The following is a 49,198-nucleotide window of genomic DNA, read 5'->3' as shown; positions in this document are numbered from 1 at the left end:
GTCTGAAGACCCTCAACGGCCTGACCCCATACGAATACATCTGCAAAATCTGGACAAAAGAGCCCGACAGATTCAACGTCGATCCAACCCATCAAAGTCCGGGACCAAACATCTAGCGCGTCACGCCCCGGCCGGTGACGACCGGGGCGACCGTTCTTAACAGGACCATCAGGTCGAACCCGAATGTGCGCCGCGCCAGATATTCCGCATCCAGCGCCACCTTGTCGGGGATGGACAGCTCGTCACGGCCGTTGATCTGGGCCCAGCCCGTGACCCCCGGGCGAAGCTTGTCGACACCCGCCGTCGCCCGTGCGGCGATCAGGTCGTCCTGATTGAACAGGGCCGGTCTTGGTCCAACCAGACTCATGTCCCCGACCAGCACGCTCCAGAGCTGGGGCAGCTCGTCCAGACTGAGCCGGCGCAAGGTATTCCCCATGGGAGTGAGCCAGCGGTCGGGATCGTCGAGCAGATGGGTCGCCACTTCCGGCGCATCAATGCGCATCGTCCGAAACTTCGGCATCGAGAACAGCCGCGAGTCCCTGCCGACTCGCTCAGACCAATAGAGCGCCGGCCCCGGCGATGTCAGGCGAACCAGCAGCCAGAGCCCAGCCAACGGCGCCAGCAGGACCAGTAGCCCCACGGCGGCAGCCGCGACGTCGAAGACGCGCTTCAGCATCAGCGTGCGTTCAGGCCAGGTCGCCGGTCGCGGCGTCCAGCAGCAGATAGGCGCGGCCGGCGTCCGACGACAGCAGAGCGGCGACGAGGAAGCCCTCGCGATCCTGACCGCCGGCTTCCTCGATCATGCCCGCATAGCGCTTGAGGAACCGCTCCGCATTGGCTCGCAAGGTGGCGTCCGAGAACAGGCGCCGCACCAGACGACGAATGGCGGCCGGGGCCAGACGCTTGACCACCTCGCGCGCGCCGGAGGCGTCGCGGGTCTGGATGGCGGCGGCGATCTCGTCGATCCGGCCGCGCGGAAGCAGGGCGTGCGGATCAATGCCCATTGCCGAGATCTCGGCGGCGAGTTTTTCGCCCAGGGCCGCGTCGCCCGGCGAGCTGTTCTCGATCCCCGACAGCAGAGACCGCCAGGACCATCCCTGCCCCTCTGGGCCTTCAGGCGAGGCTGGCGGCGCGGCGCGACCGCCGGCTGTGTCGAAGACGGATCGGAACTCATCGTCCGTCGCCGTCGGCGTGAGACGCAAGCGGGGCCTTTGACCGGGTTCGTCCGCCAGCAGATCGTCGTCCCTCTCCTGAGGTGGAGGCGGTATGACCGGCGGCGGTGCAACCGGAGTCGGCGCGACCTTCGCTCTGGCGATCGATGGTTGGGACGGCCGGGCCGGCGCCGGCCCGCCCATCGCGGCGGCAGCTTCGCTGAGCGCGTCGTAGTTGCGGCGCACTCGGTCTTGGAATGCCTGGTCGATCGCCGCAGTCTCTTCGGCGGTGCGCCTGGCGGCGGCCATCAGTTCCTCGATGCCCTTTTCGATGGAGGCGCGGACCTCGACTGCCTTCTGCATGGCTTCGGCCGGCATTTCAGCGGTGCGCTGGCCGACTTCATCCAGCATCGCCTCCAGTTCGCCCAGCGTGCCGCGCGCGGTCAGAACCGCCTCGGCCAGCTTCTGGGCCGTGCGGGCGCCGGCCTGTTCGACCATCTGGGCCGACTGTTCGATCAGGTCGCGCGCCTCTTCCATGCGCGCCTCGAAGACGGTGTCCGCCTTCTGCCCGGCCGCAAAGGCGATCTCGTTGAGCTGATCGACGCGACCGCGCGCCGACTCGACACGCGCGTCGACGCCGTCGCTGGCCTTCAGCGCCGAAGCCGACAGAGCTTCCATCGCCTGCTTCAGTTCGACTTCCAACCCTTCGCGCTGTCCGGCGGCGGCGTCCGAGATCGCCGTCAGCACCTTGTTGGTCTCCTCGACCAGACTGTCGCGCTCGGCCTTGGCGTTCTCGGCCACGTCCTTGAACTGCTCGGAAGCGGCCGAGATCAGGCCGCGTAAAACCTCGGCGCCCATGGCCGCGACATCGCTGAGTTCGGTAGCGCCGACCCGCGTGTAAGACACGAATTCGGTCAGCTGCGCGGTTCGGGTCTCTGTCTCGGCGGCGAAGTCTTCCTGCTCGGATCGCAGCGACTGGCTGGCCGCGACCAGCGCCGCGCGCTGTTGGGCCAGGTTCTTTTCGACCGAACTCATCTGGTCGCCCAGACCCTGGCCGGCGGTTTCAAGGCGCGCGATCTGACGCGAGATGTCCTCGGCGCCGACGCGAGCTGCGTCGGAGGCCTCGGCGGCGGCGGCGGCCAGATCGGCGGCGCGCGCCGCAAGGGCGGCCTCGGCTTCGCGAAGCTGGGTTTCAGCCAGGTCGGAGGCCTCGGCCACCATCCGGGCCTGACTGCCGATGGCGTCGACAACGGCGGTGGAGCGGGTGTCGAGGGTCAGGGACAGCGTTTCCAGCGCCTGGCGCTCATAGCCAAGGCCCTGCGCCAACTGGTTGGCCATGCGGACGGATTCGGCTGCGGCCTCTGCGAGGCACGTGGTCTCTTCGGCCAGCAACTGGCGTAGCGACAGGATGCGTTCCCGGGCCTCGCCCGCTGCCAGGGTCGCGCTTTCGATCTGACCGCGAATGGCTTCCACGGCGCTCGAAGCGCCTGCGGCCGCCAGAACCGCTGGCGTCACCAGTCGATCCGTCAGGGTCCGCGTGCGGCGCAACTCCGCCGAAACGCCCAGCGCCTGGCGAAGCAGATAGGCGCCCAGCAAGGTCAGCAGCGCCGGACCAATGGCCAAGCCGGCAAAGACCGCCAGCGCGAAGCCTTCGATCTTCAGGGCCGAAACATCGCGAGCATAGCCCAGCGCGAAGGCGATCGGCGCCAGCGCCCAGAGCGCGGCCGCGGCGACCGCAAAGGTCCAGAAGAGGAAAGCCGGCATGGGACCGCGTTCGGAACGGTCCGGCAGGTCGAATGCCTCGGTGGGCCGCCTCAGATTCGCCGCTGTGTCACGGGCCTCGGCCCAGGCGGGCGCAGTGTCGCGTTCCGGCTCGACGACTGGCGCTGGAGGCTGAGCGGCGTTGGTCGCCAGCGATGTGGCGGCCAGCGGCGGTGACTCGAAAGACGGCTGCGAAGGCTCGCTGATCCGGCCCCGGCGCGAGGCGGCCCTCGCCCGAGGCGAGGACGGCTCCGGCGCGGCGATTTCGAGATCGAGGTCGGTCTCGCTCATCGGCGGATCGACGGCCACAGCGGCGTCAGCCGCCTCGTCCTCTATCGAGGCTTCGGACGAGGAGACTTGATCCTCTGCGGGCGCCTCCACGGGGACGGCGGAAAAATCGAGCGGTTGGCGCTTCTTAGGCTTCATACACAGCCAGGGTCCCAAGGCGGTCAGCGAAGGGCGAAGACAGTCAACGCGCGCCCTGCCCCTATTTCGCGTAGAGAATGAACCTAGCGGCGAAAAGCCCGCGCGCAAAGCGGCTTCGGTTGAGTTTTAAGGTCGCGGAGCGCCCAAAGCGCAGCTTCAGGCGGTTGGCGTGTCCATGCTTTGCGGCGCGACGGCCACCGGGCTCGGCATGGATCCTCGCGGTGAGCGCGATACGGTGCGTTCTGAAGTCGATTTCGTCAGGGGGCAGGTGTCGAGCACAATGCCGAACTGGCCCAGCGCCACGGAGGACAGCCAGACAACGACGATAGCCAGTATTTCCGCCAGGAAGCTCATGGCCCGATCCACAGTGATAGCGGCGTTATGCGATAAATTCGCTCCCTAGCCGAGTGAACTTTTGGTCATGATGGTGAAGCTGGAGAGCCAAGAGATCGACTACGAAGGCCCACGACCGCCGGTGCGATGGTTTAGGATGATCGCCCCTGCAAGACCCAAGGCCGCCACGCCTGCCATCGCTAGATAGCTGTAAGATCCGAACGCGTCGAACAGGTGGCCTGAGAACCAGGTCGCCACGCCGAGGGCGAAGCCCATGGACAGGGCCGAGTTCATCGCCTGAGCCGACGAGGCGTGTGACGGTGGAGTCAGCTTTTCGATTAGGCGCAACGACGCCAGGAAGCTCGCCGCGAAGGTAAAGGCGTGCAGTGCCTGCAGTGGAAACAATAGCCACAGCGGCGGTGTAAAGGCATAGGCGATCCAGCGCAGGACGGCCGCGACCCCACCTAAGATCATCAGCTTTTCGGGCCCGACCTTTCGCCGCCAAGGCTCCAGGAACCACATGAAAGCCACTTCCGCCGCCACGCCCACGCCCCACAACCCGCCAATGATCGGATCTGAGATGCCCTGCTCTCGCCAGATGATGGTCGAAAAGCCGTAGTAAAACGCGTGCGCCCCTTGGATCAGCCCGGCGGTGGTTACAGCCAGTAGGAAGGTCCGGTTCCGCAGCAACAAGCCCACACCTTTCCAGCGCTCGGCTCCGACCGGCTTGGCGCCCTCGGCGTGAACCCTTTCGGGCGGCACGAAAACGCCAGCCGCCAAGGCTGCGAGCAACGCCGCCAAAGCGATCCAGATGGGGATAATCGCCGACGCAACGAAGGTCAGCACCACGCCCATGATCAGGTTGGCGACGATGAAGGCCGCCGAGCCCGTGCCGCGTGGCAGGCCGTAGTTAAATCCTTCGGACCGCGCTCGGCGCAGGGCGATGACGTCGAGCAGAGGCGACACGGTCGACAGCAGGGTCTGGCCGATGAACCAGGCCACGGCCAGGCCCAGGGCGCCAGGCGCGATCAAGAGCGCCGCATAGCCAAGCCCCGCGCCCAGTGAGAGCAGCACCATCGGCGAGCGCCGCAGGGTGAAGCCGTCGGCCCACACCGCCAGGGCCGGGCCGGTGAACGGCTTGGCCAGCATCGGTATGGCCAGGATCAGGCCGATGGCCGCCCCGCTCATACCGCAGTCACGCAAATAGGTCGCTATATAGGGCAGGCTGACGCCCGTCCCGAGATAGATCGCGACGTAGAAAAAGCTAAGCCGCGTCAGGCTGCTCATCGGTCGCTACTGCCCGAGAAAGGGCCGTGTATGCAGCGGCCGGAGGTCACCCCTCCTCCGCCCCACCAAAGCGGGCGGTCCATTCGGCGATCATGTCCTCGTCGATCTTCTTGAACAGGACCTCCGGCGCGCGCACCGACAGGCCGGTCGGCAGCGAGGAGAGCTCAACCGCCGCGTCGTTGCTTGGCCATGCGGATGGGAACTCCAGCGAGAAAGCCTCGGCAATCTTTTCCGCCGCGAACGGGATGAAGGGCGTGGATATCTTGGCGTAGAGCGCCGCGAGATTTAGGGCCGTGCGGACGATGACGGCCGCGCGGTCGCGGTCGGTCTTGATCGCGGTCCAGGGGGCGGCTTCCTGCAGGTACTCGTTGCCGACCACCCACAGGGCCCGCAGCGCCTGGGCGCTCTTGCGCACCTCGATGGCGTCCATCTGGTCGGCCAGATCGGCCAGACGCGCCGAGACGTCGGCGAACAGCTTCTCTTCCAGCGGACCCGGCTCACCGCCTTCGGGCACGACGCCGTCGAACTTGCCTTCGGTGAACTTCAGAATGCGGTTGATGAAATTGCCGAGCACGTCAGCCAGGTCGCGGTTCACGGCGCTGGCGAACATCTCCCAGGTGAAGGCTGTATCCGAGCTCTCGGGCGCATTGGAGGTCAGGTACCAGCGCCAGAAGTCGGGTGGCAGGATCTCCAGCGCCGCGTCCATGAACACGCCGCGCTTTGAGCTGGTCGAGAACTTGCCGCCATACCAGTTCAGCCAGTTGAAGGCTTTCAGCATGTCGACGCTCTTCCAAGGCTCTTCCGAGCCGAGGATCGTCGCGGGGAAGCTCACCGTGTGGAACGCGACGTTGTCCTTGCCCATGAACTCCACATAGCGGACGTCTTCAGCGCCCGCGTCTGTGCGCCACCAGCGTTGCCAGTCGCGGCCTTCCGCTGCGTCGGCCCATTCCTGGGTGGCGGCGATATATTCGATGGGCGCGTCGAACCAGACATAGAAGACCTTGCCTTCCATACCAGGCCGCGGGCCGCCGTCCTTGACCACCGGGACACCCCAGGCGAGGTCGCGCGTGATACCGCGATCGATCAGTCCCTCGTCCAGGAACTTGTAGGCGATCGACTTGGCCAGCACGGGCCAGTCGCCGTGGGTATCGACCCAGGCCCTGATCTTCTCGGCCATCTTGGTCTGCAACAGATAGAGGTGGCGGGTGTCGCGCACTTCCAGGTTCCGCGAGCCGGAGATCACCGAATAGGGGTTCTTCAGGTCGGTGGGGTCCAGCAGGTTGCCGCAGTTGTCGCACTGGTCGCCGCGCGCCTTTTCGAAGGCGCAATGCGGACAGGTCCCCTCGATATAGCGGTCTGGAAGGAAGCGCTTGTCGTCGATGGAATAGACCATCTGGTCGACGCGTTCCTCGATCAGGCCGTTGGCTTCCAGCACCTCGGCAAAGTGCTGGGTCAGCTTCTGGTTCTGCGGCGAGGACGACCGGCCAAACCAGTCCCATGACAGGCCGAAAGCATCGCCCACTTCGCGTTGCAGGATGTGCTGTTCCGCGCAGTAGGTCGCCACGTCCTGACCGGCGGCGGCCGCCGCAAGTTCCGCGGGAGTCCCGTGCTCGTCGGTGGCGCAGATGTAGAGCGTCTCATTGCCCCGGGCCCGCTGGAAGCGCGCATAGACGTCGGCCGGCAACATCGATCCCGCCAGATTCCCCAGGTGCTTGATGCCGTTGATGTACGGCAGGGCGGAGGTGATCAGGATACGAGCCATGAGGCGAAGTCTTCCGGGGAGTCAGGGATCAGAGAACAGGCGTTCGCATATAGAAGGCTGGGCCGCGAAACAAAAGCGCCCGGCCGTTGACCAAACGCCGTTATGCCGCTTCCTGCCCCAAGCTGAGCCGAACGGGACGATCCGGACCTGTCGGGGGACGACGCACATGAAGAACATCAACTGGTTGGGCCTGGTCGCGGCCTTGGTCATCGGACAGATCATCGGCGCCGTCTGGTATGGCGCGGCCTTCAGCGCCGCCTGGATCCGGGCGATGGAGATGACCGAGGCCGACTTCGTCGGAACCGAGTGGCGGATGAGCCTGGGCTTCGTCAACATGGTCGTCATCCTGATCGGACTGGACTGGCTGATCGGCCGCCTGAACGCCCGCAGCTGGATGGCCGGCGCCAAGGTCGCCCTGGCCGCCTTCGTTTTCTTCGCCCTGACGGTGGTGAGCCTCGACTACATCTGTGCGGCCGGCAACCTGCCGCTGTTGTGGATCGACGGCGGCTATCAACTGCTGACCTATGTGACCGGTGGCGCGTTGCTGGGCGGGCTGAAGTGGAAGCCAAAGGCGTGACTGCAAGCTCCTTCCTCTCTAGGGGAGGTGGTGCCGGAGGGCCGGAGGGGGCTAGCTGGGCGGATGCCGCGATGGCCCCCTCATCGCTCCGCGACAGCTCCCCCAAAAAGGGGGAGCAGCTACGGCTTCGCAACCTCGCGCTTTCGCTGCGATGGTGATGGGAAGGGTCGCGGAGCGTCCGGACCACGTCCGGAATTGAATAGAAGTAACCGTTTCGACGAAGCCGTCCGCTCCGCGCGACCGTTCTGGCGAAAGCGTTTCCGGCTCGGCGGTGTTAGCGCCTCCTCGTCCATGCCTCCGACGGGCGGATGAGAGAGCGACTCCCACCCGGAACGCGGACCTTTCAGCCCGCCTGCCACCCTGCCGACCCTCGTGCTCCTGTCGTTTCTGTGCTGCAAGGCCGACCGCCGCCAAGGAAACACACGAGGTTGGCGGCTTTCACCCGCCATCGGACAGAGCGTCTCCCGCTCGATCACACCCCGCCGCCGCTTGGACGCTGGCCTAGCGCCCTTCCCAACGACGAGGTGGGGTGAGTATGCGGCAAGTTTGAGCGCGGCTGCGTCGATTGTCTGGACGCCCGCACCCATCCTCCCCCTAGCGGGGGAGGTGTCGGCGAAGCCGACGGAGGGGGAAGTCCTGCTGAATCAATGCAGTGTTCCCCCTCCGGCCTCCGGCCGCCTCCCCCGCTAGGGGGAGGATTTATAGCGCCAATCCCCATGCCCATCCGGGGACGGCGCGATCCCGATCCCCGTGCGTCGATAAGGACGCCTAAACCCATTGCCCGTCAGCGGTCCGGACGCTAAGGAAGCCCTCGTCCGCTTCGCGCGGCGGTGGCCGGTTTAGCTCAGCTGGTAGAGCAGCGGTTTTGTAAACCGAAGGTCGCGGGTTCGATTCCTGCAACCGGCACCAATCTTTTCAATAACTTAAGTGGCGAAAGCCTCTGCCACATTTCCCCGGGGCGCCCACGGGTCGCAAGCGCCCTGCCCTCGGACGGAGCCTAGAACCGATAAGGCGCGCGAAGCACGACGCGCATGTCCGGCGCGTCGCTGGTGACACCGAACTCGAAGCTGTTGTTCAAGGTCAGCCTCTCAAGCAGACGGAACGACCAGCCCATCTGGAGGCTGCCCGCCACCAGGGAGCGAGACTGCTGGCGCGTGTCGCCAATCTCGCTTTTGGTCGGGAAGATATAGTTGTGGCTATAGCCGAATGAGACCGAGAAGCGTGGGTTCAGCGACAGGCCAAAGCCCAGTTGGGCTCCGATACTGTCGCCCGGCGTGACCCGTCCGACCAGAGCCGGGCCGATCTGTTTGTCGATGTCGCGCGGGATGCTGTGCAAATAGGTCAGTCCGCCGAAAATGATCGCCGGATCGGTGGGATAGAGCATGGTCACGCCGCCCTCGACGCCCCAGAAACCTGAGCCCGTCGCCAATTCCTCGGCCACGCCGAACTCATCATAGGCGACGTCGTAAGGACTGACCCCGCTTGGCGTCTTCACCCGCGCATTGGCCACGAAGATTGGCCAGCCTCCCCGGCCGGAATTGATCTGGTAACGGGCGGCGAATTCCATGTCGCCCAGGCTGTTCTCATGGATGTCGCGCTCGGTGTCGAAATCTGGATCGGTCTGGTCGAGCAAGGTGAGGCGATCGTGCCGGTAGACGTAGGGAACCCTTGCCTCGACCTCAAGGCGGCTGGTCACGCCATAACGCGCCGAAACGGTCGCCACCGCGGTGTCGCGCGCTACGTCGCTGGCCTCGATCAAGCCCAGTTGAACGCCGGGCACCACTTCAACCCCGCGAAACACCAGCCGGTTATTGCTGGTCCGGACATATTCAAGCGAGGGGTCGAAGACCAGCCGGCCAGGCGGGGTCAACACGCCGAGATTGGCCGGCAGGGCGGCGACCTCCTGCGAGGGCTCAGGCAGGGCGGGAGCTTCACCCACTGGCCCGGGAGGAAGGCGGCGCTCGCTGACCGGATTGGGCGGCGTCTGCCCGGCAGCCGCCAGGATCGCCGTGGGGGCGCCGGTGGCGCGGATCGCGCCCAGCAGGGTGTCGCGCTCGACCTCAAGCGCGTCGATCCGCGCCTGCTGCAGGGTCAACCTGCGGTCTTGCTCGGCAAGGCGCCGGGTTTGGTCGGCCAATTGCGCTTCGATCCGCTCCAGCGTTCCCCGCGTCAAGGCCGCCTGGATCGCTGCCGTCTGGATCGGCGCCATCGGGTCGGTGAGAGCGTGCGCGGTTCCTGTAGCCGCGGTCGCCAGGATGCCGGCCATTGCGCCCGCAGCGACCTTCGCGCGCCGGATCGACCGCAGAAATTTCGCCCTTCGAAATGGCCCTTCTGTTTCGTGGGGCGGAGCCGCGTTCTTCAAAGGTAAGGAGACCGTAGTCCACAGGCCGCCACGCTTTGCGTCGAGCATTTTTCAGTACCGCATGATGCAACGGACGCCTCGTCGTGTCGGGTGACGAAACAGACACACGCCCCATGGCGAGCCCCCAGCCCCTAGAGAAAGCCGAGATTCCTCGTTCGATCCCTCGGCCATCATTTGGTCGAGCCCATTGAGGGCGCCGGCTGCTATCGACCAGCGCTGTCGCTCAACGCGGCGCCCACCGCGTTTTGCAGCGTCGAGGCCATGCGATCGAAAGCCATTTGCTGCTGCATTTGCGGCAGTTGCGGCAGACGCAGAGTGATGTCTGTTTCCTGGCGGATCGTGCGATTGCTCGCGGTGTTGATCACCACGCTGGCGACGCGGTTCTCCATCAGATCGTGCAGGATGCGCGTATCGCCGCCGGCCACAGGCCCAGGCGAAGACCCGGCTCCGCCCAGAATTACCCCAGGCTGTGGCGTTCCGGGCAGGCTCTGCGTCTGCAGGCCGTCCGGGGCCCAGACCAGACGTGTTTCCAACGCCAGCGTGCCGTCGATAAAGGTGCGGATCGACGCGGCGAAACCAATGTCGAAACCGAGCGGTGTAGCGATCCCACCTCGCAGTTCGTGCAGTTCGACATCCTTTAGAGGGTCAGCCGACTGGCTCCATGCGGGGCCGGCCACGAACGCCAGAAAGGCGGCGGCTATCATCGTCGGCGCCTTCACCGGCCTGCTCCTGTTTGATCGCGGCCAGCCAGGATTTGATAGATCGGCGGCAGGGCGCGAGTGAAGCTGGCGAGTGAACGGTCGTCCAGCCGATTGACAGGTCCATAGGTGAAGCTGGCCCAGTCCTGATCGCGATTGAAGACGCCCGGGCCCGCGCCTGACGGCGTATCCGGTGAGCGGATCACGAACACCACCCCGCCCCACGTTCGGCCAAACTCTGCCGCCGAATAGAGTTTCAGGCCCTGGTTTGGGTCGCCCACCAGAACCTGCCCGTCGCGGATGCCCTTGATCACCACGAAGTGTCGATAGGTACCCACCTTGACCAGGGCGATGGCCGGCGTTTGCGCGCGCTCCAGATCCTTCAGCGACCGGCGGTAGCCCTCTGATTTCAGGCCCAGCGTCGCCAGATAGGATTTCATGTCCAGAAGGGAGAAGCCGACCTTGCGGATCTTCTCCTGGTCGCCGGCAGCGTACATGGCTTGGAACACTTCGGCTTCGCTGATGGGACGCCCGTAGTGGTGCTTCAACATCGTGGCCAGCGCAGCCGAGCCGCAACTATAGTCATATTGTTGGCGAACCACGGTGCGGAAGGGCATGTCGCGGAGGCTGGTGACCCCTGCCGAGAATGTCCCGCCGCCGGTATTGAAAAAGGCCTGCCCGCTCGCCGCGCTCCCGAAGGCGCCAGCCGCCAGGGTCGCTAGCGCCAGGCGGGATATGAAGGTGGCGCGTCGCATCGTCGGCTCACAGCCCCGGCGCGGTGACTATGGTGAGGTTGATGGCGCCCTGGAGGGTGTTGTTGGCCCCCGTGTTGATCACGAAGTTGCCGACGCCGTTGAAACCATTCAGCGCGTCCTGCGAGAAATTGACTGAGCCAGAAGTGACGGTTTCAGCGATGATCGTATTCCCGCTGGTGGAGCCAGTGAGTTGCTGGGCGGTCATGACGTCGACATTGACGCCGAAGCCACCGCTCAACGCGTCCATCTCCTCCACGCTCAGGACTTCGACTTGCACGGGCGCAGGACGTTGCGGCGGAGCGGCCGGAACCTCGCTAGCCTCGGCGCCAGCCGCAGCGAACAGCAAAACCGCCGCCGTCTTCAAAATAGCCGCTCTAAGCATTTTCGCCTCCAACGGCGGTCTAAAGAGGAAGATCTCGAGAGTTCCGGGCCGGACGCGCCCCTGAAGGCGCGCCCGACCACGGAGCCCGTCGCTTATTGACCGAAGGTGATGTTGGCGTTGGCTGCCAGAGACGTCGCCGCTTGGTTAAGCGAGCCCACGCCAGTGTTGAAGCTGGCGGTTTGCACGCCCGAGAAGGCTGCGCCACTCGAGTTGATGCCGCCCGTCGTCAGGGCGCTGTTCTGATCGCCGCCCTCACCGTCGCCGTTGCCCGGGCCGCCGTACGAGACGGTGACGCCAGAAACCGAGCCGGACAATTCCTGCATCGACAGGGTGGACGTCGAGTTGTCGACCGAATTGTCGTTGTTGGAGTCGTTGGTGGAGTTGTTGCGGTTGTCGGCAAACGTCGAGTTGTCCGAATTATCCGAGTTGTCGTTGTTCGAGTCATTCGTCGAGTTGTTACGATTATCCGCAAACGTAGAGTTATCGTCGTTGGAATCGTTCGTCGAATTGTTGCTGTTGTCGGCGAACGTCGAATTGTCCGAACGATCCGAGTTGTCGTTGTTGGAGTCGTTGGTCGAATTATTGCTGTTGTCCGCAAAAGTCGAGTTGTCGGAACGATCCGAGTTGTCCGAGTTGTCGTTATTGGAGTCTGCCCAACGCATCGAGTTGTCGGAATTGTCCGAGTTGTCCGAGTTGTCGTTACCGGAATCGCGCATCCGGGTCGAGCGGTCGGAATTGTCGTTGTTGGAGTCCGCCCAACGCATCGAGTTATCGTTGTTGGAATCGGTGGTGGTGCGGGTCGAATTGTCGGACGAGTCGCTGGTGCTGTTCGAGGTCGAGGTGTTGCCCGAGTCAGCTGTGCTGGTCGAGGTGTTGCCCGAGTCAGCTGTACTGGTCGAGGTATTGGTCGAGTTGTCCGAGCTGTCGGACATGCTGTTCGACGTCGAGGTGTTTCCCGAGTCAGCCGTGTTGGTGGAGTTGTTGGAGCTGTCGGACGTGCTCGTCGACGTGTCGGTCTTGGTCGAGTTGTCCATGTTGGTGTTCGTGGCGGTCGCGTTATTGCTGGAGCCTGCGGTCGCGCCGCCGTCTCTGACCTGCGCCATGGCAGAGGTTGTAAGCGTGGCGCTGAGAATAAAGGCCGACGCGGTCGCGAATAGTGACGTTTTCATGAAACCCTCCAGGGATCAGTGCTCGGAGGATGCCCTCCGACCTACACAATCCGCAGCCTAAGTTTCGGTACGTTCACGTTAATGGCACTAACTTTACTGTAGATACCAGTCTCAGCTCTAATAGTGTAGATTACAACTTGAGTGTAAAAGCAGATCAGAAATTAGATACATTTTCCATTTCGATTATCGTTGCCATGAATTATACGCCCACCCGCCCGGATCGCGCGGATAGATTTGTCAGCGCCAAAACGCCAAGCGTGAGCACAATATTCGAGCGCCGTCAGCATGATCACTTAAGCTAGTAGAATCCGTGCGGACGCTGCGTGTCTGAGCCGGTGAAGTCCCCATGGCGCAAGGATTTTACGCGCCGCTTCTCCATCCCGGTTCGTGTGCTGCAGCGCGCCTAACCTGACAAGCCTGTCGGTCCCCGTCTCCTCGCTGGCGCGTGGACGAGATAGTCGGTCGCGACGTCCCGGCGCGTCATGTCCGCTTGCGACGAAGACGTGGCCACAGGCCGGCGCCAGCCATCTCCGCTGTCAGTTGGGGTGATTGGCGGCGGCGACCAGGAGATCAAATGATCCTCGCCTTCGGAGCGCCGGGCCCAACATCGGGTCTCTGGCGGCCGCGCTGATCGATCGTGGCTAGCATTTTTAAACCGAGGATCGCGGATCCACTCCCGCAACCCGAACACGCTCTCCGTCGAATTGTGCTTTTCAGGCGCCCGGATGGTTTCAACAAATCTCCGGTGGCGGACGAATGCCCCGGAAGGCTGCTTCGACGAAGCCAAACAGGCCAAAGGCGATGAGGCCCACGGCCATCAGGCCAAGCACCCAAGAGCCATAGGGCTGCTGCTCCACCGCCTGCAGCGCGCCGCCCCAGCTACGGGCGTCGCTGCTCTGGGCGTCCAGTCCGGCCACGATCAGGAAAAGGCCGGCTGGCAGCACCGCCAGGCCCCGGGAGCCGTAACCGATCTTCCCAAGAGGCACGACCCAGCGGCTGAACTCGTCGCTGCACCTGAGGCGTTTGCCCAGATCCTGAGCCAGTCCCTGGACGATGTTACCGACCCCGAACCCGATCATCACCAAGCCCGCCAGCAGAACCAGCAGGTCGCCCTGCGGCAGGGCCATCGCTGCGGCAGCCATGCTGTTGGCCTTGGCCTCCTCATCGGCTTCGCCGATGTCTTCAAACTCGTCGAGTAGCTCGAAAGCCCACAGCGCCAGGCCGCCATAGATGACGCCGCTGATCGCTTGGCCAGTGCGTATCGCCCAGGCCTTGGGCGAAGTCCCGTGTCGGTCGGCGTCGAAGATCGCCTGCAATGCACGCCATGCAGCGAAGCCCATAAGACCAGGCCGACCACCGCGATGATCGCCAGACCCAGCGACCAATGCGCCCAGACAGCGAGCAACGTCTTGGCGCCGTGGGCGCGCGGCGTCAGATCGACCGCCGCCAGCAGGACGATCCGCCCAGGCCAAGATAGACCACGCCCCGCGCGGCATAACCCAGGCGCGAGGCCCATTCGAGCGCCTTGGCCAGATCCAGACGGCGCACCGCGCGCAGGGTCGCGCCGCCAAGCGCCTTGACGTTCCGGGATTTACTCGATCCCACCTTGCTTCCCCTGCCCGCTCTGGATTAGGTCTTGCGAGCTTCGGCGCCCAGGAACACCACCTTGGCGCCCTTCTGGACGGCAGCGCCCAGCTCGGCGGCGTCCCAGTTGGTCAAGCGCACGCAGCCGTGCGAGGCGCGCTTGTTCACTAGCTTTGGGTCTGGCGTGCCGTGGATGCCGTAGGTGTCCTTGGTCAGGTCGATCCAGGTGGAGCCGACGGGATTATTGGGTCCGGCCTTGATGGTCAGCTTGCCCTTGGGCTTGCCGAAGGTCAGGCGCGAGGGGTCATAGGTATAGGTCGGCCGAGGCGCGACGGTGTTGACGGCCCACTCGCCGGTCGGGGCCGGGCGCTCGGTGCTGCCGACCGTCGCGGGATAGACAGCCAGCTGGACGGACTTGTCGTCGAAGGCGCGAACCTGGCCGCGCGCCTTGTCGATCTCGATGCGCGCCACCTTGCCGGCCAGCTTGTCGGTCCCAACGGCGGCGATGACTATGGACGTCCCGGCCACAGCGAAATCGGCGCCTGGATTCAGGGCGCGCAGCAGAGCTTCATCCATGTGGAAGCGTTCGGCCAAGGCCTCGACCACGTCGCCGAACGCCAGGGTGGGCAGCTTGGACATCGCCTCGTAGTCGTCCTTGGGAATGTTGGGTTGGAAGGGACCGGCCACATCCTCGGCGGTGATCGCATAGTCGGTCATCACCGGTCCGTCGTCGCCGGCGACCAGGGCGTCCCACGAGACCTTGTCGAGCTTGCCGTTGACCGGCAGCCCCTTGGCGGCCTGGAAGGCCTCCAGCGCCAGAGTTACATTGGTCCCCGGCCGCCCGTCGATGACGCCCGGCGACATGTGAGCGCGGTCGAGCAGAACCTGGGCGCGAAGCATCGCCTTCTTGATCGCCTCGGGATCAGTCACGGCCGGATCGAAGACGGCAGCGTCAATGGCTTGAGCCTGGGGCGAGCTCGACGCAGCCGCGACGGCGGGCGGGGCGTCGACCACGGGCACGTCGGCCTGGGTCGGCGTCGGCGCTGGCGGCGCGACGGGCGATGGCGCGGGCGGCGGCTCCGGGGCTGGATCCGAGCAGGCCGCCGTGGCCAAGATGCAGCCGAGTATCAGGGCGACGGGGCGCGGATCGAAGGGCATGATGGAACTCCAGACGGAACGACTGCCGATCTGAAGCCTTCAGTCATGGCTAAGTTCCAGCAGTCTTGGGGAGAACCGCTTGAAGCTGCTGCGCCGCCTGGCCTGGACGTTCGGTATTTTTGCCTTGGCGGTGGCCGCCTTCGTTGTCTGGGTGATCTGGCCCGGCAACGATCCCGCTCCGCCACCCCTGGTCACCGACCAGCCCCCGCCCTGGGAGCAACAGGCCACTACCCGTTACATTCCCTCGGTCGATCCGCCGGCCACGACGCCAGCGGCAGTGACCAACGAGGTTTGCGACACAGGAAACGCCCCCATCAGCGCCGCGGCCGTCAACGCCGCCTCCTTGACCACCCTGACCTGGGCGCCGTTCGGCCGGCTCGAGGTGGGCTGGGAGATCTACGCGCCGCGCATCGCCGCCGAAATCGACACCGCCTGCGGGCCAGACACGCGCCGGTTCGCCGCCCTTCTGGCCCAATGGCAGCAGTCGCACGGCTTGCAGCCTTCAGGCGTGATGGACCCTGCGACCTTCCAGCCCATGCTGGTCGGCTGGCACCTGCAGCGACCGTTCGTGCGGATCAACAACACCGGCGTCTGCCCCGGCGCGCCGCCGCCGTCGGGTCTGAACACCGCTCGCCCGGACGAGAGCTATGGCGGCAAGACGATCCAGCTGCGTCCCGGCGCCCTTGAGGCCTATCGCCGGATGGTCGCCGAGGCCAAGACCGCTGGCGTGATCCGACGACCCGAGGCGCTGACCATCTTCTCCGGCTTCCGCGACCCGGCCGCCGACGCCGCCCGCTGCGCGCGGGACAACAATTGCCAGGGCCTGGTGCGGACCATCTGCTCGGCCCACCGCACGGGTCTGGCCATGGATGTCTATATCGCCGCCGCCCCGGGCTTCGGTCCTGACAGTTCGGCGGACGACAATCGCCGCGCCATGGCCCGCTCACCGGTCTTCCAGTGGATGGTCGTCAACGCCGGCCGCTTTGGCTTCGTCAACTACGCCTACGAGCCCTGGCACTGGGAATGGAATGGCGAGCCGCTGCTGCCGGGCGTGCCGATCAAGAGCCTGCCGCAGGCGGGCTCGGCGCCGCCCGAACAGCCCGTTCCACCCGCGACGCCGCACCAGGGAACCCGATCCGGGGCCGCGCGCTTACAGTAAAGGTTCGAGGCTATCCCCTCCCTCGATCCCATCCCCTTGTACCGCGCTCGCATGCGCGGCCACCTTTCTCCAGTCCGCTGCGCCTGACGTGTCGGACTGGAGATTTCTTCCCCTCTCACTCTCATGCGACGCCCATGCTATGCGCGGGGCCGTGTCCCCTGAGAGCCCCGCCGTGAACGCCCCTCGCCCGCCCGCGATCTTCATCGACGCCGACGCCTGCCCGGTGAAGGACGAGATCTACAAGGTTGCCGCGCGCTACGGGCTGAAGACTTTCGTGGTCTCCAACAGCTGGATCCGCGTGCCCCTGACACCGGCGGTCGAGCAGGTGGTGGTCGACGCAGGCCCCGACATCGCCGACGACTGGATCGCCGAGCGCGCCCAGCCGGGCGACGTGGCCGTGACCAACGACATCCCGCTGGCCGACCGCGTGCTGAAGGCCGGCGCCGCCGCCCTGGCCCCGAACGGCCGGATCTTCACGCCCGACATGATCGGCTCGGCCCTGGCCTCGCGGTCCATCGGCGAGCACCTGCGCTCAATGGGCGAGATTACCGGCGGCCCCAAGGCCTTCGGTCCCAATGACCGCAGCAAGTTCCTGCAGGCCCTCGACACCGTGGTGGTCAAGGCCACCCGAGGCCGGCGATGATCGAGATCACCAGTTGGCTGCGGATCGAGGACGACGAGATCGTCGAGAAGGCGACCCGAGCCTCTGGCCCCGGCGGCCAGCACGTCAACAAGACCTCGACCGCCATTGAGCTGCGCTTCGATGTGAGGAACTCCCCCACCCTGCCCGAGGACGTCAAGGCGCGGCTCGAGGTCTTGGGCGGCAGCCGCATGACACTCGACGGCGTGCTGGTGCTGTTCGCCCAAGGCAGTCGCTCACAGGAAATGAACCGCCAGGAAGCCCGCGACCGGCTCATCGACCTGATCAAGCGCGCGACCGAAAAGCCCAAGCCCCGCCGCCCGACCAAGCCGACCTATTCCAGCAAGCTCAAGCGGCTGGAGACCAAGGGGAAACGGGCCGGGATCAAGACGCTGCGGGGCAAGCCGAAGGGCGAGGATTAAATCGATCCTCCCGCGTTAGATGGCTCGGGTCCACCGCTCACTTTCGTCCTCTATATCCCTAAATTGGTCGATCTTTTCATGAACTGCTACTCCCACGAGAAATATCGAGCTACCAAGTTGAGCAGTAAAGCCGAAGGTCAGCCCGTCATCTGATCGACCCCATACGTACTCGAACTGTTGACCAATATCCGTGTTGGAGCGCGAACCGATTTTTCGGTTCGGCAAAATCGCCGACATATTCTGGATAGTTGCTCCGGCGGCCTTATGCATAAAGTCGAACCACCGGGTATAGACAACGAAGTCCAGTGGTAGCGTCTTAACAACCTCACGATAATAGAGGGCCTTCGCCAGCTTGGCCGCGAATGCATCGATCATCGGCCCGACTTCAATCGGGAGCATGATGATACCGAGGTCGTCCAAAAACTGCCCCGGAGGGACGGCATCACCACGGTGTCGAAGCGCCGCCCGCTTCTCATTGGCCGACAAATCCACTTTAGGCATTAGGTGCGGATAGTTGTTCCTGATGCCGTTGATCAGCTTTCGTAGCTCATCAACATCCAGGTTCTTGTCATCCTGATCCAGAGCACGGGCATAGAACGCTACGACTTGCTCGATTCCCCTGGTTGCCCGATTGCAAGGAACGCAAGCAGGGAACTCGAATCCTTCAGGTGCCTCACGTCGCTTAAACAATACCCGAGGAGGCATGTGGTCAGGTTCTTTAGAAGGTGCGACACCACAATAACAACACAGTGGATGTGCTGACAGAAATGCAGCTTTTCGCCTGCTTTTCTCGCCCAACGTTACCTCCAAGCGCGCCCGACTAAACCGTCAGCGCTTCGGCGCGCATGTTGAAGCCCAGGACGTCCTGCTTCCATTCTGGCTCTTCGATCAGCCCGCCGAGCATCTTCTTCAGATAGCCCGTCATCGCGACCTGCTCCTCGGCGGTCAGCTCGCCGCAGACCTCTTCGTTGAGGGGGCGGATATCGGTGCGGATTCGGCTGAGAAGTTCCTCGCCCGCGCGGGTCAGGCTGACCACGACGATGCGGCGGTCGGTCGGCGAGGTCTTGCGCTCGACCAGGCCGTCGCGGATCAGGCCGTCGACCGAGCGGGTCAGGGTGGTGCGGTCGCTGGCCGACAGCTTGGCCAAGCGGGTCATCGAGCATTCGCCAAAGCGGCGCAGAGCCACCATGGCCACCCATTTGGGGAAGGTCAGGCCGTGCTGGGCGATACAGTCCGAGGCCAGGGCGCGGCGATGTTGCTCGGTCTGGTACAGCAGATAGCTGAGATAGCTTGGAAGCGGCACAGCGTGTTCTTCCCCAATGTCCTGAACGCGCATTTCGTCCCCCCGGGCGTGCGTGGGCGTCTTCATGTCACGCTGTTTTGGTGGGCGCAATCGGGGTCGGGGCGTCGCGACGTAAAATTGAGCGCGATCGCACTGGTCGCGCTCAGGCAAGCACAAAAAACCCCGCGAGTCAGACTCGCGGGGTCAAGGCAGGGTCGGGGATTCTTAGAGCAGGATCAGGCGGCGGCCCGATTGCGGGCGCGGCCGCGGCTGAGCCAGTCGTCGGGACAGGTCTCGCGCACGGTGATGGACTTGAACTGGCCGACGGGGATGCGGGCCGCGTCCCCGGGGTTGAGATCGCGCGACACCGAATGGCCGGCGAACTCTTCGATAATGGTGATCACCTGGCTGCTGCCGACGGTGTTTTCGATGAGGACCATGTTCATGGGGATCTACTCAAGCAGGCGATGAGGGCGTTAGGGGCGAAGCAGATCGGTCTCAGCCGAGACGTTGCTGGATCCGTTTTTCCGGCACGCCCTGACGGGTCCAGGTCTCGATGTCGCCGGCCGACTGGAAGCGGCGGAAAGCGCCTTGGGCGTGCTGGTCGCAATAGGAGCCGCGCTTGGGCTTCTCACGGCCACAAAAGCCGAAATCGTTCTGATCGGGATTGCCGATCGGCCAGCGGCAGGAATGGGTCTCTAGGCCGAGGATGCCGGAGGTCGGCTCCAGATCGACGATGGTGGGGGCGACGCGGATGACGGCGCTACGGGTGGGGGTGATGGTGGTGGCCGGACGAGCCCGGACCTGAAGGCGGCTGGGCGAGCGAACCGACGAGGTGCGCTGGCGAACCGGGGTCTCACGGACGGTGATGCCCAGGCGGTGAACCTTGCCGATGACGGCGCTGCGGCTGACGCCGCCCAGTTGCCGGGCCACCTGGCTGGCGCTCATGCCTTCGAGCCAGAGCTTCTTCAGAACTGCGGTCCGCTCTTCATTCCAGTCCATGTTCTTTTTTCCCAACCAGAGCGGGGCAGCCCCCCCGCCTCATTTGGGTAGGATCGTGGTTAACGGGCGTCAAATAATTATGTGCAGACCCACGGTTTGCGAATTCACCTTTCGTGAGTGGAATCATGATTGTACCAACAATTGTCGCAGGGGGGCCGTTTGAACCATGTCTAAAGCTTGACGACATAACGGCGTTATACGAGAAATTGTGACCCAGAACCTGTGCTGTAATTGAATGTGGCGCGGCGTCGCATAGTTTGCGTCGTAGTGTCGCTAGAGGACTTTCATGCGCGTATTTCACACCATCGCCATCGTAGCTTTCTGCGTCATTCTGGCAGCCTGTTCGAAGGGCGAAGAGAAGGCTGAAGGCGGCACGTCGGCCGCACCGGCTGTCGCCGCAGTACCTTCCGATGCGGAAAAAGCCGCGCTGCTTGCGTCCCTCCCCGCCCCCTACAACACCGGCGACCTAGCCAATGGCCAGCGCAAGTTCGCGCTCTGCCGCTCGTGCCACACCATTGCGCAAGGCGGTCCGGCCCTGACGGGTCCCAATCTCCATGGCGTGTTCGGACGTCAGGCCGGGACAGGGGCCGACTACACCTACTCTCCGGCGGTCAAGGCGGCTGGGTTCACCTGGGACGGGGAGCACCTGGACAAGTGGCTGGCCGACCCGCGCGGCTTCCTGCCCGGAACCAAGATGTCGTTCGCTGGCCTGAAGGATCCCAAGGATCGCGTCGATCTGATCGCCTATCTGAAGGTCGAGACAGGCTACAAGCCGGCGCCGTGATGACCGACGCCGAAGCGCTGATCACCCGCCTCTTCGACGCCTATAACCGCCGCGATTTCCCGGCCTTCGCCGCGAGTTTGAATGACGACGTCGACTGGCCCGATCAGATGTACGGCGAGCGCGGCGTGGGCGTCGCCGCGCTGCGCGCTTACTGGGTCGCCCAGGACCAGGCCATCCAGGTGGAGCTGACTCCGATCGACTTCGGGTTGGAGGCCGACGGCCGGGTGGGCGTCGAGGTGAACCAGGTGGTCCGCGGCCTGAGGGGAAGCCTATGGTCCGACATCCGGCTGCGGCAGTATTACACACTCCGCGATGGCCGCGTTTCGCGCATGGATGTGGTCCGTCTCGAGGAACCGAGCCTCGCGCCATGACCCCTTCAGAAGCCCGTATCCTGGAGCTCTATCGCGCCTTTCACGGCCGGGATCTCGACGGCTTCTTCGGCATGCTCACGCTCGACGTGAACTGGACAAACGACACCGACGACAGCCGATTGATCGGCAAGGACGCCTTGCGCGCCTATCTCCTGTACGACACCGCCCCGGTGCGGGCCGAGTTCGCGCCGATCCACATCCAGGCGCTGGACGATCACCGGGTTTCGGTGTTGGCCCAGCAGGTCATCCTCAGCGCCGCAGACGGCAGCGTCTGGTCCGACACCCGCGTAAGGCACACCTTCACACTCGTCGAAAATCTGGTCGCCCGCATGGACGCAGAGCGGGACGTGCGTGAAGCGGACGCCTCGACCGAGGCCTTGCTGACCGGGCTTTATGAAGCCATCGACATCGAGGATATCGATGCGGTCGTCGCGCTGTTTCATCTCGACGCTCGCATTCCCGACAGCCTCGAACAGGGCGCCATTGTGGGCCGCGAAGAGATCCGGGCCTACTATGTCCGCCAGTTCGCGACGATCCACGTCGGCTCGTCCCTGCTTTCGACTCGCCTGCTCGCCGATGGCCGGGTCGAAGCACACCTCCATGTGCAGGTGCATGGCGTCGAGGGCGGATCGTGGGGGGAAGGTCGAGTTACAGCGACCTACCGCGTCGATGGGGGCCGGATCATCGAAATGGTCATCGACAAGTCGTCGGTAGGCTGAGATACGGCGCGAACGCTGCCCAGGACACGGCCGTGCTGGGCGCGGTGCTGCACGAAGACGTCGAGTGGCCTGACGGTCTCACAGACGACCCGATCCTGAGAATGACCGTGCTGAGGAGCTTTAGACCAGCAGGTCCGCGCACGCGTCGAGCACGGCGTCGGCGTCCAGGCGGTACTTGGCGTAAAGGTCTGGCAGATCGCCCGATTGACCAAACGCCTCCAGCCCAAGCGCGCGCACGCGCTGACCGCGCACCGAACCCAGCCACGACAGCGCCAGGGGCGAGCCGTCCGCCAGGGTGACGAGGCCGGCGTCGCGGTCGAGCGTGGACAGCAGGGTCTCGATGGTCGAGGTCCTCGGGGTGTTCTGGGCGCCCTCCCCCGTCCAGCGCGAACGCCCGCTGCGTGTCCAGTCGCGGTGCAGGACGTCGGGCGAGGTCACGGCCAGCAGGCCGGCCTCGGGCATGTCTTCCGACAAGGCTTCGAACGCGGCCACGGCTTCGGGCGCCAGGGCTCCGGTGAAGACCAGGGCCAGCTTGGCGCCCGGCGCGGGAGCCTTCAGCCAATAGGCGCCGTCGATGGCGCCCTGCCGCCAGGCGTCGTCGGCACGCTCGGTTTGGGCGATCACCCGGGTCGAGAGGCGCAGATAGGTCGAGGCGCCGTCGGGGTCCTGGATACGGTCGAAGGCGTGGGCCATCAGCACCGCCGTCTCGTCGGCGAAGGCGGGCTCATAGGTATCCAGCCCTGGCTGGGCCATGCCGATCACCGGCCCGTTGATCGACTGATGCGCCCCGCCTTCGGGCGCGAGCGTCAGGCCGCTCGGTGTGGCAACCAGCAGGAACCGGGCGTCCTGATAGCAGGCATAGTTCAGGGCATCGAGGCCGCGGGCGATGAAAGGGTCGTACAGCGTGCCGACCGGGAACAGACGCTCACCAAATAGCGGCGCTGTCAGGCCCAGGGCGGCCAGGACGATGAACAGGTTGTTCTCGGCGATGCCCAGCTCGATGTGCTGGCCGGTCTCGACCATCGACCAGACCTGGGCCGAAGGGATGCGGCGGCGCTTGAAGACATCCTCGTGGGCGCGGCGGTGGAACACCCCGCGTCGGTTCACGAAGCCGCCGAGATTGGTCGAGACCGTGACGTCCGGCGAGGTGGTGACCACCCGGCCAGAGAACTCGTCGGTGCGGCGGGAAATCTCGAACATCACCTTGCCGAACGCGGCTTGGGTCGACTGCGCGCCGCCACCCGCCACAGCCTCCAGCAGCTCATCGGTGCTCGGCGTGACCACGGTCGGGGCGACATGCTGGCGCTGAACGTCGGCGGCGAACGGCGCGCGGGCGATCAGGCCTTTCAGGGCGGTGCGCTCGGCGCTGGACAGGCCCGACAGCGGATCCCATTCCTCGCCCTCAAGCACGCCCAACCGCTGGCGCAGTTCGGCGATCTGGGTCGGGGTCATCAGGCCCGAATGATTGTCCTTGTGGCCTTGGAACGGCAGTCGCAGGCCCTTGACGGTATAGGCGATGAAGAAGCGCGGGGCGTCGTCGTGGCTGGCCCGCTCGAACGCCTCCAGCAGGGTCTCCAGGCAGTGGCCGCCCAGCTCGGTCATCAACTCGCCAAGGTCGACGTCCTTGTAGGAGGCGATCAGGACCAGGGCGTCGGCGTCATCGGCCAGATCGGCCGACAGCCGTTCGCGCCATGCCGCGCCGCCCTGATAGCTCAGGGCCGAATAGAGGTCGTTGGGCGCGGTCTCGATCCAGCTGCGCAGGGCTTCCCCGCCTGGTCTGGCGAAGGCCTCCCGCTGGCGCCTGGACCACTTCAGCGTCTCGACCGTCCAGCCGGCCGCCTCGAAAATCTCGCCATAGCGGGTGAACATGCGGTCCTGGGTGGTCGCGTCCAGGCTCTGGCGGTTGTAGTCGACGATCCACCAGGTGTTGCGGACGTCGTGCTTGCAGGCCTCGATCAGGGCTTCGTAGATATTGCCCTCGTCTAATTCGGCGTCGCCCAGCAGTGAGATCATCCGGCCCATGCTCTCCGGCTTTACCGCGCCCCGGGCGGCCAGATAGTCCTGGGCTAGCGAGGCGAAGGCGGTCATGGCGACGCCCAGGCCCACCGACCCGGTCGAGAAGTCGACGTCGTCCACATCCTTGGTGCGGGAGGGGTAGGATTGAGCCCCGCCCAGCGACCGGAAGCGCTTGAGGTTGTCCAGGCTCTGACGGCCGAATAGGTGCTGGATGGCGTGGAACACCGGGCTGGCGTGCGGCTTGACCGCCACCCGGTCCTGAGGCCGCAGCGCCTTCATGTAGAGCGCGGTCATCAGGGTGGTCATCGAAGCGCAGGAGGCTTGGTGGCCGCCGACCTTCAGGCCGTCACGGCTTTCCCGAAGGTGGTTGGCGTTGTGGATCGTCCACGAGGCCAACCAGAGAATGCGTTCCTCGATACGGCGAAGGAGCGCAATCTCCTGCCGCTTGGCAGTCATCGAGCCGTCGGCCATGCTTCCTCACCGGTTTATGCCGGTGAAGATTGCCCCTCACCGCTTTGTTCCCGAGCTTCATAGTCCTCGATCTGCCGCGCCGTCCACTCCGGAGACTTCGTGAAGCGCGCCAGCAGGTTGTAGAACACCGGAACGACGAACAGGGTCAGCAGGGTGGCGAAGATCGCGCCCATGAAGATCACGGCCCCGATGGTCTGGCGGCTGCCCGCCCCGGCCCCGGTCCACAATACCAGGGGCAAGGCGCCCATGGCGGTGGCAATCGAGGTCATGATGATCGGGCGCAGGCGCAGGACGGCGGCTTCGATCACCGCCTCCTTCACCTTCAGGCCCTCGTCGCGCAACTGGTTGGCGAACTCGACGATCAGGATGCCGTTCTTAGCCGCGATTCCGACCAGGATGATCAGGCCGATCTGGCTGTAGGTGTTGATGGTCGAGCCAGTCATCAGCAGGCCAAACAGCCCGCCCAGCACCGCCAGGGGCACGGTCGTCATGATCACGGCCGGGTGGATCCAGCTCTCGAACTGTGCGGCCAGAACCAGGAAGACCAGCAGCAGCGCCAGGCCGAAGGCGACGCCGACGGCGCCGGACGCTTCCAGATAGTCCTTGGCCTGGCCGCCCCACTTGATGCTGACACCGGGGGTCGGCCTCGCTGCGGCCTCTTCCTGCAGGAACTTCACCGCGTCCTCGACGGTATAGCCGGGCGCCAGCTGGGCTGTCAGGGTGACCGAACGCAGACGGTCAACGCGCGGGCGGTCGGGGGTGTCGCCGCGCAGCTGGGTCGTAACCACGGTCGACAGGGGCACCAGGGCGCCCGACTGGGTACGCACCTGAAGCTGGTCCAGATCGGCGATGCTGCGGCGCTGCTCCAGGGTGGACTGCAGGATGACGTCGTATTCCTGGCCGTTCTTGATGTAGGTCGTGGCGCGCCGCGAACCGAACATGGTCTCCAACGCCCGACCGATGGACTGGGCTGAAATGCCCAGGCTGGCGGCCTTGTCGCGGTCGATCTGTACGGACAGACGCGGCGAGGTCGGCTCATAGTCGATGCGCGGCCGCGACAGGCCCGGATTATCCTGGGCTGCTTCCAGCATGGGCTTGAGCCAGTTGGCCAGCTCCACATAGTCGTTACCTACGGCGATCAGGTCGACGTTGGTGCCGCCACCACCGCCGCCACCACGCTGGAAGGCGCCTCGAACGCTGGCCACGGCCCGCACGCCGGTGATCTTGCTCAGGCTCTTGTTGAGCTCGGCGGCCACCTCGTCGGCGGTCTTGTCGCGCTCGCCCCAGCCTTTAAGAACCAGCACGCCGTTGCCGGTGTTGAACTGGCTCTGACCAAAGCGCGGCACCGAGATGATGGTCCGTTCCGCGACGCCGGCGGCCCGATACACTTCGAGCTGACGTTCGACCTCGTTGGCCGCCTTGACGGTGTAGTCGAAGCCCGCGCCCTCGGGACCGATGATGTTGATGTCGACGCGACCACGATCCTCGGCTGGAACCATTTCCTTGGGCAGCATCACGAAAAGACCGCCGGCGGCCAGGGCCAGGACGACGACCACTGCGCCTGTGGCCCAACCGGCGGCGCGCGCGGCCAGAAGGCCTTCCAGAGAATGTCGATAGCTGTCCTTGAGCTTGTCCATTCCCCGATCGACCTTGCGAGCCAGCCAGCCGCCCGTGCCCGCCGGGCGCAGCAGTTTGGACGCCAGCATCGGCGACAGGGTGAAGGCCAGCAGGGCTGAGAAGCCCACGGCCGCCGCGATGGCGACCGCCAGCTCGACAAACAGGCGGCCGGTATAGCCGGGCAGGAACATCAGCGGCGCGAACACCGAGATCAGCACCACGGTGGTGGCCACGACCGCGAAAAACACCTGGCGAGTGCCGCGCAGGGCGGCGACAGGCGCGGGTTCCCCCTCGTCGACACGACGCTGGATGTTCTCGACCACGACAATGGCGTCGTCGACCACCAGGCCTACGGCCAGCACCAGGGCCAGCAGGGTCAGCAGGTTCAGCGAGAAGCCCAGCGGCGCCAGAACGATGAAGGTCGAAAGAATGCAGATCGGCGCGATGATCGACGGGATCAGGGCCGCACGCCAACTGCCCAGGAACAGCAGGTTGACCAGGGCCACCAGGCCGATCGAGATGCCCATGGTCACCCACACCTCGTGGATCGCCTCGGCGGTGAAGATCGAGTTGTCGACTGCCTTGATCAGCTTGGTGCCAGGCGGCAGGGTCTTGTTGATCTCCTCGATTTCCGCATCGACGACCTTGGAGATGGCGACGTCATTGGCCTGGGACTGACGAGTCAGGAAGATGCCGACCTGATTGACCGTATTGCCGCGGAAGATCTTGCGGCGTTCGTTCGAACCCTCTTCCACGCGCGCCACGTCGCCAAGCTTGATCACGAAGCCATTGGCGTTGGCCGCGCGCAACGGCAGGTTGGCGAAATCCTCAGGCTTGGAATAGCTGCGGGTCACCCGGATGGTGAAGTCCTTGCTGTCGCTCTCCAGCGAACCGGCGGGCAGTTCGACGTTCTGGCTGTTGAGGGCGATTTCGACGTCATCGACGGTCACTCCGCGCGCGGCCATGGCGTCGGGGTCAAGCCAAATGCGCATGGCGTAGAGCTGGCCGTTCAGACCCGCCTGGGCCACGCCGGGCACCGTCGACATCCGCTCGACCAGGTAGCGGTCGGCATAGTCGGCCAGTTCCAGCGGCGACAAGGTCGTCGAGGTCAGGTTCATAATGATGATCGGCGAACTGTCCGCCGTGGCCTTGGCGATCTGCGGGGGATCGGCCTGATCGGGCAGGTTGGCCGACACCCGGCTGACCGCGTCGCGCACATCGTTGGCGGCGTCGTCGAGATCACGATCCAGCGTGAAGGTGATGCTGATCTGCGAGCGGCCGTCGCGCGACGAGGAATTGACCCGGTCGATGCCCTGAATGCCCGAGACTTGGCGCTCGATCACCTGGGTGATGCGCTCTTCGATCACCTCGGCCGACGCGCCGCGATAGGCGGTCGAGACCGAGACCACTGGCGGATCGACATTGGGCAGTTCGCGGATAGGCAGGCCTGTAAAGGCGGCCAAACCGATGACGCAGAGGATGATCGACGCGACGGCGGCGAAGACCGGCCGGCGGACGGAAAGATCCGAGATCATCAGCGCGCCTTGCGATCAGCGCCGCCGCCGGCGCCGCCTTGGCCGGGGCCCTTGCCACCCTGCCCGCCGCCGATGGACGCGCCGTCCTGAATGCGATTGAGACCATCGGCCACGATCTTGTCGCCGGACTTCACGCCCGAACGGATCTCGACGAAGCCGCCGGAGGCCAGACCAGTCTCGACATTGGTGCGACGCGCCACCTGGCCCTTGGGCCCCTTGGCGATCAGGAACACCGAGGCTTGCGTGCCCTCGAACTGCACCGCAGATTCGGGCACGGCCGACGCTTGGCGCATGCCTTGGTCAATGGCGACCTTGACCAGCATACCCGGCTTCAAGCGGCCGCCCGGATTGGGGAACTCGGCGCGGGCCTTCACGGCGCGGGTGGTGGGATCGATCCGGGTGTCGATCTGGGCGATGCGGCCCAGAAAGGTCTCGCCAGCCAGGGCGTCGGGGCGCGCCGAGATCGGCAGGCCCTCGCGCAGGGTGGAGAGGTAGCGGTCGGGCACCGAGAAGTCGACGCGGATCACCGAGACGTCGTCGAGGCTGACGATGGCCGTGCCGGGGCTGATCAGGGCGCCGGGCGCCACGTCCGAGATGCCGACGCGGCCGGAGAACGGCGCGCGGATCACGCGGTCCAGTTTCTGGGCCTGAGCCGAGGCGAGGCTGGCGCGGGCGGTCTCGACAGCGGCCAGATATTGCTCGGCGGTGGCGCGCGGCGCGACGCCACGATCGGCCAGGGTCTTCCAGCGCTGATAGTCGCGCTGGGCCTGGGCCAGGCGAACCCTGGCCTCGGCGATACCGGCGTCTTCGCTGGCCGATTTCAGATCGACCAGCACCTGACCGCGCGACACGGCCTGGCCGTCGACAAAGTGAACCGCCGTGATCATCTCGGCGGTGTTGGAAGTAATGGTCACCGACTGCAGGCCCTTGGCCACGCCCAGCACCTCGATACGGTCGGTGAAAGGCTTCGTCGACACGACAGTCTGGGACACGTTCGTGGCGCGTCCGCCACCGCCGCCAGGACCGCCCTGGCCAGCGGCTTTCTGGCCGAACGCCAGCTTCATGCCCCCGACAACGAGCATGAGAACCACGGCGGTCAGCGCCGCCAGAAGAAAGAAATGCCTGCGGATCAACGAAAGAACTCCAATCGCCGAACAGTGTCGGCGGACGGAACAAGGTGCGGGGACATATGCCGCCACCCTAAACCCACGTCCAGTGACAGCAGGATGACGGAGCGTTTCAGTTCTGCAACACTCAAAACCCGCGCCAGATTCCCAGCACGACGCCACCATCCTTGGCGATCTCCCGACCGGCGACGGTTTGCCGCCATCCGGCCTGCACGCTCCAGGCGCCGAAACCGCGAACAGCCGACAGCTCGGCCTTTACCCAGCGGGTTTTCCGAGGCCGGACGTCTGCCTCACCGGCATAGGTCTGCGCCATCACCAGCCAGTTGCGTGCAGGCCGAAAACCCAGGGTCGCGTCAATCCGGGTCTCGTCCGCAAGGCCCGATCGTCGCAAACGGGCCACTTGCAGATCCGAGAAGATTTCTCCCCGCCGCGTCGTGACTGATCGCCCCAGAAGCAGCCGAGCCTCCAGATCGACCTCGCCCTGCCCCGGCGCCGCATAGCCAGCGTTGCGGCCGACACCCGCTTCGGCCACGCCAAGATAGACCGCCGCGACGGTGTGGGGCCGCCTCAGTATGGCGTAGCGCAGTCCCAGCTCGACGGGACCTCGCCCCTCGTAGCGGATGAACGGGTCGTGGCCGCGCGTCAGCCCGGCCTTGGCCTGCAGGGTCAGCCGGTTGGTCACCCCATGCTCGACGAAGATCGAGGCTGTCTCGTCCTCGCGATAGCCCAGGTCCTGCATCGCGCCACCGGCGTCGAACAGCTGGTCAGCCGACTGGCGCTCGACCTTGGCGATGACCTGGGTCCGGCCACGCGGCATCGACCAGGCGCCGGCCATGGCCTTGCCGCCCATCACGCAAAGAAAAGCCGCCGTGATCGCCAGGATCGCGACGGCTGACTTTCGGCGATAATCAGAACTCAGGCAGCGTAGCCAGGCGACTCCCGATCCAGTTTGCGCAGGCAGCCGCCCCAGGCGAGACCCGCGATCATGCCAAGTCCACCGCCCGTCTGACTGCGCACCTCGGCTTGCGCGTGGTCGGGCACCATCATGATGTTGTGGCGTCCCGCCGAGAGGGCCATCACCTGCTGCTTGCACGCCCGCTCCAGGAAGAACATCCCCATCCAGCACTCGGCTGCGGTCGAGCCCACCGACAAGGTGCCGTGGTTTCGAAGCATCATCAGCTTCTTGTCGCCGAGATCGGCCACCAGCCGCTCTCGCTCGTCGAGATTGAGCGCAATGCCTTCATAGTCGTGATAGGCGAGCTGAGGCAAGACGATTAGCGCCTGCTGCGCCAGCGGCAACAGGCCTTCGCTGTGGGTCGAGACCGCCACGCCCTGGTCGGTATGCAGGTGCATCACGTAGTGGGCGTCCTCCCGTGCCGCGTGGACGGCCGAATGGATCGTGAAGCCCGCCGGATTGATAAAGTACGGCGTCTTGTCGATGACATTGCCGTCCAGATCCACCTTGACCAAGTCAGAGGCGGTCATCTCGCCGAAGAACCGGCCATAGGGATTGATCAGGAAGTGATGCTCTGGCCCCGGAATGCGGGCCGAGATGTGCGTGAAGATCATGTCGTCCCAGCCATGGACGGCGACCAGGCGATACAGGGCGGCCAGATCGACCCGCGCCTGCCATTCGGCCTCACTGACCTTGTCCTTGAGAGACGTGCTGATGGACGTGGCTCCGTCGGCCATGGAAGACCTCCCTAGGTTATCATTGTTGAGTTGAGGGTCGCGCCGGGCGGGCCAACCGTCAAGTCGCGTCTTCGCGACCGGCAAGGCTTGCCAGTCGCATCCGCACGCCCGACCCTGCCAAAGAATCGTCAGGCGGGAGATCAAAGGGCATGCTGACCCTTCTGGGCGTGGCGGTGATCGTCGTGGGCTTCGCCCTGCGCTTCAACCCGCTGCTGGTGGTTGTCGCCGCCGCCCTGACCGCCGGAATAGCGTCAGGCCTGGGTCCGCTTGAGGTGCTGGCCGCGTTCGGCAAGGCCTTCAACACCAACCGCTATGTCACCATCGCCTGGCTGGTTCTGCCGGCCATCGGCGTGCTGGAACGCTGCGGCCTGCAGGAGCAGGCCCGGATCACCATCCAGCGGCTGAAGGGCGCCAGCGCTGGCAAGCTGCTACTGACCTATCTGCTGTTGCGCCAGTTCACCGCCGCCCTGGGCCTCACCCATGTCGCCGGCCATGCCCAGACGGTTCGCCCCCTGGTCGCGCCGATGGCGGAAGCCGCTGCGGAAGGCGCAGGGCCGGTCGATGACGACGCCCGCGAGCGCATCAAGGCCATGAGCGCCGCGACCGACAATGTCGGCCTGTTCTTCGGGGAGGATATCTTCATGGCCATCGGCTCGATCCTGCTGATCGTCGGCTTCCTGGATCAGAGCGGCATCACCGTCGAGCCCTTGCACCTGTCGGTCTGGGCGATCCCGACGGCCATCGCCGCCTTCATCGTGCACGGCGCGCGGTTGCTGCTGTTCGACCGCAAGCTGACGCCATCGAAGGCGGGAGCGGACGCATGATCGGCCTGCCGCTCGTCTACCTGATCGCCGGCGCCATGTTCGCGGCCTTTGCGGCCCTGAGCGTCGGCGACAAGACCAACGCCAAGCGCTGGGGCAACGCCGCGTTCTGGGGGCTGGTCGCCATCAGTTTCCTGTTTGGCGACTACCTTGGCGACCTGGGCAACGGCTTCCTGGTGCTGGGCTTGGCGCTTCTGGCGGGAACCGGTCAGCTGGGCGTCGGCGCACCGGCGACGACCTCGCCCGACGAGCGTCGCGAGATGGCGCAGCGGCTGGGCGCGCGGCTCTTCCTGCCAGCCCTCGTCATTCCGCTGATCACACTGGCCGGCACCTTCGCCTTAAAGGCCGTCGCCATCGGCGGCGTTCCGCTGGTCGAGGCCAAGAACGCCACCCTGATCTCCCTGGCCCTGGCCGCCGTCGTCGCAGCGGTGCTGGCCCAGGCTCTGTTCAAGCAGCCGCCATCCTCGCCGTTGCAGGAAGGCCGTCGCCTGATGGATCTGGTCGGCTGGGCCGCCCTGCTGCCCCAGATGCTGGCGGCGCTCGGTGCGGTGTTCGCGCTCGCGGGCGTCGGCCAGACCATTGGCGAGCTGGCGGTGGCCTGGACGCCGATCGACAGCCGCTTCGCCGTGGTCGCCGCCTACTGCCTGGGCATGGCCGGTTTCACCATCCTGATGGGCAACGCCTTCGCCGCCTTTCCGGTGATGACCGCCGGCATCGCCCTGCCTCTGGTGATCGGCCGGTTCGGCGGCGATCCGGCCGTGGTCTGCGCCATCGGCATGCTGTCGGGCTTCTGCGGAACCCTGCTGACGCCGCTGGCCGCCAATTTCAACCTTGTGCCGGCGGCTTTGTTGCAATTGAAGGACCGCTACGGCGTGATCCGCGCCCAGGCGCCGACCGCCGTCCTCATGCTGGTCATCAACATGGTCCTGATGAATGTCCTCGCCTTCCGGGTCTAGCGCCCCCAGCCTGGCCCAATCGACGGCCTCGCGGTTCGCCAAGATCGCCTTGGGCCACATCGCGCGAGAATATCCCAACAAGCTCGACCATGTCATGGCGAGCGACGCCGACGTCCGCACGCCGCGGGACCTGCACCCGATCTTCTTCGGCAGCTTCGACTGGCATTCCTGCGTCCACGGCTACTGGCTGCTGGCCACCCTGCTGCGCGCCCGGCCCGAAATGGCCGAGGCCGAGACCATCATCGCCCTGTTCGACGACGCCTTCACCGACGAGAAGGTCGCTGCCGAAGTGGCCTATCTGGCTCGCCCAGAGAGCCGAGGCTTCGAGCGCCCCTATGGCTGGGCCTGGAGCCTGATGCTGCAGGCCGAACTGATGCGCCACAAGGATCGTCCCTGGGCCGTGCGCCACGCGCCGCTGGCCCGGGCGTTCGTAGAGCGGTTCGAGGCCTTCCTGCCGCTAGCCGACTATCCGGTGCGGGCGGGCGTCCACACCAACACCGCCTTCGCTTTGGTCCTGGCCTCGGAATATGCCGACATGACCGGCAACGTTGTCTTCCGCCAGCTTCTGACCACCCGGGCGATGCTCTGGTACGGCCAGGACGCCGCCTGCCAGGCCTGGGAGCCCTCGGGCGACGACTTCCTGTCCCCGGCCCTGATCGAGGCCGAGGCCATGCGGCGGTTGCTGCCCCGCGAGACCTTCGAAATCTGGTTCGTGCGCTTCCTGCCGGATCTGGCCCGCAAACAGCCCGTGACGCTGTTCACCCCGGCCCGCGTCAGCGACCGCACCGACGGCAAGATCGCCCATCTCGACGGCCTGAACCTGTCGCGCGCCTGGTGCTGGCGAACCCTGGCCGGCGCCCTGCCCGAGCTGGACCCCGCCAAGCCACTGGTCATCAACGCCGCCATGTCGCACCTGAGCGCCGCCGTGCCGCATGTGTCCGGCGACTATATGGGCGAGCACTGGCTGGCGACCTTCGCCATGCTGGCCCTGACGAACGGATAGTCATTGATCCCCTGGGAGCACCTCGACACCGCGACTGTGCCGGGAGACGGCGTGGAACTGCGCCTGATGCGGCGCGGCGCGGAATATTCAATCATGGCCGGATCGATCGAGCTGATGAACAGCCGGCTCAGCGGCTCGGAGGAGGCGCTGGCTACCCTGGCCTTTGACCGCATCGGCCAGCGTTCCGGGGCGCGCGTCCTGATCGGGGGGCTGGGCATGGGCTTCACCCTGCGCGCCGCCCTGACGACTTTTGGCAAGGACGCCGGGATCATCGTTGCCGAACTGGTTCCGGCAGTCGTCGCCTGGGCTCGGGGGCCGCTGGGCGGGCTCTATGGCGACAGCCTTTCCGATCCCCGCGTCCAGATCCACGACGGTGACGTCGGCGCCCTGATCCGCGCCGGCGAGGCCCGCTACGACGCCATCCTGCTGGATGTCGACAACGGCCCCGGCGGCCTTAGCCGCAAGGGCAATGACAGCCTGTACGACCAGCGCGGTCTGGCCGCCGCCCGCCGGGCCTTGCGCCCGGGCGGCGTGCTTGAAGTCTGGTCCTCGACCCGCGACAGCGACTTCACCCGGCGGCTTGGCCGCGCAGGCTACGCCGTCGAGGAGGTCGGCGTCCGCGCCCACAAGGGCCGTGGCGCGCGACACGTGATTTGGGTGGCGACTGCGGCCTAAAGCAGGCGGTCGAGACCGAAAAATCAGTCCCCCCGGTCGCCCTTCATCAGCCGCGCCTTGTCGCGCTGCCAGTCCCGGGCGGCTTCGGTTTCGCGCTTGTCGTGGTTCTTCTTGCCCTTGGCGAGGCCAATCTCGAGCTTGGCCAAGCCCTTCTCGTTCCAATAGAGTTTGAGCGGGATCAGCGTGCGGCCGTCGCGCTGCACGGCGCCGATCAGCTTTTCGATCTGCTTCTTGTGCAACAGCAGCGTGCGGTGCCGACGCGGCTCGTGGTTGAAGCGATTGGCGTGACCGTAGGGCGGAATGTCGGCGTTGATCAGCTTGATCGTGCGACCTTCGACCGACGCATAGGACTCGGCGATATTGGCCCGGCCGACGCGCAAGCTCTTCACCTCGGTGCCGGTCAGCATGATGCCGGCCTCGAACACCTCCTCGATGAAGTAGTCGTACCGGGCGCGCCGGTTCTCCGCGATCGGCTTGGTCATCAGACCAGACCAGCCTCGCGCATGGCCTCCAGGATCGCCGGCTTCACGGCATCGCTGCAGGGCGCGATGGGGAGGCGCACGTCCGGCTCGCACAGGCCCAGATGGGCCATGGCGAACTTGGTCGGCGCGGGCGAGGAGTCGAGGAACAGGGCCTTGTGCAGCTTGATGAGGCGATCCTGGCCGTAGAGCGCGGTCTCCCATGCGCCTTGCATGCAGGCGTTGATGAAGGCCGAGCAGGCCTCGGGGGCGACGTTGGAGGTCACCGAGATCACGCCGTGGCCGCCATGAGCCATGTAGCCCAGCGCTGTCGGATCGTCGCCCGACAGCATCACCCAGTCCGGGCCGCACAGGACACGCTGCATGCTGGCGCGGACCAGGTCGCCGGTGGCGTCCTTGATACCGATGATGTTGGGCAGCTTGGACAGGCGCGCCAGGGTCTCGTTGGAGATGTCGACGCTGGCGCGGCTGGGTACGTTATAGACCAGCACCGGCAGCTGAACGGCGTCGTTGATCGCCTCGTAGTGGCGATACAGGCCTTCCTGGCTCGGACGATTGTAATAGGGCGTCACCACCAGCGCCGCATCAGCGCCGACCGCCTTGGCGTGCTGGGCCAGCTCGATGGCTTCGTCGGTCGAGTTCGAGCCCGCGCCGGCGATCACTGGCACGCGGCCCTTGACGGTCTGCACGCACAGCTCGACCACGCGCTTGTGTTCGTCGTGGCTCAGGGTCGAGGTTTCGCCAGTGGTGCCAACCGGCACGACGCCATGCACGCCGCCCGCAAGCTGGCGCTCGACGAGGGCCACAAAGGCCGCCTCGTCCACGGCGCCGTCGCGGAAGGGCGTAATCAGAGCGGGAATGACGCCCTTGAACGGAGAATGGACCATAACTTGCAATTTGCCGTGAGAAGGGCGCCGCGAAGGTTGCGGCAGGACGATCGGGGCGGACAATATGTCCCCACCCCGCCGTCCCGCAACCGGTGCGTCGGAGCAGGCAGCGGTTTGATGGGCCAAGCCCCAAGGGTCAACCCCTTGAGGCCTCAGAAAAACCGTTCCTTAGGTGTCTTCGGGTCAGATGGATCGCATAAGCGGCTGTCGGCTCGATTCGACGGTGCGTGAAGGAGAGCGGGTTTTGGCTTCAGTGTTGCATCGGATCATGTTCGGAAGCGCCGGTCTCGTTTTGCTTGGCAGCGTCGCGGGCGCCCAGACGTCTGGGCCCGTTCCGTACCAGTCGTTGTCGACGCGCGCCCTGATCACCACGCCGCCGACCGCGATCCCCGGTACGGTTTCCGACGTCGAGGCCGAGAACCTGCGCATGGCGCTCGCCGCCGCCAAGAGCGGCGACGTCTCCCGCGCCCGCATGGCGATGAGCAGCCTGCAGGATCCGTTGGCCCGCAAGATCGCCCTCTGGACCCTGGTCGACAGCTCGGCCGAGGCCATGAGTTTCTTCGAACTCGATTCTGCCCGTCGCGATCTGGCCGGTTGGCCCCGCGCCAGCCGTCGCGAGACCGCCGCCGAAAAGCAGCTTTCCGTTTCGGGCCTCAGCTCCGCCCAGACCATCGCCTGGTTCGGCGGCGGCCAGCCGGCAACCGCTGAAGGGGCGATGGCTCTGGCGTCAGCCTATCAGGCCAGCGGACGCAACCCGGAAGCCGTCGACCTGATCCGCCGCACCTGGCGCGACAAGCTCTTCGAGGCCGACGCTCAGCGCAGCATGGCCGCGCGGTTCGGCACGATGCTGACCGCCGACGACTATGCCCGCCGCGCTGACATCCTGCTTTATGGCCAGCAAGGCCCGGCGGCGCGCGATCTGGTCGATCTGCTGCCCGCCGACCAGCAAGCCGCCGCGCGCGTCCGCATGGCCTTCCGCCAAAACTCTGGCAGCGCCACCTCCCTGTTCGACAGCTTGGGTCCCCGCGATCAGGCCTCGCCGGGCGTGGTGTTTGAGCGCGCCGCCTATCTGCGCCGTCGCGGCCTAGACAGCTTCGCCCTGCAGTTGGTCCGCAATTTTCCCTCGCCGCCGCCGACCGAAGAAGCCGCCGCCGCGATCTGGAAAGAACGCCGCGCGCTGGTCGGCTCGGCCCTCAAGTCGGGCGACAGCCAGGGCGCCTATGCCGCCGCCGCCAATACCGGCCTGAGCGTCGGCGCCGACGCCGCAGAGGCCGAGTTCTTCGCCGGCTGGATCGCCCTGGCCCGTCTCAAGCGGCCCGACGACGCCGCCCGCCACTTCGCCACCATCGCCGCCATCGGCGCCTCGCCGATCACCAAGGGCCGGGCGCTCTACTGGCAGGGTCGCGCCGCTGAGGCCCAGGCCGACCCCATCGCCGCCCAGGCCTTCTATGCCGAGGGCGCGCGCCACATCACCACCTTCTATGGCCAGCTGGCGGCCGAGAAGGCGGGCCTGACCGAGCTGAAGCTCGACCGCGACCCGACCGTCACCCAAGCCGACCGCGCTCGCTTTTACGGCCGCGAGCTGGTGCGCGCCGCGCGGATGCTGGCCGATATTGGGGCCAGGGATCAGTTCCGGGCGATGGTGCTGTTCATCGACGACAACCTGCCTAATGCCGAGGAATCCGCCCTGCTGGTGGACTTCGCGCGCGGCTATGGCGACCAGGATCTGGGCATGCGCGCCGTGCGCACGGCGGCCCAGCGAGGCTTCATCCTGCCCGAGCGCGGCTATCCCCTGCTCGATCACCACTTCACGCCGGGTCCGGGCGCAGCCGAGACAGCCTTCGTCTATTCGATCTCGCGCCAGGAAAGCAATTTCGACCCCAATGCACGCTCGGGCGTTGGCGCGCGGGGCATGATGCAGCTCATGCCGCCTACCGCCGCCATCGTGGCGCGTCAGTTGGGCGAGCGCCACTCGATCGACCGTTTGTCAGATGCTTCCTACAACATGCGCCTGGGCTCGACCTATCTGGGCGACATGGTCGACAACTTCAGCGGCTCCTACATTATGGCCGCCGCCGCCTACAACGCCGGTCCTGGACGCCCCGCCGCATGGGTCACCCAGTGTGGCGACCCGCGTGGCGCGACCACCGATCCACTCGACTTCATCGAGTGCATCCCGTTCTCGGAGACCCGCAACTACGTGATGCGGACCCTGGAGACGACCATGGTCTATCGCGCTCGCCTCAATGGCGGGAGCACGCCCCTGACCCTGTCGCAGGAACTCAAGCGCGGCGGCTATGCCTATACGCCGTCGGTGGCCCAGGCGTATCAGCCTGCGACCCAGCCCTGAACTACAGTCGGCGGGCCGCCAGAACAGGCCCCGCCGACGTTTCCACCAGCGCGCCGTCCAGCTTGAACACCCGCGCCAGGATCTCTGGCGACAGCGCCACGCCAGGCGCGCCCTCGGAAACGATCCGCCCACCATCGATCACCGCGACCCGGTCGCAGCAGCGCGCGGCCAGGCTAAGGTCGTGCAGGGTGACCACCACCGCCGCGCCCGTGGCGGCCTCGGCGCGCAGCAGATCCAACGTCAGGAGCTGTGCGTCGGGGTCAAGGCCCGCGATGGGCTCGTCCGCCACCAGCAGCGGCGCGCGCGTGGTCAGCAGCCTTGCCAACAGCACCCTGGCCCGCTCGCCGCCCGACATGTCGAGCACGCCGCGCGCAGCCAGATCGGCCGCGCCGACCCGCGCCAGACGCTCGCGCGCCACGACCAGGGCCTGCGCATCCGGCAGATCAACCGCGCCCAGGCTGGCGACCCGCTCGGCGGGGAGGTTCCAGGCCAGCCGGCGATCTTGAGGCAGATAGCCCACGCGAGCGGCGCGGGCTCCGGCGGTCAGGGCTTCAAGGCGCTGGTCGCCCAGCCAGACCTCGCCATCGATCCTCGGCAGAAGACCAAGACCCGCCCGCAGCAGGCTGGTCTTGCCCGCGCCATTGGGACCGACCACGCCGACCACCTCGCCGGGGCTCACGACCAGGCTGGCTGCGTCCAGCACCAAGTTGCCGCCCTGCCGCGCCTTGACGCCGCTGATGGTCCAGGCTGCGGTCATGCCCGCCAGCTCCTTGAGGCCCGCCAAGCCAGCAGGGCGAAGGCCGGCGCGCCGAACAGCGCCGTGACCACGCCCAGCTTCAGTTCCTGATCGGTCGGCGCCAGGCGCGCCGCCAGATCGGCCAGCACCAGCAAAAGGGCGCCGGCCAAGGCCGAGGGCCAAAGGATCTGGCGCGGATCGTCCTTCACCAGCGCCCGCACCATGTGCGGCGCGGCCAGGCCAACGAACCCTATGACTCCCGCCCCGGCCACGGCGGCGCCGGTGAGCAGGGCCGAGCCAGCGACGGCGTAAACCCGCAGACGCGACATCGGCAGGCCCGACATCGCCGCCGCTTCCTCGCCCAGGGTCAGCATGCGCAAGCCTTGCCCCGCCTTCAGGCAGAGGGCGGCGCCGACCGCCATCGGGAGAAGCGCCTTCAAGCTGTCGGTCCAGTCGCGGTTCTCGACCGAGCCCATCAGCCAAGCCAGGACCTCGGCGATGGCGACCGGCGACGGCGCCAGGTTGAACACGAGCGCGGTCAAGGCTCCGCCGAACGCCGAGATAGCGACGCCCAGCAGGATCAGGGCCTCCGGCTCGCGAAGGCGAGCGGCGATGGCGACCACAGCTCCGCCGGCGACGAGGGCACCGGCCAGAGCCGCCAATTCAATGGCGCCGGGAATGGCCGCCAGTCCGCCGGCGATGGCCAGCGAGGCGCCCAGGCCCGACGCCGCCGAGACGCCCAGCACGCCCGGGTCGGCCAGAGGATTGCGCAGCAGGCCCTGCATGGTCGCCCCCGCCAGCCCCAGAGCTGCGCCCACAAGCGCCGCCATGGCGACGCGGGGCGCTCGAATGGTCCACAGCACCTCGCCCGGCGGCGATCCGGGACGAGCGAGCGCCTGGACGTATTGGTCGAACGCCAGCGGGGTTTCGCCCAGCAACACCGCAAGGCCGGTTGCGAGCGCTAGCAGGCCCAGCATGCCAAGACAGAGACGCGGCAGGCTCATCGGGCGCTCCGCGCCTGCGCCAATTGTGCGACCCCGTCCGCCGCGAACCAGGCCGGACATCCCACCACCGCGCCGGGCAAGGCAGTGATCGTGCGATCCTTCGTCGTCCGCTCGAGGGCCGCGTGACGCCCGGCGCCCCAGCGGTCAGAGCCCGCGCGGGTCAGGTCGAAGAAGCCCAGCACCACGGCGCGCGGCGGCGCCATCACCAGGCTCTCCAACGGCACGGGACTGAAGAAGGGTCCGGTGCTGGCGTTCGACAGCCCCGAAGCCTTCAGCATGGCGTCGATCAGGGTGCCGCTTCCGGCCGTATAGCCGCCCGGCGTCAGATAGAGGGCGGTCTCGCCCTTCCAGGCGCCGTCGGCGGCTTGCAGCTGGCCGTCCATGCGCGCAATCACCGCCTCGCCCGCCGCCTGGCGATCCAGGGCCTGAGCGACACGCCGGACATTGGCCCGCACCGCTTCGAAGTCGGCGGCGTCGTCGATCCTGACCGTGCGAACGCCGCGCCGCTCCAGGGCCGAGACCAGCCGCGCGTCGCCGCCCCAATGGCGGACCACGACCTGGGGCCGGGCCGCGACCAGGCTCTCGACCGTGGCGCGGCGACGGGGCAGCCCGGCCGAGGCCTTGCGCATATAGGAATCCGGCGCGCCGGCCCGGTGAGACAGGCCGACGATCGTCTCGCGCGGCGCCAAGGCCAGGACATATTGGTCGGCGCAGGAATCAAGGGACATCACGCGCGGGCTCGCCGCGACGGCCGGCTGGACGAGCACCATCGCCGCCGCAACGGCGCAGAACGCACGGACGATGGTCACCCGATCAGTCCGCGACCAGACCGCTCAGCAGCCCGTCCAGCATCAAGGCCATCAGCTCCTCGGACGACGACCATGTGCGGTTGGGCTTGGTGATCAGCAGTGAAACCAGGCCGTGGCAACCCGCCCACAGCACCTCGGCGGCGCTCTGCGCCGTGCCCGACTTCAGGCGTCCGACGGCGGCGATCTCGCGGAAGGGCTCGCTGAACTTCTCAAAGCAGCGGTCGCCCAGTTCCAGGGTGCCGGCCTGCTTCTCCACCGAAATGCTCGCCCCGGAGCCGCAGAACACCAGTTCGTAGGTGTTGGGATTCTCCAGAGCGAAGCGCATGTACGCCTCCAGCATCAGCCGGACCCGCGAAACGGGATTGATGGGGCGCGCCGAGATGTCGATATTGAGGTTCAGCAGCCGCTCGATCGCACCATCGCTGATCTCGAGGAGGATCTGGTCCTTGTCGCGAAAGTGCATGTAGAGGGCGGTGGAAGACACCCCGACCGCATCGGCGATCTTGCGAATGGTCGCGCCGGCATAGCCCTCGGCGATGAAAATCTTCTCGGCCGCCGCCAGGATTTCGCCGCGACGCAAGTGCCCGTCGCCCTTCGGCTTGCGAGCGGACTTATGCGGCTTCTTCAAAACAAGCGTCACGGCCTGCATTTCCCCTGCGTTTCCCCAACCTCCGACACTAAACGGGAATCACCCAGCCGTCACAAGGCGACACGGCATCCAACCTAAAACGCGTGTTTTTATGTTTGACACCTATTGGTTGTGCTGATTCTAGTGATCGCGCGAAGATCGAGCGGACCAGCCGGGGGGGCGATATGGCGCGCGAAGAGCGGGGCGTCTCGCCCAAGGTGGCCGTGGCCGCCGCCCCATTTACCCCGGACTACATCGTCCAGCCTGCTTCGCCAGTCGCCGAGGGCGCCCATGTCACTTTTGGCAAATGGCAAAGAACCACGGTTGTCGCCCTGCTGCTGAGCCTTCTCTTGATCGGCGTGCTGGCGCCAAGCCAATTGCTGTGGGGGCTTTATGGGCTGTTCTACAGCGCTTTTATCGCCGGTGCGATGATCCGGCTGGCCGCGATCCTGACGCCGCCACGCAAGAGCGTCTGCCCTGCGCTCGCCGATCACGCCCTGCCGCACTACACGCTGATCGTGCCGCTCTACCGCGAGGCCGAAGTGGCCTGCGAACTGGTCGCCAATCTGGCTCGGCTGGACTATCCGCGCGATCGCCTGCAGGCCCTGATTGTTCTGGAAGCGGACGATCTGGCGACGCGTTCGGCCTTTCACGCCCTGGACCTGCCCTCCTTCATCCAGGTTCTGGTCGCGCCGCCGGGCGAGCCGCGCACCAAGCCCCGGGCGTGCAACATCGCCCTGGAACTCGCCAAGGGGAGCCTCGTCGTCATCTATGACGCCGAGGATGCTCCCGATCCGCAGCAGTTGCGCGAAGCGGCGGCGCGGTTCGCGGCGGATGCGGCCGATCTGGCCTGCCTCCAGGCGCCGTTGTTGATCGAGACCCCGCGCTACCTGGCCTTCATCGCCGAGCAGTTCCGGCTGGAATATGCCGCCCTCTTCCAGGTGCTCCTGCCGGCCTATGCGCGCTGGGGCCTGCCGTTCCCGCTGGGCGGAACCAGTAATCACTTCAAGATCTCGGCCCTGCGGGCGGTCGGCGGCTGGGACGCCTATAACGTCACCGAAGACGCCGATATCGGCTTTCGCCTGGCCTCGGCCGGCTACAGGCTGGGTGTCATCGAGCGCCCCACCCTCGAAACGGCGCCCACCTCGCTGGATCAGTGGGGCCCGCAACGGGCTCGCTGGATCAAGGGCCATCTGCAAACCCTGGCCGTCCATCTCCGCGGCGAGGCGCGGCGACAGCCTCGCACCCTCCTGGCCCTGATCGTGACTTTGGGCATCCCCATCGCCGCCTCGAACCTTCACGCCCCGGCCATGTTGATCGCCGGGGTTGGCATGGCGGTAAACTGGTCGGCCGACGGCGAGCTTTCGGTGACCCTGGGCGACCTCACCCTCTACATGTTCGGCTGGGTCGTCTCGGCGGCCTGCGCGGCGGTCGGACTGCTACGGTCGGGCGAGCGGCCGCGCTTCCTGCATCTGTTCGGCATGGTCGCCTACTGGATGATGTGGATCTTCGCCTCGCCGCGCGCCGTGTGGCAATTCTTCTTCGCGCCGCATCGCTGGGACAAGACCCGCCACACGCCGCGCACTGGACGGCCAACGCCCTGAAAGCGTATGGCGAGGCGATGAGCCCGCAGATCGCCGCCGCCGCCCTTGTCATGCGCACCACCGGCTGGAGCGACTACGCCCTGCTGGACAGCGGCGCCGGCAAGAAGCTGGAACGCTATGGCCCCTATACGGTCGTGCGCCCCGAGCCGCAGTGCCTCTGGTCGCCGCGCCTGCCAGCCAAGGCCTGGGAGGACGCGGATGCTGTGTTCGACCCCTCCGACGAGGACGAGGCCGGCCGCTGGCGCTTCAAGGGCAAGCCCATCGAGAAATTTCCTCTGGGCTGGGGCGAGGCCAAGTTCCACGGTCAGTTCACACCCTTCCGCCATCTGGCCTTCTTTCCCGAACAAGCCGCCAACTGGGCTTGGCAGGACCAGCGAGTGCGGGCGTTCGCCAAAGCTTCAGGTCGCCAGCCCAAGGTCCTGAATCTGTTTGGCTATACAGGCGTCGCCTCGCTGGTTTGCGCCGCCGCCGGCGCGGCCGTGACCCATGTGGACGCCTCCAAGAAGTCGGTCGGTTTCGCCCGCGAGAACGCCGCCTTCGCCGGGTTTGAGGACAAGCCAATCCGCTGGATCGTCGAGGACGCCCGCAAGTTCGTGGCCCGCGAGGTCCGTCGCGGCAATGTCTATGACGGCATCATCCTGGATCCGCCCAAGTTCGGACGCGGCGCGGACGGCGAAGTCTGGCGGCTGTTCGAGGATCTGACCGAACTCACGACCAACTGCGCCCAACTGCTGTCCGACGACGCCTCGTTCCTGCTGATGAACGCCTATGCCGCGCGCATCTCGGGCGCCGCGATGTCGGGCCTGCTGGCCCAGGTGCTGGACGGCCGCAGCGGTGTCATCGACTGGGGCGAGCTTTCGCTGGTCGAGGAAAAGGGCGACCGCCAGATCGGCCTGTCGTTCTTCGCGCGTTGGTCTTCGGAAGGCTGAACGCGATGAACGCCCCCATGCAAGCCAAGACTGTCACGTCCCTCTCGAACAACACCGTCAAGGCCGTCCGCGCCCTGCACATGCGCAAGGAGCGCGAGGACAGCGGCCTGTTCCTGGCCGAGGGCCTGAAGATCGTTATCGAGGCGATCGACTGCGGCCACGCGCCCAAGATCATCATGTATGGCCGCGACGCCGCCGACCATCCGATGCTGCAAAAGGCCTCGCAGGCCTGTCTGAAGGCGGGCGGCGAAGTCATTGAGGTCAATCGGGAAATCCTTGAGAAGGTCTCGCGCCGCGATAACCCCCAGGCCGTGGTCGGCGTGTTCAGCCAGGTGTTCACGCCGCTGGACGCCATCGTGCCGCAAAGCGCGCCCTGCTGGGTGGCGATGCAGGCCGTGCGCGACCCGGGCAACCTGGGCACCGTCATCCGCACCGCCGACGCGGCCGGCTGCGGCGGGGTGATCCTGATCGGCGACTGCGTCGATCCCTATTCCGTCGAGGGCGTCCGCGCGACGATGGGTTCGATCTTCGCGGTGAAGATCGCCAAGGCGACGATCCAGGAGTTCCTGGCCTGGCGCGAGACTTGGCCCGGCTCAGTGGTCGGCACCCTGCTAACCGCCACGGTCGATCACAAGTCCGCCGACTATGTGAAGCCGTCCCTGATCCTGATGGGCAACGAGCAGCAGGGCCTACCGCCGGAACTGGCCGCAGCCTGCGACGTCAACGTCAAGATCCCGATGCGCGGCCGGGCGGATAGCCTGAACCTGTCGGTGGCGACGGGGATCATGATCTACACGGTGACGGGGTAACGGTCCTACCCCCCCGCGGACGAGGCGGCCGAAGGCCGGTGGGGGAAGACCGCAATGACTTTGCAAATCACTTCCCCCTCCGTCGGCTTAGCCGACACCTCCCCCGCTAGGGGGAGGATTTAGGTCCCCCTAGGCTTAGCCCTAGTCGTCGGCGCGGCCGCTGCCGGATCGTCCGGCCAGACATGCCGGGGATAGCGCCCCTTCATCTCGACCTTCACCTCGCGCCACGAGCCCTTCCAGAAGCCCGGCAGATCCCGCGTGATCTGGATCGGCTTATGGCCCGGCGACAGCAGCGACAGCACCAGCGGGATCTTGCCGCCGGCGATGCTGGGATGCTCGGTGAGGCCAAACAGCTCCTGTACCCGGATGTCGATGCGCGGCCCGGCCTCGGCGGCGTAGTCGATGGCCACCGTGGTGCCGGTCGGGGCCTTGAACCGGGCTGGCAGGGCGGCATCGATCTTCTGCTGGGCGTCCCAAGGGATAAGCGAGCGGATCGCGCCGTCCAGAGCGCTCTCGTCCAGCGCCGACAGGGACGAGCGGCCGTGCAGTAGCGGCTCCAGCCATTCATCCAGCCGATCCAGCAGAGCCACGCCCGACAGGTCGGGCCAGGTGTCGCCATCGAGCGCGCGCAGAAAAGCGACGCGGTCGCGCAGGCCCTGAACGCCATCGCCCAGACGCAGCGCCGACAGTCCCTCCGAACGCACCTGGTCCAGCAAGGCTTTGGTGATTAGGGCCGGGTCCGGCTTGTCAATCAACCGCTCCTCCAGCACCAACTTGCCCAGGCGCAGCAGGCGCTTGGCGCGGACCTTGCCGCCCGGGCCGGTTTCCAGCCGGTCCTCGGCGGTGAGCCGGTCGGCAAAGGCTTCGCGCAGGGCGACTTCGTCGACAGCGGCGGCCAGCAGGATGCGGTCGCGACTGTCGCCGCCGCCCAGTTCCCCCACGGCCAGCCAGGTTTCGCGGGCCAGGGGATCGGTCGGCTCCATATAGACGCCGCGTCCGCCCGCCAGCTGGAACTCGCCTGGCTTGCCCCGCGCCCGAGCCACCCGCTCGGGATAGGCCTCGGCCAGCATCAGTCCGTCGTCCAGCGGCGTCGCGCCGGACGGCTTGCCCGCCGCGCGCGCCCAGCGGTCGACGAGGGCCTGGGCGTCCCTGGCCCTTGGAGAGCGGTCGCGACCGAGGTTCTCCAGTCGCCGGCGCAGATCGGTCTCGCGGCCGCCCAAGCCCTGTTCGGTCAGCAAGGCGGCAACCTCGGCCCCGCGTCTCGCCTGCCCCGAGGCGGCGGCGCGGACCACCATGTGGGCGATGCGCGGCGGCAAGGGCATCTCGGCCAGAGCCTTGCCGTGGGCGGTGAGGTCACCGTGGGCGTCCAACGCCTGGATACGCTGCAACAGGGTGCGCGCCTCGGCATAGGCGGCGGCTGGCGGCGGATCCATGAAGCAAAGCCCCGAGGCGTCGCGCGCCCCCCACCGGGCCAAATCCAAAGCAAGACGCGAAAGGTCGGCCTCAAGGATCTCCGGGCGCGCGAAGGCGGGCAGAGACCGGGTCTCCGCCTCATCCCACAGGCGGTAGCAGACGCCAGGCTCGGTCCGCCCTGCCCGGCCCCGGCGCTGATCGGCGGCGGCGCGGCTGACGCGGACGGTGTCGAGCCGGGTGATGCCGCTGGCCGGATCGTAGCGGGGCACGCGGGCCAGACCGCAGTCGATCACCACGCGCACGCCCTGGATGGTCAGGCTGGTCTCGGCGATGGAGGTGGCCAGCACTACCTTGCGACGCCCCGGCGCGGTGGGCGCGATGGCGCGATCCTGGGCGCCGGGCTCCAGCGCGCCATAAAGCGGGGCCAGATCGACGTCGGGGCGGCGCAGGCGCTCGGTCAGCCAACTCTCGACGCGACGGATTTCGCCCTGCCCTGGCAGGAAGACCAGCAGGCTGCCGGTCTCCTCTGCCAAAGCCCACTCTACGGCCCGACCGACCCGTTCTTCAAGCCGCAGACGGTCGTCGCGGCCCAGATGGCGGGTGTCGACCGGGAACATCCGTCCCTGGCTCTCGATCACCGGTGCGTCACCCAGCAGTGACGAGACCCTTGCCCCGTCCAGGGTGGCCGACATGACCAGCAGGCGGAGATCCTCGCGCAGCAGTCCCTGAATGTCGCGGGCGAAGGCAAGGCCAAGGTCCGCGTCGAGGCTGCGCTCGTGAAATTCGTCGAACAGGACGGCTGCGACGCTCTCTAGACCCGGGTCGTCGAGAATCATCCGGGTAAAGACGCCTTCGGTCACCACCTCGATGCGGGTGCGGGCCGAGACCCTGGACTGCAGACGCACGCGAAAGCCCACGGTTTCACCAACCGCCTCGCCCAGGGTCGAGGCCATGCGTGTCGCGGCGGCCCGAGCGGCCAGCCGGCGAGGCTCCAGCACGATGATCTTGCGCCCCTCGACCCAGGGTTCCCCCAACAGGGCCAAGGGAACGGCGGTGGTCTTGCCCGCGCCAGGCGGGGCCACAAGGACCGTCGCATGGGAAGCGAGCATCGCCGCCTTCAGCGCGGGCAGGACATTCTCGATCGGCAGCATCACGGGGAGGCATAGACCCTCAAAACGGTCTCGTCACCGCAAGGCGTTGCGCGACGGCGCCTCTCTGACTAACGTCGCGACCCAATGCCTGACTAGCGGGGGTTCGCTGGTCGTTGGGGAAAAGAAACACATGGCCGGAAACAGGCTGTTCCTGAAGAAGTCGATTGCGAGCATCCAGAAGGAAGCCGCGCACAGCCAGCTGAAACGCACGCTGGGTCCTCTCAACCTGATGAGCCTGGGTATCGGCGCCATCATCGGCGCTGGCATCTTCGTGCTGACCGGCCAGGTGGCCTCGGCCAATGCAGGCCCGGCGATCATGCTGTCGTTCATCGTCGCCGGCATCGCCTGCGGCTTGGCCGGCCTCTGCTATGCGGAACTGGCTTCCACAATGCCGGTCTCCGGCTCAGCCTACACCTACGCCTACGGCACCCTGGGCGAGGTTTTCGCCTGGATCATGGGTTGGCTGCTGGTCCTGGAATATGGCGTCGCGGCCTCGACCGTCGCGGTTGGCTGGTCAGGCTATGTTGTGAGCACGCTTCACGCGTTCGGGGTAGATTTCCCGACCATCACCGTCGCCGGCGCCGAGGCTCCCATGTGGGCCACACCGCTGATCCAGGCCGTTTCCACACCCGATGGCGGGACCACTTTCGCCCTCACCGGCACACTGAACATCGTCGCCGCAATCGGCATTGCGCTGGTTTCGGCCCTGCTGGTGCTAGGCGTCAGCGAGTCGGCCAACGTCAACAACGTGATCGTCGTTATTAAGGTGATCGTGTTGCTGGTGTTCATCGCCGTAGGCATTCAATACATCAATCCTGCCAACTGGAGCCCCTTCATCCCAGCTCCGACCGGCCAGCCGGGTGAGTTCGGCGTCAGCGGCGTCTTCCGCGGCGCAGCGATCATCTTCTTCGCCTATGTCGGTTTTGAAGCGGTCTCGACCGCCGCAGCCGAAGCCAAGAACCCGTCCAGGGACGTACCAATCGGCATCCTGGGCGCTCTGGTCATCTGCACCCTGATCTATATGGCCGTCGCCGCCGTCATGACCGGCGTCGTTCCCTACAAGGAACTGGCCAGCCCGGCCCCAATCGCGGTCGCCATCGACCGCATGGCCCTGGAATGGGCCGATGTTCCCTATGCGGCGGCTGAGGGCGGCAAGCTGAACCTGATCAGCATCGCCATCAAGATCGGCGCGATCACCGGTCTGTCCTCGGTCATGCTGGTGCTGTGCTACGGCCAAACCCGGATCTTCTACACCATGGCCCGCGACGGCCTGCTGCCGAAAGTGTTCGCCGCGATCCACCCGAAGTTCCGCACCCCATGGATGGGCACCATCCTGCTGGGTCTGGTGATCGCCATCGCAGCCTCATTCCTCCCGATCAGCCTGCTGGGTGATCTGGTGTCGCTGGGTACGGCCGTGGCCTTCTCGATCGTCTGCTTGTCTGTGATCTATCTGCGCATCAAGCACCCGGACCTGCCGCGTCCCTTCCGCGTGCCTGGTGGCATCGCCACCGCCGTCTGTGGCATTCTGGCCTGTCTGTTCCTGGCCTATCAGAACTTCCAGCCGATGATCGTCCACGCGATGAACAACAACCCGCTGCCCCTGATGATCCTGGGCGGTTATGCGGCGGTCGGTGCGGTGGTTTACATCGCCTACGGCTTCTGGAACTCGAAGCTCGCCAAGGGCATCGACATCACCGAGGACAGCGAACTGAACTCGCCTGCCCAAGCCATGGGCCGCGGCGTGGACGACGTGAAGTAACCAACCTTCCTCGTCGAAACCGATTGAAGGCCCGGGAGCAATCCCGGGCCTTCTTTCTTGCGCGCTCGCCAGCCTTTATGATGGCCGTAGAAGGAGTTCCCGTGAGCCAAGCCCAACCCCCGATCCGCGCTGTCATCGCGCCAGTCACGCCCCTGCAGCAGAACTGCACCATCGTCTGGTGCGCCAAAACGCTGAAGGCCGCCGTCATCGATCCGGGCGGCGAGGTTCCGCGTCTGATGAAGGCTATCGCTGACCAGGGCCTGACCTTGGAGAAGATCTGGATCACTCACGGCCACATGGACCACGCTGGCGGCGCGGCCGAGCTCAAGCGCCTGACGGGCGTCCCGATCGAGGGTCCCCACAAGGACGACCAGTTCTGGATCGACCAGATCCAGATGTCGGGCGAAATGTACGGCATTCCCGAAGCCCGCAGCTTCGTCACCGACCGCTGGCTGGACGATGGCGACGTGGTCACCCTGGGCGGGACGGAGTTCGAGGTTCTGCACTGCCCTGGCCACACGCCGGGCCACGTAATCTTCTTCCATCGCGAGGCGCGCTTCGCTCAGGTGGGAGACGTGCTGTTCCAGGGCTCCATCGGCCGCACCGACTTCCCGCGGGGTAATCACCAGAACCTGCTGGACTCCATCACTCAGAAGCTGTGGCCCCTGGGCGGCGATGTCCGCTTCGTGCCCGGCCATGGCCCGATGTCGAGCTTCGCGGCCGAGCGGCGCAGCAATCCCTATGTCAGCGACCTGGCCATTGAGGCCGCCAACATCCAGGGGGCTGACTTCGTGATTCCGAAGAACATGTCTCCGGGGTGATCGCCTAGATGTTTGGTCCCGGACTTTGATGGGTTGGATCGACGTTGAATCTGTCGGGCTCTTTTGTCCAGATTTTGCAGATGTATTCGTATGGGGTCAGGCCGTTGAGGGTCTTCAGACGG

General features: G+C 66.1%; 47 protein-coding genes, 1 tRNA gene and 2 pseudogenes. 20 read left to right on the top strand and 30 right to left on the bottom strand.

The features are described 5' to 3' along the window. Positions 1 to 116 (top strand): annotated as a pseudogene (locus ACP69S_RS18390) (IS481 family transposase); the annotation flags it as partial. Here the strand turns inward: ACP69S_RS18390 and ACP69S_RS18385 are convergent. From ACP69S_RS18385 to metG, 5 genes are all read right to left on the bottom strand, one after another. Continuing rightward, positions 113 to 673 (bottom strand): sugar transferase, encoded by a 561-nt coding sequence (locus tag ACP69S_RS18385; protein WP_425999710.1) that lies wholly within the window; start codon positions 671 to 673, stop codon positions 113 to 115. The pseudogene ACP69S_RS18390 and the gene ACP69S_RS18385 overlap by 4 nt on opposite strands. Positions 674 to 686: 13 nt before the next feature. Then, complete coding sequence (locus ACP69S_RS18380) at positions 687 to 3,293, bottom strand: polar localization protein TipN (protein WP_425999707.1); 2,607 nt, start codon at positions 3,291 to 3,293, stop codon at positions 687 to 689. A gap of 201 nt (positions 3,294 to 3,494) precedes the next feature. Next, entirely contained in the window at positions 3,495 to 3,692 is a 198-nt protein-coding gene (locus ACP69S_RS18375) for a hypothetical protein (RefSeq protein WP_425999706.1), read from the bottom strand. A gap of 99 nt (positions 3,693 to 3,791) precedes the next feature. Continuing rightward, complete coding sequence (locus tag ACP69S_RS18370; RefSeq protein ID WP_425999704.1) at positions 3,792 to 4,958, bottom strand: MFS transporter; 1,167 nt, start codon at positions 4,956 to 4,958, stop codon at positions 3,792 to 3,794. 46 nt (positions 4,959 to 5,004) lie between these two features. Continuing rightward, entirely contained in the window at positions 5,005 to 6,720 is a 1,716-nt protein-coding gene (gene metG / locus ACP69S_RS18365) for a methionine--tRNA ligase (protein WP_425999703.1), read from the bottom strand. Positions 6,721 to 6,886: 166 nt separating this feature from the next. Here metG and ACP69S_RS18360 point away from each other — a divergent pair, with 166 nt between their 5' ends. Next, positions 6,887 to 7,297: a DUF1761 domain-containing protein gene (locus ACP69S_RS18360; RefSeq protein WP_425999701.1), complete on the top strand. Its 411-nt coding sequence runs from the start codon at positions 6,887 to 6,889 to the stop codon at positions 7,295 to 7,297. 833 nt (positions 7,298 to 8,130) lie between these two features. Beyond that, positions 8,131 to 8,206: transfer RNA gene (locus ACP69S_RS18355), tRNA-Thr, on the top strand. 88 nt (positions 8,207 to 8,294) lie between these two features. Here the strand turns inward: ACP69S_RS18355 and ACP69S_RS18350 are convergent. The 5 genes from ACP69S_RS18350 to ACP69S_RS18330 all read right to left on the bottom strand — a co-directional run bounded on the left by ACP69S_RS18350 (position 8,295) and on the right by ACP69S_RS18330 (position 12,258). Continuing rightward, positions 8,295 to 9,563 carry a transporter gene (locus ACP69S_RS18350; RefSeq protein WP_425999699.1) on the bottom strand — a complete coding sequence of 423 codons (1,269 nt, stop codon included), beginning with the start codon at positions 9,561 to 9,563 and terminating at the stop codon, positions 8,295 to 8,297. Between the two features lie 299 nt (positions 9,564 to 9,862). Next, complete coding sequence (locus ACP69S_RS18345; RefSeq protein WP_425999698.1) at positions 9,863 to 10,378, bottom strand: hypothetical protein; 516 nt, start codon at positions 10,376 to 10,378, stop codon at positions 9,863 to 9,865. Continuing rightward, on the bottom strand, positions 10,375 to 11,112 hold the full coding sequence (locus ACP69S_RS18340) for a C39 family peptidase (RefSeq protein WP_425999696.1): 738 nt from the start codon (positions 11,110 to 11,112) through the stop codon (positions 10,375 to 10,377). Before ACP69S_RS18340 ends, ACP69S_RS18345 begins: the two co-directional genes overlap by 4 nt. 7 nt (positions 11,113 to 11,119) lie before the next feature. After that, the gene (locus ACP69S_RS18335) at positions 11,120 to 11,476 is read right to left on the bottom strand and encodes a hypothetical protein (RefSeq protein WP_425999695.1); all 357 of its coding nucleotides are present in this window, start codon (positions 11,474 to 11,476) and stop codon (positions 11,120 to 11,122) included. Positions 11,477 to 11,586: 110 nt separating this feature from the next. Further along, positions 11,587 to 12,258, bottom strand: a complete 672-nt coding sequence (locus tag ACP69S_RS18330) for a hypothetical protein (RefSeq protein WP_425999693.1) — start codon at positions 12,256 to 12,258, stop codon at positions 11,587 to 11,589. Between ACP69S_RS18330 and ACP69S_RS18325 the strand changes: the two genes are divergently transcribed. After that, on the top strand, positions 12,236 to 12,724 hold the full coding sequence (locus tag ACP69S_RS18325; protein WP_425999691.1) for a hypothetical protein: 489 nt from the start codon (positions 12,236 to 12,238) through the stop codon (positions 12,722 to 12,724). The two genes, ACP69S_RS18330 and ACP69S_RS18325, sit on opposite strands and share 23 nt — an antisense overlap. Positions 12,725 to 13,394: 670 nt before the next feature. Here ACP69S_RS18325 and ACP69S_RS18320 read toward each other — a convergent pair. The 3 genes from ACP69S_RS18320 to ACP69S_RS18310 all read right to left on the bottom strand — a co-directional run bounded on the left by ACP69S_RS18320 (position 13,395) and on the right by ACP69S_RS18310 (position 15,405). After that, entirely contained in the window at positions 13,395 to 14,003 is a 609-nt protein-coding gene (locus tag ACP69S_RS18320) for a DUF1206 domain-containing protein (protein ID WP_425999689.1), read from the bottom strand. A 91-nt stretch (positions 14,004 to 14,094) separates the two neighbouring features. After that, complete coding sequence (locus ACP69S_RS18315; RefSeq protein WP_425999687.1) at positions 14,095 to 14,268, bottom strand: hypothetical protein; 174 nt, start codon at positions 14,266 to 14,268, stop codon at positions 14,095 to 14,097. Positions 14,269 to 14,292: 24 nt separating this feature from the next. Then, positions 14,293 to 15,405, bottom strand: coding sequence for a L,D-transpeptidase family protein (locus tag ACP69S_RS18310; protein ID WP_425999686.1), 1,113 nt, complete (start codon positions 15,403 to 15,405; stop codon positions 14,293 to 14,295). A 79-nt stretch (positions 15,406 to 15,484) separates the two neighbouring features. Between ACP69S_RS18310 and ACP69S_RS18305 the strand changes: the two genes are divergently transcribed. The 3 genes from ACP69S_RS18305 (at position 15,485) to arfB (ending at position 17,626) form a co-directional block, all read left to right on the top strand. Then, entirely contained in the window at positions 15,485 to 16,564 is a 1,080-nt protein-coding gene (locus tag ACP69S_RS18305; RefSeq protein ID WP_425999684.1) for a D-alanyl-D-alanine carboxypeptidase family protein, read from the top strand. A 196-nt stretch (positions 16,565 to 16,760) separates the two neighbouring features. Further along, positions 16,761 to 17,207 (top strand): YaiI/YqxD family protein, encoded by a 447-nt coding sequence (locus ACP69S_RS18300; RefSeq protein WP_425999709.1) that lies wholly within the window; start codon positions 16,761 to 16,763, stop codon positions 17,205 to 17,207. Next, entirely contained in the window at positions 17,204 to 17,626 is a 423-nt protein-coding gene (gene arfB, locus ACP69S_RS18295; protein ID WP_425999682.1) for an alternative ribosome rescue aminoacyl-tRNA hydrolase ArfB, read from the top strand. The genes ACP69S_RS18300 and arfB overlap by 4 nt, the downstream gene beginning before the upstream one ends. A gap of 15 nt (positions 17,627 to 17,641) precedes the next feature. Here arfB and ACP69S_RS18290 read toward each other — a convergent pair whose 3' ends face one another. The 4 genes from ACP69S_RS18290 to ACP69S_RS18275 all read right to left on the bottom strand — a co-directional run bounded on the left by ACP69S_RS18290 (position 17,642) and on the right by ACP69S_RS18275 (position 19,910). Continuing rightward, a complete protein-coding gene (locus ACP69S_RS18290) occupies positions 17,642 to 18,424 on the bottom strand; it encodes a hypothetical protein (RefSeq protein ID WP_425999680.1) in 783 nt (260 codons plus the stop codon). 22 nt (positions 18,425 to 18,446) lie between these two features. Then, positions 18,447 to 18,995, bottom strand: coding sequence for a MarR family winged helix-turn-helix transcriptional regulator (locus ACP69S_RS18285; protein ID WP_425999678.1), 549 nt, complete (start codon positions 18,993 to 18,995; stop codon positions 18,447 to 18,449). A gap of 149 nt (positions 18,996 to 19,144) precedes the next feature. After that, positions 19,145 to 19,354, bottom strand: coding sequence for a hypothetical protein (locus ACP69S_RS18280; RefSeq protein WP_425999676.1), 210 nt, complete (start codon positions 19,352 to 19,354; stop codon positions 19,145 to 19,147). A gap of 52 nt (positions 19,355 to 19,406) precedes the next feature. Further along, positions 19,407 to 19,910 carry a GcrA family cell cycle regulator gene (locus tag ACP69S_RS18275; protein WP_425999674.1) on the bottom strand — a complete coding sequence of 168 codons (504 nt, stop codon included), beginning with the start codon at positions 19,908 to 19,910 and terminating at the stop codon, positions 19,407 to 19,409. Between the two features lie 286 nt (positions 19,911 to 20,196). Here ACP69S_RS18275 and ACP69S_RS18270 point away from each other — a divergent pair, with 286 nt between their 5' ends. The 3 genes from ACP69S_RS18270 to ACP69S_RS18260 are packed head-to-tail and all read left to right on the top strand — an operon-like array spanning position 20,197 to position 21,784. After that, positions 20,197 to 20,694 (top strand): c-type cytochrome, encoded by a 498-nt coding sequence (locus ACP69S_RS18270; RefSeq protein WP_425999672.1) that lies wholly within the window; start codon positions 20,197 to 20,199, stop codon positions 20,692 to 20,694. Next, a complete protein-coding gene (locus tag ACP69S_RS18265; RefSeq protein WP_425999670.1) occupies positions 20,694 to 21,065 on the top strand; it encodes a nuclear transport factor 2 family protein in 372 nt (123 codons plus the stop codon). The genes ACP69S_RS18270 and ACP69S_RS18265 overlap by 1 nt, the downstream gene beginning before the upstream one ends. Beyond that, positions 21,062 to 21,784 (top strand): nuclear transport factor 2 family protein, encoded by a 723-nt coding sequence (locus ACP69S_RS18260; protein ID WP_425999668.1) that lies wholly within the window; start codon positions 21,062 to 21,064, stop codon positions 21,782 to 21,784. Before ACP69S_RS18265 ends, ACP69S_RS18260 begins: the two co-directional genes overlap by 4 nt. 120 nt (positions 21,785 to 21,904) lie before the next feature. Here ACP69S_RS18260 and ACP69S_RS18255 read toward each other — a convergent pair whose 3' ends face one another. From ACP69S_RS18255 to ACP69S_RS18235, 5 genes are all read right to left on the bottom strand, one after another. Beyond that, positions 21,905 to 24,271, bottom strand: coding sequence for a transketolase (locus tag ACP69S_RS18255; RefSeq protein WP_425999666.1), 2,367 nt, complete (start codon positions 24,269 to 24,271; stop codon positions 21,905 to 21,907). Positions 24,272 to 24,285: 14 nt separating this feature from the next. Beyond that, positions 24,286 to 27,423: an efflux RND transporter permease subunit gene (locus ACP69S_RS18250; protein WP_425999665.1), complete on the bottom strand. Its 3,138-nt coding sequence runs from the start codon at positions 27,421 to 27,423 to the stop codon at positions 24,286 to 24,288. After that, positions 27,423 to 28,556: an efflux RND transporter periplasmic adaptor subunit gene (locus ACP69S_RS18245; RefSeq protein WP_425999663.1), complete on the bottom strand. Its 1,134-nt coding sequence runs from the start codon at positions 28,554 to 28,556 to the stop codon at positions 27,423 to 27,425. Before ACP69S_RS18245 ends, ACP69S_RS18250 begins: the two co-directional genes overlap by 1 nt. 121 nt (positions 28,557 to 28,677) lie before the next feature. Beyond that, a complete protein-coding gene (locus ACP69S_RS18240; protein ID WP_425999661.1) occupies positions 28,678 to 29,400 on the bottom strand; it encodes a hypothetical protein in 723 nt (240 codons plus the stop codon). A 65-nt stretch (positions 29,401 to 29,465) separates the two neighbouring features. After that, complete coding sequence (locus tag ACP69S_RS18235) at positions 29,466 to 30,242, bottom strand: class II aldolase/adducin family protein (RefSeq protein WP_425999659.1); 777 nt, start codon at positions 30,240 to 30,242, stop codon at positions 29,466 to 29,468. Positions 30,243 to 30,391: 149 nt separating this feature from the next. On the opposite strand from ACP69S_RS18235, the gene ACP69S_RS18230 reads away from it, so the two are divergent. From ACP69S_RS18230 to ACP69S_RS18215, 4 genes are read left to right on the top strand one after another with little or no spacing between them, the layout of a single operon-like run. Continuing rightward, positions 30,392 to 31,066 carry a DUF969 domain-containing protein gene (locus ACP69S_RS18230; protein ID WP_425999657.1) on the top strand — a complete coding sequence of 225 codons (675 nt, stop codon included), beginning with the start codon at positions 30,392 to 30,394 and terminating at the stop codon, positions 31,064 to 31,066. After that, a complete protein-coding gene (locus ACP69S_RS18225; protein WP_425999655.1) occupies positions 31,063 to 32,019 on the top strand; it encodes a DUF979 domain-containing protein in 957 nt (318 codons plus the stop codon). The genes ACP69S_RS18230 and ACP69S_RS18225 overlap by 4 nt, the downstream gene beginning before the upstream one ends. Further along, complete coding sequence (locus tag ACP69S_RS18220) at positions 31,997 to 33,022, top strand: DUF2891 domain-containing protein (RefSeq protein WP_425999654.1); 1,026 nt, start codon at positions 31,997 to 31,999, stop codon at positions 33,020 to 33,022. The genes ACP69S_RS18225 and ACP69S_RS18220 overlap by 23 nt, the downstream gene beginning before the upstream one ends. Before the next feature lie 3 nt (positions 33,023 to 33,025). Then, positions 33,026 to 33,697 (top strand): spermidine synthase, encoded by a 672-nt coding sequence (locus tag ACP69S_RS18215; RefSeq protein WP_425999652.1) that lies wholly within the window; start codon positions 33,026 to 33,028, stop codon positions 33,695 to 33,697. 23 nt (positions 33,698 to 33,720) lie between these two features. Here the strand turns inward: ACP69S_RS18215 and smpB are convergent, their stop codons facing one another. Together smpB and dapA are read right to left on the bottom strand one after the other, a co-directional pair. Beyond that, the gene (smpB, locus tag ACP69S_RS18210; protein WP_425999650.1) at positions 33,721 to 34,179 is read right to left on the bottom strand and encodes an SsrA-binding protein SmpB; all 459 of its coding nucleotides are present in this window, start codon (positions 34,177 to 34,179) and stop codon (positions 33,721 to 33,723) included. Further along, positions 34,179 to 35,063 carry a 4-hydroxy-tetrahydrodipicolinate synthase gene (gene dapA / locus ACP69S_RS18205; protein ID WP_425999648.1) on the bottom strand — a complete coding sequence of 295 codons (885 nt, stop codon included), beginning with the start codon at positions 35,061 to 35,063 and terminating at the stop codon, positions 34,179 to 34,181. Before dapA ends, smpB begins: the two co-directional genes overlap by 1 nt. A gap of 268 nt (positions 35,064 to 35,331) precedes the next feature. On the opposite strand from dapA, the gene ACP69S_RS18200 reads away from it, so the two are divergent. After that, positions 35,332 to 37,413: a transglycosylase SLT domain-containing protein gene (locus ACP69S_RS18200; protein ID WP_425999647.1), complete on the top strand. Its 2,082-nt coding sequence runs from the start codon at positions 35,332 to 35,334 to the stop codon at positions 37,411 to 37,413. 1 nt (position 37,414) lies between these two features. On the opposite strand, the gene ACP69S_RS18195 is transcribed toward ACP69S_RS18200, so the two are convergent. The 4 genes from ACP69S_RS18195 to ACP69S_RS18180 are packed head-to-tail and all read right to left on the bottom strand — an operon-like array spanning position 37,415 to position 40,602. Beyond that, positions 37,415 to 38,170, bottom strand: a complete 756-nt coding sequence (locus ACP69S_RS18195) for an ABC transporter ATP-binding protein (protein WP_425999645.1) — start codon at positions 38,168 to 38,170, stop codon at positions 37,415 to 37,417. Next, positions 38,167 to 39,213, bottom strand: coding sequence for a FecCD family ABC transporter permease (locus ACP69S_RS18190; protein WP_425999643.1), 1,047 nt, complete (start codon positions 39,211 to 39,213; stop codon positions 38,167 to 38,169). Before ACP69S_RS18190 ends, ACP69S_RS18195 begins: the two co-directional genes overlap by 4 nt. Continuing rightward, positions 39,150 to 39,962, bottom strand: a complete 813-nt coding sequence (locus ACP69S_RS18185) for an ABC transporter substrate-binding protein (protein ID WP_425999642.1) — start codon at positions 39,960 to 39,962, stop codon at positions 39,150 to 39,152. The genes ACP69S_RS18190 and ACP69S_RS18185 overlap by 64 nt, the downstream gene beginning before the upstream one ends. A 4-nt stretch (positions 39,963 to 39,966) precedes the next feature. Next, positions 39,967 to 40,602 carry a TetR/AcrR family transcriptional regulator gene (locus ACP69S_RS18180; RefSeq protein ID WP_425999640.1) on the bottom strand — a complete coding sequence of 212 codons (636 nt, stop codon included), beginning with the start codon at positions 40,600 to 40,602 and terminating at the stop codon, positions 39,967 to 39,969. A 173-nt stretch (positions 40,603 to 40,775) separates the two neighbouring features. On the opposite strand from ACP69S_RS18180, the gene ACP69S_RS18175 reads away from it, so the two are divergent. The 3 genes from ACP69S_RS18175 to ACP69S_RS18165 are packed head-to-tail and all read left to right on the top strand — an operon-like array spanning position 40,776 to position 43,932. Then, the gene (locus tag ACP69S_RS18175; RefSeq protein WP_425999638.1) at positions 40,776 to 42,194 is read left to right on the top strand and encodes a glycosyltransferase family 2 protein; all 1,419 of its coding nucleotides are present in this window, start codon (positions 40,776 to 40,778) and stop codon (positions 42,192 to 42,194) included. Between the two features lie 17 nt (positions 42,195 to 42,211). Further along, positions 42,212 to 43,123 (top strand): class I SAM-dependent methyltransferase, encoded by a 912-nt coding sequence (locus ACP69S_RS18170; protein ID WP_425999637.1) that lies wholly within the window; start codon positions 42,212 to 42,214, stop codon positions 43,121 to 43,123. A gap of 17 nt (positions 43,124 to 43,140) precedes the next feature. Continuing rightward, complete coding sequence (locus tag ACP69S_RS18165) at positions 43,141 to 43,932, top strand: TrmH family RNA methyltransferase (protein WP_425999636.1); 792 nt, start codon at positions 43,141 to 43,143, stop codon at positions 43,930 to 43,932. Positions 43,933 to 44,051: 119 nt separating this feature from the next. On the opposite strand, the gene hrpB is transcribed toward ACP69S_RS18165, so the two are convergent. Then, complete coding sequence (hrpB, locus tag ACP69S_RS18160) at positions 44,052 to 46,496, bottom strand: ATP-dependent helicase HrpB (RefSeq protein ID WP_425999635.1); 2,445 nt, start codon at positions 46,494 to 46,496, stop codon at positions 44,052 to 44,054. Positions 46,497 to 46,626: 130 nt separating this feature from the next. Here hrpB and ACP69S_RS18155 point away from each other — a divergent pair, with 130 nt between their 5' ends. Both ACP69S_RS18155 and ACP69S_RS18150 read left to right on the top strand, forming a co-directional pair. After that, positions 46,627 to 48,255, top strand: a complete 1,629-nt coding sequence (locus ACP69S_RS18155; RefSeq protein WP_425999633.1) for an amino acid permease — start codon at positions 46,627 to 46,629, stop codon at positions 48,253 to 48,255. A 101-nt stretch (positions 48,256 to 48,356) separates the two neighbouring features. Continuing rightward, a complete protein-coding gene (locus tag ACP69S_RS18150; RefSeq protein WP_425999631.1) occupies positions 48,357 to 49,076 on the top strand; it encodes an MBL fold metallo-hydrolase in 720 nt (239 codons plus the stop codon). A gap of 4 nt (positions 49,077 to 49,080) precedes the next feature. Here ACP69S_RS18150 and ACP69S_RS18145 read toward each other — a convergent pair. After that, a pseudogene (locus ACP69S_RS18145) lies at positions 49,081 to 49,198 on the bottom strand (IS481 family transposase); the annotation flags it as partial.

Origin of the sequence: Caulobacter sp. DWR1-3-2b1, assembly GCF_049895765.1 — a bacterium.
GTDB lineage: Bacteria > Pseudomonadota > Alphaproteobacteria > Caulobacterales > Caulobacteraceae > Caulobacter.
The sequence above is the reverse complement of the archived record's forward strand: the minus strand, read 5'-3'. Positions and strand labels throughout refer to the sequence as shown.

What these genes read in the sequence shown, in the direction of transcription:
- hrpB (WP_425999635.1), bottom strand. Translation starts at nt 46,496, where the DNA reads ATGCTGCCGATCGAGAATGTCCTGCCCGCGCTGAAGGCGGCGATGCTC.
- ACP69S_RS18190 (WP_425999643.1), bottom strand. Translation starts at nt 39,213, where the DNA reads ATGTCCGGCCTGGTTCGCGGCGGACGGGGTCGCACAATTGGCGCAGGC.
- ACP69S_RS18170 (WP_425999637.1), top strand. Translation starts at nt 42,212, where the DNA reads ATGAGCCCGCAGATCGCCGCCGCCGCCCTTGTCATGCGCACCACCGGC.
- ACP69S_RS18375 (WP_425999706.1), bottom strand. Translation starts at nt 3,692, where the DNA reads ATGAGCTTCCTGGCGGAAATACTGGCTATCGTCGTTGTCTGGCTGTCC.
- ACP69S_RS18265 (WP_425999670.1), top strand. Translation starts at nt 20,694, where the DNA reads ATGACCGACGCCGAAGCGCTGATCACCCGCCTCTTCGACGCCTATAAC.
- smpB (WP_425999650.1), bottom strand. Translation starts at nt 34,179, where the DNA reads ATGACCAAGCCGATCGCGGAGAACCGGCGCGCCCGGTACGACTACTTC.
- ACP69S_RS18360 (WP_425999701.1), top strand. Translation starts at nt 6,887, where the DNA reads ATGAAGAACATCAACTGGTTGGGCCTGGTCGCGGCCTTGGTCATCGGA.
- ACP69S_RS18310 (WP_425999686.1), bottom strand. Translation starts at nt 15,405, where the DNA reads ATGCCCTTCGATCCGCGCCCCGTCGCCCTGATACTCGGCTGCATCTTG.
- ACP69S_RS18275 (WP_425999674.1), bottom strand. Translation starts at nt 19,910, where the DNA reads ATGGACTGGAATGAAGAGCGGACCGCAGTTCTGAAGAAGCTCTGGCTC.
- ACP69S_RS18195 (WP_425999645.1), bottom strand. Translation starts at nt 38,170, where the DNA reads ATGACCGCAGCCTGGACCATCAGCGGCGTCAAGGCGCGGCAGGGCGGC.
- ACP69S_RS18235 (WP_425999659.1), bottom strand. Translation starts at nt 30,242, where the DNA reads ATGGCCGACGGAGCCACGTCCATCAGCACGTCTCTCAAGGACAAGGTC.
- ACP69S_RS18155 (WP_425999633.1), top strand. Translation starts at nt 46,627, where the DNA reads ATGGCCGGAAACAGGCTGTTCCTGAAGAAGTCGATTGCGAGCATCCAG.
- ACP69S_RS18250 (WP_425999665.1), bottom strand. Translation starts at nt 27,423, where the DNA reads ATGATCTCGGATCTTTCCGTCCGCCGGCCGGTCTTCGCCGCCGTCGCG.
- ACP69S_RS18165 (WP_425999636.1), top strand. Translation starts at nt 43,141, where the DNA reads ATGCAAGCCAAGACTGTCACGTCCCTCTCGAACAACACCGTCAAGGCC.
- ACP69S_RS18230 (WP_425999657.1), top strand. Translation starts at nt 30,392, where the DNA reads ATGCTGACCCTTCTGGGCGTGGCGGTGATCGTCGTGGGCTTCGCCCTG.
- ACP69S_RS18285 (WP_425999678.1), bottom strand. Translation starts at nt 18,995, where the DNA reads ATGAAGACGCCCACGCACGCCCGGGGGGACGAAATGCGCGTTCAGGAC.
- ACP69S_RS18350 (WP_425999699.1), bottom strand. Translation starts at nt 9,563, where the DNA reads ATGGCCGGCATCCTGGCGACCGCGGCTACAGGAACCGCGCACGCTCTC.
- arfB (WP_425999682.1), top strand. Translation starts at nt 17,204, where the DNA reads ATGATCGAGATCACCAGTTGGCTGCGGATCGAGGACGACGAGATCGTC.
- ACP69S_RS18175 (WP_425999638.1), top strand. Translation starts at nt 40,776, where the DNA reads ATGGCGCGCGAAGAGCGGGGCGTCTCGCCCAAGGTGGCCGTGGCCGCC.
- ACP69S_RS18255 (WP_425999666.1), bottom strand. Translation starts at nt 24,271, where the DNA reads ATGGCCGACGGCTCGATGACTGCCAAGCGGCAGGAGATTGCGCTCCTT.
- ACP69S_RS18270 (WP_425999672.1), top strand. Translation starts at nt 20,197, where the DNA reads ATGCGCGTATTTCACACCATCGCCATCGTAGCTTTCTGCGTCATTCTG.
- ACP69S_RS18240 (WP_425999661.1), bottom strand. Translation starts at nt 29,400, where the DNA reads ATGGGCGGCAAGGCCATGGCCGGCGCCTGGTCGATGCCGCGTGGCCGG.
- ACP69S_RS18370 (WP_425999704.1), bottom strand. Translation starts at nt 4,958, where the DNA reads ATGAGCAGCCTGACGCGGCTTAGCTTTTTCTACGTCGCGATCTATCTC.
- dapA (WP_425999648.1), bottom strand. Translation starts at nt 35,063, where the DNA reads ATGGTCCATTCTCCGTTCAAGGGCGTCATTCCCGCTCTGATTACGCCC.
- ACP69S_RS18280 (WP_425999676.1), bottom strand. Translation starts at nt 19,354, where the DNA reads ATGAACATGGTCCTCATCGAAAACACCGTCGGCAGCAGCCAGGTGATC.
- ACP69S_RS18320 (WP_425999689.1), bottom strand. Translation starts at nt 14,003, where the DNA reads ATGGGCTTCGCTGCATGGCGTGCATTGCAGGCGATCTTCGACGCCGAC.
- ACP69S_RS18220 (WP_425999654.1), top strand. Translation starts at nt 31,997, where the DNA reads ATGTCCTCGCCTTCCGGGTCTAGCGCCCCCAGCCTGGCCCAATCGACG.
- ACP69S_RS18225 (WP_425999655.1), top strand. Translation starts at nt 31,063, where the DNA reads ATGATCGGCCTGCCGCTCGTCTACCTGATCGCCGGCGCCATGTTCGCG.
- ACP69S_RS18200 (WP_425999647.1), top strand. Translation starts at nt 35,332, where the DNA reads ATGTTCGGAAGCGCCGGTCTCGTTTTGCTTGGCAGCGTCGCGGGCGCC.
- metG (WP_425999703.1), bottom strand. Translation starts at nt 6,720, where the DNA reads ATGGCTCGTATCCTGATCACCTCCGCCCTGCCGTACATCAACGGCATC.
- ACP69S_RS18330 (WP_425999693.1), bottom strand. Translation starts at nt 12,258, where the DNA reads ATGCGTTGGGCGGACTCCAACAACGACAATTCCGACCGCTCGACCCGG.
- ACP69S_RS18260 (WP_425999668.1), top strand. Translation starts at nt 21,062, where the DNA reads ATGACCCCTTCAGAAGCCCGTATCCTGGAGCTCTATCGCGCCTTTCAC.
- ACP69S_RS18340 (WP_425999696.1), bottom strand. Translation starts at nt 11,112, where the DNA reads ATGCGACGCGCCACCTTCATATCCCGCCTGGCGCTAGCGACCCTGGCG.